This window comes from Tumebacillus algifaecis (genome assembly GCF_002243515.1).
Classification (GTDB): Bacteria; Bacillota; Bacilli; order Tumebacillales; family Tumebacillaceae; genus Tumebacillus_A; species Tumebacillus_A algifaecis.
Genome location: NZ_CP022657.1, coordinates 3,570,766 through 3,626,805 on the forward strand (window position 1 = coordinate 3,570,766; position 56,040 = coordinate 3,626,805).

General features: G+C 51.8%; 59 protein-coding genes and 1 riboswitch (2 of these 60 cut by a window edge). Of the genes, 18 read left to right on the forward strand and 41 right to left on the reverse strand.

Going from position 1 to position 56,040, the window contains the following annotated elements; all coding sequences use genetic code 11:
• Nucleotides 1-240 carry the 5' portion of a sigma-54 interaction domain-containing protein gene (locus CIG75_RS15655; protein ID WP_172844467.1) on the reverse strand. 1,137 nt of this gene lie to the left of the window's left edge, so only the first 240 of its 1,377 coding nucleotides appear in the window; the start codon lies at nt 238-240; its stop codon lies off the left edge, out of view.
• A 97-nt stretch (nt 241-337) separates the two neighbouring features.
• Between CIG75_RS15655 and CIG75_RS15660 the strand changes: the two genes are divergently transcribed.
• Nucleotides 338-607 (forward strand): hypothetical protein, encoded by a 270-nt coding sequence (locus CIG75_RS15660; protein WP_157729589.1) that lies wholly within the window; start codon nt 338-340, stop codon nt 605-607.
• Nucleotides 604-1,398 carry a Cof-type HAD-IIB family hydrolase gene (locus CIG75_RS15665; protein ID WP_094237469.1) on the forward strand — a complete coding sequence of 265 codons (795 nt, stop codon included), beginning with the start codon at nt 604-606 and terminating at the stop codon, nt 1,396-1,398. The genes CIG75_RS15660 and CIG75_RS15665 overlap by 4 nt, the downstream gene beginning before the upstream one ends.
• A 178-nt stretch (nt 1,399-1,576) precedes the next feature.
• Here the strand turns inward: CIG75_RS15665 and CIG75_RS15670 are convergent, their stop codons facing one another.
• The 5 genes from CIG75_RS15670 to CIG75_RS15690 form a co-directional block, all read right to left on the reverse strand.
• Complete coding sequence (locus CIG75_RS15670) at nt 1,577-3,403, reverse strand: ATP-binding protein (protein WP_172844468.1); 1,827 nt, start codon at nt 3,401-3,403, stop codon at nt 1,577-1,579.
• Between the two features lie 117 nt (nt 3,404-3,520).
• Nucleotides 3,521-4,609, reverse strand: a complete 1,089-nt coding sequence (locus CIG75_RS15675) for a 5'-3' exonuclease H3TH domain-containing protein (RefSeq protein ID WP_094237471.1) — start codon at nt 4,607-4,609, stop codon at nt 3,521-3,523.
• An 18-nt stretch (nt 4,610-4,627) separates the two neighbouring features.
• Nucleotides 4,628-4,933, reverse strand: coding sequence for a hypothetical protein (locus tag CIG75_RS15680; protein WP_094237472.1), 306 nt, complete (start codon nt 4,931-4,933; stop codon nt 4,628-4,630).
• Between the two features lie 114 nt (nt 4,934-5,047).
• The gene (locus tag CIG75_RS15685) at nt 5,048-5,407 is read right to left on the reverse strand and encodes a hypothetical protein (protein ID WP_227874256.1); all 360 of its coding nucleotides are present in this window, start codon (nt 5,405-5,407) and stop codon (nt 5,048-5,050) included.
• A gap of 18 nt (nt 5,408-5,425) precedes the next feature.
• A complete protein-coding gene (locus CIG75_RS15690; RefSeq protein ID WP_094237474.1) occupies nt 5,426-5,764 on the reverse strand; it encodes a hypothetical protein in 339 nt (112 codons plus the stop codon).
• Between the two features lie 113 nt (nt 5,765-5,877).
• Between CIG75_RS15690 and CIG75_RS15695 the strand changes: the two genes are divergently transcribed.
• Nucleotides 5,878-7,452 (forward strand): amidohydrolase, encoded by a 1,575-nt coding sequence (locus CIG75_RS15695; RefSeq protein ID WP_094237475.1) that lies wholly within the window; start codon nt 5,878-5,880, stop codon nt 7,450-7,452.
• 110 nt (nt 7,453-7,562) lie between these two features.
• Here the strand turns inward: CIG75_RS15695 and CIG75_RS15700 are convergent, their stop codons facing one another.
• From CIG75_RS15700 to CIG75_RS15710, 3 genes are all read right to left on the reverse strand, one after another.
• Entirely contained in the window at nt 7,563-8,090 is a 528-nt protein-coding gene (locus CIG75_RS15700; RefSeq protein ID WP_094237476.1) for an acyl-CoA thioesterase, read from the reverse strand.
• A gap of 129 nt (nt 8,091-8,219) precedes the next feature.
• A complete protein-coding gene (locus CIG75_RS15705; RefSeq protein WP_094237477.1) occupies nt 8,220-8,612 on the reverse strand; it encodes a VOC family protein in 393 nt (130 codons plus the stop codon).
• Between the two features lie 115 nt (nt 8,613-8,727).
• Nucleotides 8,728-9,246 (reverse strand): hypothetical protein, encoded by a 519-nt coding sequence (locus CIG75_RS15710; RefSeq protein ID WP_094237478.1) that lies wholly within the window; start codon nt 9,244-9,246, stop codon nt 8,728-8,730.
• Between the two features lie 86 nt (nt 9,247-9,332).
• On the opposite strand from CIG75_RS15710, the gene CIG75_RS15715 reads away from it, so the two are divergent.
• The gene (locus CIG75_RS15715) at nt 9,333-10,037 is read left to right on the forward strand and encodes a Type 1 glutamine amidotransferase-like domain-containing protein (RefSeq protein ID WP_094237479.1); all 705 of its coding nucleotides are present in this window, start codon (nt 9,333-9,335) and stop codon (nt 10,035-10,037) included.
• 45 nt (nt 10,038-10,082) lie between these two features.
• Here CIG75_RS15715 and CIG75_RS15720 read toward each other — a convergent pair whose 3' ends face one another.
• The 4 genes from CIG75_RS15720 to CIG75_RS15735 form a co-directional block, all read right to left on the reverse strand.
• The gene (locus CIG75_RS15720) at nt 10,083-10,646 is read right to left on the reverse strand and encodes a GNAT family N-acetyltransferase (protein ID WP_094237480.1); all 564 of its coding nucleotides are present in this window, start codon (nt 10,644-10,646) and stop codon (nt 10,083-10,085) included.
• Nucleotides 10,647-10,694: 48 nt separating this feature from the next.
• Nucleotides 10,695-11,318, reverse strand: coding sequence for a hypothetical protein (locus CIG75_RS15725; protein WP_094237481.1), 624 nt, complete (start codon nt 11,316-11,318; stop codon nt 10,695-10,697).
• A 199-nt stretch (nt 11,319-11,517) separates the two neighbouring features.
• Nucleotides 11,518-11,835, reverse strand: a complete 318-nt coding sequence (locus CIG75_RS15730; RefSeq protein WP_322348590.1) for a rhodanese-like domain-containing protein — start codon at nt 11,833-11,835, stop codon at nt 11,518-11,520.
• Nucleotides 11,836-12,026: 191 nt separating this feature from the next.
• Nucleotides 12,027-13,712 (reverse strand): methyl-accepting chemotaxis protein, encoded by a 1,686-nt coding sequence (locus CIG75_RS15735; RefSeq protein ID WP_094237482.1) that lies wholly within the window; start codon nt 13,710-13,712, stop codon nt 12,027-12,029.
• A gap of 629 nt (nt 13,713-14,341) precedes the next feature.
• Here CIG75_RS15735 and CIG75_RS15740 point away from each other — a divergent pair.
• Nucleotides 14,342-14,605, forward strand: a complete 264-nt coding sequence (locus tag CIG75_RS15740) for a hypothetical protein (RefSeq protein WP_094237483.1) — start codon at nt 14,342-14,344, stop codon at nt 14,603-14,605.
• A 423-nt stretch (nt 14,606-15,028) separates the two neighbouring features.
• Nucleotides 15,029-15,478: a hypothetical protein gene (locus CIG75_RS15745; RefSeq protein ID WP_157729590.1), complete on the forward strand. Its 450-nt coding sequence runs from the start codon at nt 15,029-15,031 to the stop codon at nt 15,476-15,478.
• A 443-nt stretch (nt 15,479-15,921) separates the two neighbouring features.
• Here CIG75_RS15745 and CIG75_RS15755 read toward each other — a convergent pair whose 3' ends face one another.
• The gene (locus tag CIG75_RS15755) at nt 15,922-17,496 is read right to left on the reverse strand and encodes a malate:quinone oxidoreductase (RefSeq protein WP_094237486.1); all 1,575 of its coding nucleotides are present in this window, start codon (nt 17,494-17,496) and stop codon (nt 15,922-15,924) included.
• Nucleotides 17,497-17,964: 468 nt separating this feature from the next.
• Here CIG75_RS15755 and CIG75_RS15760 point away from each other — a divergent pair, with 468 nt between their 5' ends.
• On the forward strand, nt 17,965-18,516 hold the full coding sequence (locus CIG75_RS15760) for a hypothetical protein (RefSeq protein WP_094237487.1): 552 nt from the start codon (nt 17,965-17,967) through the stop codon (nt 18,514-18,516).
• Nucleotides 18,517-19,467: 951 nt separating this feature from the next.
• On the opposite strand, the gene CIG75_RS15765 is transcribed toward CIG75_RS15760, so the two are convergent.
• From CIG75_RS15765 to CIG75_RS15800, 8 genes are all read right to left on the reverse strand, one after another.
• Nucleotides 19,468-20,010, reverse strand: a complete 543-nt coding sequence (locus tag CIG75_RS15765) for a 1,2-dihydroxy-3-keto-5-methylthiopentene dioxygenase (protein ID WP_094237488.1) — start codon at nt 20,008-20,010, stop codon at nt 19,468-19,470.
• A 51-nt stretch (nt 20,011-20,061) separates the two neighbouring features.
• Nucleotides 20,062-20,727, reverse strand: coding sequence for a methylthioribulose 1-phosphate dehydratase (gene mtnB, locus CIG75_RS15770; RefSeq protein WP_094237489.1), 666 nt, complete (start codon nt 20,725-20,727; stop codon nt 20,062-20,064).
• Nucleotides 20,724-21,404 carry a 2-hydroxy-3-keto-5-methylthiopentenyl-1-phosphate phosphatase gene (locus CIG75_RS15775; protein ID WP_094237490.1) on the reverse strand — a complete coding sequence of 227 codons (681 nt, stop codon included), beginning with the start codon at nt 21,402-21,404 and terminating at the stop codon, nt 20,724-20,726. The genes mtnB and CIG75_RS15775 overlap by 4 nt, the downstream gene beginning before the upstream one ends.
• An 18-nt stretch (nt 21,405-21,422) precedes the next feature.
• A complete protein-coding gene (locus CIG75_RS15780; protein WP_265415041.1) occupies nt 21,423-22,643 on the reverse strand; it encodes a 2,3-diketo-5-methylthiopentyl-1-phosphate enolase in 1,221 nt (406 codons plus the stop codon).
• Nucleotides 22,644-22,731: 88 nt separating this feature from the next.
• Nucleotides 22,732-22,844, reverse strand: a riboswitch (SAM riboswitch).
• Between the two features lie 80 nt (nt 22,845-22,924).
• On the reverse strand, nt 22,925-24,091 hold the full coding sequence (locus CIG75_RS15785) for a pyridoxal phosphate-dependent aminotransferase (protein WP_094237492.1): 1,167 nt from the start codon (nt 24,089-24,091) through the stop codon (nt 22,925-22,927).
• A 250-nt stretch (nt 24,092-24,341) separates the two neighbouring features.
• Complete coding sequence (locus CIG75_RS15790) at nt 24,342-24,935, reverse strand: PCYCGC motif-containing (lipo)protein (protein WP_094237493.1); 594 nt, start codon at nt 24,933-24,935, stop codon at nt 24,342-24,344.
• Nucleotides 24,936-24,969: 34 nt separating this feature from the next.
• The gene (locus CIG75_RS15795) at nt 24,970-27,585 is read right to left on the reverse strand and encodes a heavy metal translocating P-type ATPase (protein ID WP_265415042.1); all 2,616 of its coding nucleotides are present in this window, start codon (nt 27,583-27,585) and stop codon (nt 24,970-24,972) included.
• Between the two features lie 42 nt (nt 27,586-27,627).
• Nucleotides 27,628-27,930 (reverse strand): ArsR/SmtB family transcription factor, encoded by a 303-nt coding sequence (locus CIG75_RS15800; RefSeq protein ID WP_172844506.1) that lies wholly within the window; start codon nt 27,928-27,930, stop codon nt 27,628-27,630.
• Between the two features lie 261 nt (nt 27,931-28,191).
• Here CIG75_RS15800 and CIG75_RS15805 point away from each other — a divergent pair, with 261 nt between their 5' ends.
• Entirely contained in the window at nt 28,192-28,518 is a 327-nt protein-coding gene (locus CIG75_RS15805) for a hypothetical protein (protein ID WP_094237495.1), read from the forward strand.
• A gap of 82 nt (nt 28,519-28,600) precedes the next feature.
• Here CIG75_RS15805 and CIG75_RS15810 read toward each other — a convergent pair whose 3' ends face one another.
• Genes CIG75_RS15810 through CIG75_RS15820 form a run of 3 tightly spaced genes read right to left on the reverse strand, consistent with a single transcriptional unit; the run spans nt 28,601 to nt 30,660 of the window.
• On the reverse strand, nt 28,601-29,305 hold the full coding sequence (locus CIG75_RS15810) for a prolipoprotein diacylglyceryl transferase (protein WP_094237496.1): 705 nt from the start codon (nt 29,303-29,305) through the stop codon (nt 28,601-28,603).
• A gap of 7 nt (nt 29,306-29,312) precedes the next feature.
• Nucleotides 29,313-29,888, reverse strand: coding sequence for a TlpA family protein disulfide reductase (locus CIG75_RS15815; RefSeq protein WP_157729591.1), 576 nt, complete (start codon nt 29,886-29,888; stop codon nt 29,313-29,315).
• A gap of 16 nt (nt 29,889-29,904) precedes the next feature.
• On the reverse strand, nt 29,905-30,660 hold the full coding sequence (locus CIG75_RS15820) for a cytochrome c biogenesis CcdA family protein (protein ID WP_094237498.1): 756 nt from the start codon (nt 30,658-30,660) through the stop codon (nt 29,905-29,907).
• Between the two features lie 114 nt (nt 30,661-30,774).
• Between CIG75_RS15820 and CIG75_RS15825 the strand changes: the two genes are divergently transcribed.
• Nucleotides 30,775-32,028: an MFS transporter gene (locus CIG75_RS15825; protein WP_094237499.1), complete on the forward strand. Its 1,254-nt coding sequence runs from the start codon at nt 30,775-30,777 to the stop codon at nt 32,026-32,028.
• 79 nt (nt 32,029-32,107) lie between these two features.
• Entirely contained in the window at nt 32,108-33,298 is a 1,191-nt protein-coding gene (locus CIG75_RS15830; RefSeq protein WP_094237500.1) for a spinster family MFS transporter, read from the forward strand.
• 70 nt (nt 33,299-33,368) lie between these two features.
• Here CIG75_RS15830 and plsY read toward each other — a convergent pair whose 3' ends face one another.
• The 4 genes from plsY to CIG75_RS15850 form a co-directional block, all read right to left on the reverse strand.
• Nucleotides 33,369-34,076 carry a glycerol-3-phosphate 1-O-acyltransferase PlsY gene (plsY, locus tag CIG75_RS15835; protein ID WP_094237501.1) on the reverse strand — a complete coding sequence of 236 codons (708 nt, stop codon included), beginning with the start codon at nt 34,074-34,076 and terminating at the stop codon, nt 33,369-33,371.
• A 153-nt stretch (nt 34,077-34,229) separates the two neighbouring features.
• Entirely contained in the window at nt 34,230-35,039 is an 810-nt protein-coding gene (locus CIG75_RS15840) for a glycerophosphodiester phosphodiesterase family protein (RefSeq protein ID WP_094237502.1), read from the reverse strand.
• A gap of 27 nt (nt 35,040-35,066) precedes the next feature.
• A complete protein-coding gene (locus tag CIG75_RS15845; protein WP_157729592.1) occupies nt 35,067-35,702 on the reverse strand; it encodes a DUF1802 family protein in 636 nt (211 codons plus the stop codon).
• Nucleotides 35,703-35,709: 7 nt separating this feature from the next.
• Complete coding sequence (locus CIG75_RS15850; protein WP_094237504.1) at nt 35,710-36,348, reverse strand: DedA family protein; 639 nt, start codon at nt 36,346-36,348, stop codon at nt 35,710-35,712.
• A gap of 114 nt (nt 36,349-36,462) precedes the next feature.
• Between CIG75_RS15850 and CIG75_RS15855 the strand changes: the two genes are divergently transcribed.
• On the forward strand, nt 36,463-37,701 hold the full coding sequence (locus CIG75_RS15855) for an MDR family MFS transporter (RefSeq protein WP_094237505.1): 1,239 nt from the start codon (nt 36,463-36,465) through the stop codon (nt 37,699-37,701).
• Nucleotides 37,702-37,842: 141 nt separating this feature from the next.
• On the opposite strand, the gene CIG75_RS15860 is transcribed toward CIG75_RS15855, so the two are convergent.
• Nucleotides 37,843-38,232, reverse strand: coding sequence for a hypothetical protein (locus CIG75_RS15860; RefSeq protein ID WP_094237506.1), 390 nt, complete (start codon nt 38,230-38,232; stop codon nt 37,843-37,845).
• A gap of 57 nt (nt 38,233-38,289) precedes the next feature.
• Nucleotides 38,290-39,900 (reverse strand): ATP-binding protein, encoded by a 1,611-nt coding sequence (locus CIG75_RS15865; RefSeq protein WP_094237507.1) that lies wholly within the window; start codon nt 39,898-39,900, stop codon nt 38,290-38,292.
• 117 nt (nt 39,901-40,017) lie between these two features.
• On the opposite strand from CIG75_RS15865, the gene ftsW reads away from it, so the two are divergent.
• Both ftsW and CIG75_RS15875 read left to right on the forward strand, forming a co-directional pair.
• A complete protein-coding gene (gene ftsW / locus CIG75_RS15870; protein ID WP_094237508.1) occupies nt 40,018-41,202 on the forward strand; it encodes a putative lipid II flippase FtsW in 1,185 nt (394 codons plus the stop codon).
• 17 nt (nt 41,203-41,219) lie between these two features.
• A complete protein-coding gene (locus tag CIG75_RS15875; protein ID WP_227874258.1) occupies nt 41,220-42,176 on the forward strand; it encodes an MBL fold metallo-hydrolase in 957 nt (318 codons plus the stop codon).
• 42 nt (nt 42,177-42,218) lie between these two features.
• Here CIG75_RS15875 and thpR read toward each other — a convergent pair whose 3' ends face one another.
• From thpR to CIG75_RS15900, 5 genes are all read right to left on the reverse strand, one after another.
• Complete coding sequence (gene thpR / locus CIG75_RS15880; protein WP_094237510.1) at nt 42,219-42,776, reverse strand: RNA 2',3'-cyclic phosphodiesterase; 558 nt, start codon at nt 42,774-42,776, stop codon at nt 42,219-42,221.
• 24 nt (nt 42,777-42,800) lie between these two features.
• The gene (locus CIG75_RS15885) at nt 42,801-43,523 is read right to left on the reverse strand and encodes a phosphocholine cytidylyltransferase family protein (protein ID WP_094237511.1); all 723 of its coding nucleotides are present in this window, start codon (nt 43,521-43,523) and stop codon (nt 42,801-42,803) included.
• Between the two features lie 12 nt (nt 43,524-43,535).
• The gene (locus CIG75_RS15890; RefSeq protein WP_094237512.1) at nt 43,536-45,365 is read right to left on the reverse strand and encodes an aminotransferase class V-fold PLP-dependent enzyme; all 1,830 of its coding nucleotides are present in this window, start codon (nt 45,363-45,365) and stop codon (nt 43,536-43,538) included.
• Between the two features lie 11 nt (nt 45,366-45,376).
• On the reverse strand, nt 45,377-46,093 hold the full coding sequence (locus CIG75_RS15895) for a CDP-alcohol phosphatidyltransferase family protein (RefSeq protein ID WP_094237513.1): 717 nt from the start codon (nt 46,091-46,093) through the stop codon (nt 45,377-45,379).
• A 240-nt stretch (nt 46,094-46,333) separates the two neighbouring features.
• The gene (locus CIG75_RS15900; protein WP_094237514.1) at nt 46,334-46,819 is read right to left on the reverse strand and encodes a GAF domain-containing protein; all 486 of its coding nucleotides are present in this window, start codon (nt 46,817-46,819) and stop codon (nt 46,334-46,336) included.
• A 259-nt stretch (nt 46,820-47,078) separates the two neighbouring features.
• Between CIG75_RS15900 and CIG75_RS15905 the strand changes: the two genes are divergently transcribed.
• Nucleotides 47,079-47,840 carry a tRNA threonylcarbamoyladenosine dehydratase gene (locus tag CIG75_RS15905; RefSeq protein ID WP_094237515.1) on the forward strand — a complete coding sequence of 254 codons (762 nt, stop codon included), beginning with the start codon at nt 47,079-47,081 and terminating at the stop codon, nt 47,838-47,840.
• 50 nt (nt 47,841-47,890) lie between these two features.
• Here CIG75_RS15905 and CIG75_RS15910 read toward each other — a convergent pair whose 3' ends face one another.
• Together CIG75_RS15910 and CIG75_RS15915 are read right to left on the reverse strand one after the other, a co-directional pair.
• On the reverse strand, nt 47,891-48,181 hold the full coding sequence (locus CIG75_RS15910; protein ID WP_094237516.1) for a hypothetical protein: 291 nt from the start codon (nt 48,179-48,181) through the stop codon (nt 47,891-47,893).
• 181 nt (nt 48,182-48,362) lie between these two features.
• Complete coding sequence (locus tag CIG75_RS15915) at nt 48,363-49,235, reverse strand: tyrosine-type recombinase/integrase (protein ID WP_094237517.1); 873 nt, start codon at nt 49,233-49,235, stop codon at nt 48,363-48,365.
• A 221-nt stretch (nt 49,236-49,456) separates the two neighbouring features.
• Between CIG75_RS15915 and queD the strand changes: the two genes are divergently transcribed.
• Genes queD through queC form a run of 3 tightly spaced genes read left to right on the forward strand, consistent with a single transcriptional unit; the run spans nt 49,457 to nt 51,228 of the window.
• On the forward strand, nt 49,457-49,876 hold the full coding sequence (gene queD, locus CIG75_RS15920; protein ID WP_227874259.1) for a 6-carboxytetrahydropterin synthase QueD: 420 nt from the start codon (nt 49,457-49,459) through the stop codon (nt 49,874-49,876).
• The gene (locus tag CIG75_RS15925) at nt 49,863-50,519 is read left to right on the forward strand and encodes a radical SAM protein (protein WP_094237518.1); all 657 of its coding nucleotides are present in this window, start codon (nt 49,863-49,865) and stop codon (nt 50,517-50,519) included. The genes queD and CIG75_RS15925 overlap by 14 nt, the downstream gene beginning before the upstream one ends.
• Before the next feature lie 4 nt (nt 50,520-50,523).
• Complete coding sequence (queC, locus tag CIG75_RS15930) at nt 50,524-51,228, forward strand: 7-cyano-7-deazaguanine synthase QueC (protein ID WP_094237519.1); 705 nt, start codon at nt 50,524-50,526, stop codon at nt 51,226-51,228.
• 139 nt (nt 51,229-51,367) lie between these two features.
• On the opposite strand, the gene CIG75_RS15935 is transcribed toward queC, so the two are convergent.
• On the reverse strand, nt 51,368-51,628 hold the full coding sequence (locus CIG75_RS15935; protein ID WP_094237520.1) for a hypothetical protein: 261 nt from the start codon (nt 51,626-51,628) through the stop codon (nt 51,368-51,370).
• Nucleotides 51,629-52,044: 416 nt separating this feature from the next.
• On the opposite strand from CIG75_RS15935, the gene CIG75_RS15940 reads away from it, so the two are divergent.
• Complete coding sequence (locus tag CIG75_RS15940) at nt 52,045-52,692, forward strand: YHYH domain-containing protein (protein ID WP_094237521.1); 648 nt, start codon at nt 52,045-52,047, stop codon at nt 52,690-52,692.
• A 541-nt stretch (nt 52,693-53,233) separates the two neighbouring features.
• Here the strand turns inward: CIG75_RS15940 and CIG75_RS15945 are convergent.
• Nucleotides 53,234-53,920 carry an ABC transporter ATP-binding protein gene (locus tag CIG75_RS15945; RefSeq protein WP_094237522.1) on the reverse strand — a complete coding sequence of 229 codons (687 nt, stop codon included), beginning with the start codon at nt 53,918-53,920 and terminating at the stop codon, nt 53,234-53,236.
• A gap of 14 nt (nt 53,921-53,934) precedes the next feature.
• Nucleotides 53,935-56,040, reverse strand: the 3' portion of a protein-coding gene (locus CIG75_RS15950) for an FtsX-like permease family protein (RefSeq protein ID WP_094237523.1). Its footprint extends 402 nt past the window's final position; 2,106 of the gene's 2,508 nt are visible here — the last part of the coding sequence; its start codon lies beyond the right edge, outside the window — the gene reads right to left on this strand; the stop codon is at nt 53,935-53,937.

Genomic DNA, 56,040 nt, shown 5'->3' on the forward strand with positions numbered 1-56,040 from the left:
CCCGACTTTGGTGCGAACACCGATTGAAGGCTGCCCGGTCAACAGCACATCCAAAATGTGCGTGCTCGGGATCGCGTCTTTCACCTGTTTCCCCAGCAACTGCTCACGCTTCAATCCGGTGATCCGCTCATTGGCCGGATTTACATACACAATCTTACCCCGATCATCGATCGCCGCGACCCCGTCATAGACATGATCCAGCACCGCCGCCGCCGTCATCATCAACTCGTTCATTCCCATGTTCCGTCCCTCCTCATCACTCCTGTTATTGTAACAGAAATCGAGTACCATCTCGCAAAAGGAAGTGGTATCATGAACTGCGAGAGGTGAAGTCATCATGTCTAACAATGCGACCGTACACATCCAGCCGCGCGGGGAAAAAGCCATGCAGGTGGCGAGCGCGCGGGTGGCGTTTTTAAATGGGGAGCTGCAATTGTTCGAAGTTAATACGCTGGACGGAATGACGTGGGAAGGGCCGCTGGAGGCCGATGAGCTCGGGAGGATGCTGGAAAGCTCGTACCTGGTACTGCTCGAAGACGGACGTAAATACCGCGTCGCCGCACAGGAATTTACCGATCGCTGGTACACAAAGAGGCTACCGTCATGATCCGCATCGTCTTTTTTGATGTGGATGGTACTCTGATGACAGACAGGCAGATTCCCGATTCGGCGCGGCAGGCGGTGTCCCTTTTGAAAGAACAAGGCATCATTCCGGCCCTCGCCACCGGACGTCCCGAATATGAAATGAGAGCGGTGTGCGAATCCCTTGGCATCGACTGGGCCGTCACATGCAATGGCGCCCATATCGGCTATCAAGGCAACACCATCATCGGCACGCCTTTTTCCAAAGCGCAGATCGGTGAATGGGTGGAACGCGCCGTCCATTCTGAAAATCACACCTTGCTGCTCTATGGAGGGCAGCAGATCTACTCGACCAAACGTATCGCCGACTGCCCCTACTTCACAGAGGCTGACCACGAGATCGGTTTTCTAGAACCGCTTCCGGTAACGACGGCTGACGAACTGCCCGACATCTACCAGTGCATCTTGTTCGCCCCCGAAGAAGACGAAGCTCCTTACATCGCGGATGGTGCAGACAAGCTCTATCTGCACCGCTGGCGCAGTTCGGCGCTCGATCTCAACCCGTGTGGGGTCAACAAATCGACAGGCGTGACCCAACTGCTCGACCACTTGGGCTTGACCCGTGAGCAAGCGGCCGCATTTGGCGACGGCTTGAATGACCTGGAGATGATCCGAGATATTGGGCATGGCATTGCGATGGGCAATTCCTGTCCAGAACTGCTGGCCTGTGCACGCTATGTCACCCGCCATGTGCAGGAAGACGGCATCCTGCACGGTGTAAAACGCTGGATTCTGCCAACCATCGTTCACAGCTAAGCGAGCGCTACCAACGCCTTGCGAAGCTACTTTTATCTGAAACAGCAAAGAGCGCTTGGATCTCGATCAGATCCACAGCGCTCTTTTCTTTGCTTAGCCTAACCAACAGGAGCCTGCTCCGATGCGAATATGGGGCAATCTTGCTCGCGCCCTCTTGGTGATTTTATCGATCCCACATCTAGGGAGTGAACGGAATGCCGATCGAGAACGTGGTCCCGACACCTTCGGTCGAGCGCACGGTCAACATTCCACCATGCCCTTCGATAATGCGGTGCGAGATCGGCAAGCCAAGGCCGGTGCCATGTTCTTTCGTCGTGTAAAACGGCTCAAAAATGTGGGACAGGTCTTCAGCCAGAATGCCTGGCCCTTCGTCGATCACTTCAAACTGCACATCGCTGTTCTCCACCTTGACGCGCAAAACCAGTTTGCCCCCCGGCGGGGTGACGTCAAAGGCGTTTTTACATAGATTCAAAAACACTTGCTTCATTTGTTGCACATCGAGGTTGAGCGATGGCAAATCGCTCGGCGCTTCCACTTCCAGCATCACGCCGCGCAGGTTCGCTTCCGACTCGACCAGCCGCAATACGTCGGCCATAAAAGTCTCCGTAATGACCAACTGACGCTGTGGTGCCTGTGGGCGGGAGACCATCAGGAAATCGGAAAGGATCGTGTTCGCCCGATCAAGTTCTGGAATCAACAGCTTCACAGTCAAGTCATGAAAGTTATCCGGCTGCACAGCCCGCGACGCGAACAGTTGCAAGAAGCCGAAGACGGTCGTCAACGGATTGCGAATCTCATGGGCGATGCCCGCGGCAAACTGGCCGATCAGAGCAAACTTCTCATTGCGCATCATCGCCTCGCGCATGGCCAGCAGTTCGGTCTGGTCGTCGATGATCAAAATATAGCCGACCGGAACGCCCTGTGAATTTTTGATCGGATTGCCATCGATGCGGATCGTCAGGGTCCGCCCGTTGATCATAATCGAATATTCGCGGTCGCGGATCGGCAACCCCCGCTTCATCGATGAATAGAGCTTGGAGTTGCTCATGTCTTTTTCCGTAAAGCGGGTGTACAGTTCGAGCAGCGACGAACCTAACACCTGCTCAGCAGCAAGGCCGAAAACATCTTCCGCCTTTTTATTATACGACGTGAGCGAGAAGTCCTGATTGAGGATCAGCAACCCGCTGTTCATCGAGTTCAACACGAAGGAGAACTGTTTATGCAGATTGTACAGCCGCTCTTTTTCGCTGATCGGGGAATAGACGATCGTCACCGAACCGTTAACCTGGCCTGATTCATCGAACAGTGGAATCATCTCTTTATCCACCTGATACATTCCTTCATCACTTACGTTGTTCGTATCTGCTGCTCGCCATCTGACCCGTTCCCCCGACATGACTTTGCGAAACATGTTCTCCGGCTCTGTGGAGCGGTTGTCCAACGCCCGCAATTCGTCTCGCGTTTTCCCTACCACCTCTTCCAACCGCATTCTGGAATGATCAAGCGCCTGCGTATTCGCAAACTGCAACCTCCCGTGCTCATCGTACACCACGATTGAAAACGGGAGGCGATTCAGAACCTGATTGCGACGTTCGTCGTGAAGGGTATTCCTGCTATCGTCTTGCCAACGTTGGAAGCCAAGCACCACTTGATTCGAATACGTATTAATCTTTGACGTAATATAGAGGATCTTCCCAAATGCTTCACGTTCATAAAATTTTAGTTGATGCGTATGAAAAACATGATTGAGGATCGATTCGCTGAACATGTTGCCCATATCCAGCAGGATCTCCAATGGCAGATCGCGGCTGGCCACCAAATAGCCGTACTTTGACCCGTGGTCAAAAAAGGGCTCCCACGCTAGTTCATTTCGCTCGCCCGTTGTTACAAATTCATCTACATAACCGACCAACTCCCGAATGTGTTGAGCGTACATCTGATACTCATCTTCTTGTAAATACGCACCAAGATCCTTCCAAAAAATTTTTAAGATCGATTCAACCACTATATTCCCCTCCAAATTGGAAGAATTTACTCTATTAAATTTGACATGTTGCATTTCAAATCCTTCCTGTAAAGGTTGAGCAATAAAAAATCCCGCGTCCATTTAGGACCGGGATTCCTAGATTGATTCACCATTTCCTGCCGCCGGTTTGCGTTTGCGCGAGCGGCGTCTGCGCTTACGCTTTTTGACTTCGTCTGTGGAAGTCACCGTGTCAACAGCCGGATGGTCGGGCGTTGTCTCTGGCAATGATGCGTTTGGCGCCGGACTTGGTTCAGGCTCGGACGGAGCTTGCCGCATCGCTTTGGCGGGAGCGGGTCGGCGGCGTTTGGCAGGCTTCGCACTCGCCGCGGGTCTGTCGGCACCCTCCGGAGCGCTCTCCATTTTCTTCGGCTCCAGCCACGCGCTGACCACAAAGTCCTCCCAGCGCAGATAGAAGCGTAGATCACAGATGATCCGCGCTAAGCGCAGGTTGTTCCGCACATGCTCGCGGTGGCGCAGGATCAGCGCCTCCGTCTTGTTCTTGCTCTTCTCGATCTCCAAAAACTGCTCGATGTCCGGGTATTTCTCGATCACGCGCAACACGTTGGGGCGGCGCAGACCGGAGATCCCCTTGATGTTGTCGGTGCGGTCACCAAGCAGCGATTTTAAGGCGGGAATCTGCTCAGGCCCTACGTCGAGCAATCCCTTCACATTTTTCTCGGTCACCCAAGAGCCGGTGAAAATGCCTGAGTTGATCAGGTAGAGCTGCGTTTTGGCTGTCACCAGTTGCGCCAAGTCCATGTCGCCGGAGAGCAAAATGACCTTTTTACAGCGCGACAGTTCTTCCGCCCTTGCAGCCAGCGTGCCGATCAGATCGTCGCCTTCGTAGTTGGATGCGAACAGAAATGGAATTTTCTCTTCGCGAAACTGCGCGTAGATGCGCTGCTTCAGCGGATGTACTTCCTTTGGACGTTCGCGGCGATTCGCCTTATAGATGGCGGACAGTTGATGGCGAAAGTTGGTCGCATCGTTGTCGAAGATCACACACATGTGGGTCGGTCGAAAACGCCGAACCAGCTTTTTGATCACCTTCGTAAACTGCGAGGCCGTCTTGTCCACAATCTCTTCGGTCGCTTCCTCGTAGTCCCCGCGCTTCTTCGCCTTGGCGATATAGCGATAGAGAACCGAGTACATGATATGATTGCCGTCAATCAGCAAAAGTTGCAAATCGATTAGCCTCCAGTCTTACAGTTCATCTTCTAAGTCTTCCAGCATCATCAGCAGATCGGAGCGCAACACATGACCTGCCTCTTCAACTGTGAGCTTCCGCATCGGGGTCACCGCTGCACCTTGCACCACTTGGATCAACGCGCTCTCCGCTTGCAACAACACTTGAAACTTTACATCAGCGCTCAGGTGGCGGTATTCAACAAAAAGCAGTCCCGCAGCGGTCTGCTCAGCGTTTTGCGGCGAGTAGGTGCGCTCAAAATTGCCCATCCGCTCCGGCAATGGCGTATGTTGCATCACAGCCATCAACTCTTCACGATTCATCTTTCGTATCTCCTCTCTGGTTCGTCCGTCCAGTTCTCTCCCCCTCATTATGCGCCATTTATGTAAAAAAAGACAGCGTTTCATGACGCTGCCTTTCCCGATTGTTCGCCGGGGCTATTTTTCTCGATTGGTATGCTCTTCGGCAATCCCCGGCGACTGCTCTTCCTGATGGGACAGATACTGCTCGACATTTTTCCAGATGTTAAGGTCGTTGATGATGCTGGCGATCCGATAGATCTCCGCATACAGATCGCAGACGGTGTCCCAGTCATCTTCCTGAGAGACTTGCAGTTGGTTGACGTTGATCACCGCTTCTAGTTCGTGCACGCGATCAGGGATGCGAGCTTTGACCTTCTCCCACGTTTCGATCATCCGTTCCTGGTCGGCTCGGCTGTACAAGTTCCAGTCCCGCTCCAATTGCGGTAAAGCGATGCCGAGGCGCTCATCAAATACAAACTCCCATCCTTTGCTCATCCTCATGCCTTCTCTCTTTTAAAAATGAGCCTTCGCCAGATCGTCAAACACATTGCGCGCCAAGATGTTCAAGTCACAAGCGATGCTCGCATAATCCATCATCTCGTTGTTGAGCTGATGCATCTCCTCTTCATCCTTAGCGGTGTACATCATCTCCAGCGCGTCCATCATCTTCACTTCAAGTTCCACGACGCGGTCGGTGAGCGCTGAGCAGATCAGCACCCATTTCGCGCCGACGCGTTTGCGATCCGCTTCGGACAATCGGCTCCAATCCAAGTCGGTGCGCAACGCATAGATGCCCAGGCGTGTATCATACGTAAAAGCCTCAGAAAATGGGCTTTGATTAAATTCGTTCATCAAAATCCCCTCCTACTCCCTTGTATTTTAGAACTTCGGTTCGCTAGGGTCAACGGTATCTATTACCGCGCTGGTAGAATTCCTGTACAATGAAGCAAAAAGGGGGTTCTGCGATGAAAACGATCTATACGAACGGCACCATCTATACCATGGATGAACGCACGCCGCAGGCATCGGCGTTGGTGATCGAAAACGGACGCATCCTCGCCGTCGGTGAAACGGAGGAGATCCGCCTGCAGTTTGGACGGGCCGGAGTGGAAGAGATCGACTTGAGCGGCGCGACCGTTCTGCCCGGGCTGATCGACAATCATCTTCACCTTTCCAACCACGGGATCAAGCTTTCCATGCTCGATTTCACCTCAGCCAAAGAGTCGGCCGAGATGTTGAAAATGTTGCGTGAATGGGTCGTGCGCGTCCCGCAAGGCGAATGGGTGCTCGGCGTCGGCTGGAACGAGAACCAATTTTCCGACCGTCACATTCCAACGATTGAGGAATTGAATGAAGCCGCACCGAACCATCCGATTTTGCTCGCCCGAGTCTGTCACCACGCGTACCTCGCCAACTCGCTCGCCTTCGAGCGCACAGGCATCACAGCCAGCACGCCCGACCCTGCGGACGGTGCATATGGGCGCGATGCCAGCGGGGCGTTAAACGGCATGATCTATGAAAATGCGGCACAACCGCTGCAAGATCAGATTCCGAAACGAAGCCGTGCCGAACTGAAAGAAGCGCTGCGCCGTGGCATCAAACACGCGCTGGCCAGCGGATTGACCAGCGTACATACGGAAGACTTGCGCTATTTGGAAACGTTTGATAACACTTGGCAATTATTCCGCGAACTGGTCGTCGAAGAGGATCTGCGACTGCGCAGCAACCTGCTTGTCTACTATTCGTTTCTCGACGAGTTAAAAGCGACCGGGCTCACGACCGGTGACGGCGATGAGTGGGTGAACATCGGAGCGCTGAAACTGTTTGCTGACGGTGCGATGGGCGGACGCACCGCACTGATGACCAAGCCGTATGCTGACGCGCCTGGCACCTATGGCACGGCGATCCTGTCTCAAGCGGAAATGAACGCCATCGCGGCGGCGGGCGTCGCATACGGCATGCCGATCGCCGTGCATGCGATCGGTGACGGGGCGGCCGACATGGTGCTGGAAGCGATGGAAAAACATCCGATCGCAGGCCACCGCCACCGCCTGATTCATGCGCAAGTGCTGCGGTCCGACCAGCTCGAGCGCATGCAAAAGCTCGGCGATGCATTGGCGCTCGACGTGCAGCCACGCTTTGTCACGTCCGACTACCCGTGGGTGCTGGAGCGCATCGCTCCGGAACACCACAACACTTCCTACGCTTGGAAAACGCTGCTCGACGCGGGTCTGCTCTGCGGCGGCGGCTCTGACGCTCCGATCGAGCCGATCGAACCCCTGCTCGGCCTGCACGCTGCCATCACCCGCAGCGGCTACCAGCCCGAGCAAAAGTTGACTCCGCACGAAGCGGTGCGCCTCTTCACCGTCGGCGGTACCTATGCGACCCGTGAGGAAGAGGTCAAAGGTACGATCACGCCGGGCAAATTTGCCGACTTGACCATTCTCGACCGCGACATCATGGTCGAGCACCCCGACGTGATTTTGCAAACGAACGTCATCCGCACCGTCATCGGCGGCAAGACCGTATTTGAACGCTAGCACGCTTTCGTTTGGCAGACAAAAAGAGTCTGGGAGGCGCCTCCCAGACTCTTTTTTTGCTGTACATCAGCAACTTTTTATACGATGCAGATAGTAATCGATACTGATTTTTATCGATCCCAGGGCTTCTTCGGGTTGAACGCTTCGGCGTGCTTCTTGCTTTCCGCACGGCGGGCACGGCGGGCTTCCGCTCGGATCGAGGCGCTCTCATAGAGGCTTTGTTCCTCCGGTGTCTCCGGAATGACATTCGGCACCGGAGTCGGACGATTGTCCGCATCGAGCGCCACAAACGTCAGGAACGAAGTCGCGCACAGCACGCGCTGACCCGTCAGCAAGTCTTCCGCCACCACCTTGACGAACACCTCCATCGAGGTCTTGTGCGTCCAGGTCACATAGGATTCCAAGCAGATGGAGTCACCTACTTTGATCGGGTTCAAAAAATCGACCGAATCGGTCGAAGCGGTCACGACACGCTTGCGGCAGTGACGCATCGCCGAAATAGCGGCGATGTCATCGATGTAGGCCATGACCTTGCCCCCGAACATCGTATGGTGTGTATTCGTGTCAGGCGGCAGTACGATACTTGCTTTGACTGCGCGAGATTCGCGCATTTTTTTGGCGGACAATTGCTCTGTCATCTCGATCTCCTCTTTTCCGTCTCAACTCCTTTTCATTATATCCAATCTGCGCGGTTCTGCACGTTTTGGAAACATTCAATCACTTGCCGGCGATCGAACGCGATTCCGATCGCTTTGTAAACGTCATGATCAACCCTGATTCACCTCAAACAGTTCCAGCCACTCACCGTCCGGGCCTGCGAAAAAGAAATAACGATTGCCGTTGGGCAAGGTGGTGATCTCTTGGTCGATCAACGTCACATCGAGCTGTCGGAGCCGTTCGATCTCCGTTTCGAGATGATCGACATTCAGGGCGAGATGATGTACCTTGCCCTCTTGTGGCAGGTCATCATTGTAGCCTTGAATCAGTTCCAGTTCGGTCTGTTCCGCGCCTGGAAAGCCGAGAAACGCCAGTTGAATCACACCGTTCGTATGCGTGAGGCGGCCATGTAATTCCATGCCCAACACCTCGGTGTAAAATTTGATCGATGTTTCAATGTCGCGCACCATAAGACCTACATGTTCAATTTTTCGAATTGCCACTTGAAAACCTCCCGTTTTCCATTAATAACCGATTTCTATTATACACCGATTCTTCTGCGAGATTCAAAGACAAAGCCTCTGTCAATCTGCTCCGCCACTCCCCGTTATTTCGTGTTCAGTTCGCTTTCCCAGTGCGTCGATAGCGACGCCACACAGCCAGTCCGAGCGCAACTGCGAACAAGGAGAGCGCAGGTAGCAAGGTGTGACCCTCCAGTTCGACAAGACCGAACATCCCGTTTTGCGACCAAACGGAAGTCGTCCCTTCGCACATACCCGTGCTGAGTTTTCCTGCCCTATCGTTTGCGAAAACGAGATAATTGGCCCGCTCGTTGATGATGATCCCGCACGAACTATGGTTGTGCGGGAACTCGACCTCAACCAGTCGGTCGGCCACGCCTTTATAAGAAGTTCGGATCGAAAAGGTGACTACATTCTCATAGCGCCGCAGTCCATCGAGCGATACGATCTCCCGCTGGTCGTAGTGCACAACTTGTCCAAGGAACACTTCTTGGTTTCGCTGCACTTGCTGCTCCAGTGTAAACGAAGAACATCCACAGGCAGCGCCAACAGATGGCATCGCCACTAGCAACAACAATGTCACCATCATGCTGCATATCAAACGCAAATGCTTCATCCGCAGTCCCACCTTTCCAAACCACTTCCGACTCGTTACAATGAGTGCAAGAAAAAGAGTGCAAGAAAATAACAAGGAGCGATCTCATGAAACAGTTGATCACCATGGGCGGCGGCGGCTTTTCGATGGAGCCAGACAACCTGCTGCTCGACCGCTATGTCTTGCAACAAACGGGCAAAGCAAAACCCAAAGTCTGCTTCGTGCCCACCGCCAGCGGCGACTCGCTCGACTATACAGAACGCTTTTACAAAGCGATGGGCGAACTGAACTGCGAACCGTCCCATCTCCATGTCTTTCGGCCACCGTCGTCCGACCTCGAAGCGTATGTACTGGACAAAGACATCCTCTATGTCGGCGGAGGCAACACTCGCAACTTGCTCGTGTTGTGGCGTGAATGGGGACTCGACCAAATTTTCAAAAAAGCCTGGGAAGAAGGGGTCCTGCTCACCGGACTAAGCGCGGGCATGATCTGCTGGTTTGAACAGGGCATCACCGACTCGAATTTTGGCCAATTGAGCCCGCTGTCTGGCCTCGGTTTCCTACCCGGCAGTGCGTCCCCGCACTATGATGGCGAAGCGCAACGCCGTCCATCCTTTCAGCGCATGATTCTGGAAGGTGCTCTGCAAGACGGGCTCGCAGCCGATGACGGCGCTGCCTTCCACTTCATCGGCACTGACCTACACCGCACCGTCTCTTCGCGCCCGAACGCAAAAGGCTATCGCGTGCAGAAGATCGGCAGCGAAATTCGGGAAGAGATGCTCGATACCTATTATTTGGGCAACGACTTGTAAGAAAAGACACACCCCTGCTTCCGGTCGAAGCGGGGGTGTGTTCGTCTACACCAGAAACTCGCGCTTGAGCAGCGCCAAGATCACCGCATCGTGATAGCGGTCGTTATAGTGCATATATTCCTGTAACAGCCCTTCCTTTTTGAATCCGACTTTCTCCAACACGCGGAATGATGCGAGATTTTCAGGAATGACGATCGCTTCGATCCGGTTCAGGCCCATCTCCTCGTACCCGCATTTGAGCACTGCCCGCAACACTTCGGTCGCCACACCCTGTCCCCAATAGGCACGGTTGATCTCATAACCGACCTCTGCGCGGAACGATTTCACAGACCAATTATGGAATCCGATCGTGCCGATCAAACGATCATCTTCACGGCGCGCGATCGCCCAGCGGATGGCACTGTTTTCCTGCCGGCCCTCCTCCATGCCTTTCATCATCTTGACCGCCTGTGCTTGCTCGGTCAGCGCAGCCATTCCGAAATAGCGCATCGTCTCTTCATCGGAAAAATTGGCAAAAAAATCTTCCACATCGCGGTCTTGCAAGTCCCGTAGCCGGAAGCGTTCCGTCTCCAGAAGCGGAACCTCTTTTAAAATCGTTTCTACCGTCATCCAACTTCCCTCATCTTTCCCAGAATCGCATCCTGTCCCTGTCTTGCCCTATCTTCGGTTCATTCGGATCAGTCCAACGACCAAAACGGTCAAAAACAGTGCCCCGATGACAATCCATACCGTTTTGACAAACCAGGTCATCTCTTTCTTTTCTTTTTTGGGCTCTTGTTTAGACTCTTTTTTTGGCTCTTGTTTCAACTCGGCGGCTGACGGGTCCGGTGTCACTTGTTGCTCAATCTGCGGTCGATCAAAGGTCGTCCCGCTGCCTAACTCTTGCAAATCGCTAGAAGCCGAGTCCAACAACCTGGTGCGGCTACAAAAGGATGCCTCCAAGGCACCGCTATTCATTTTCGACGCGTAGACCAGATATTCTTTTCCTGTTTTAAAATCGAAACCGCAACTCACTTCCCCGCCGATCGAAGTCAAAACGGTCAACGTTCGATCGGAGACCCCTTTCCAAGCGGTATTGACTTCGAATTCCACATTGATAAACTCCCGTGTTTTCGTGACCTTCGTCACCTTTCCGGAAAACACAGCGCCTGCCTTTTCCAACGCCTCCTGTGGCGGCCCTGGCTGAACACAAGAGCAGGCAAAGCTCAGTGTCGGCACCGCGGTGAACAAAAGTTGAAACATCAGTAAAAATGAAAAGACCATCATGACAGGTTTTCTCACGACTTCCCCTCCTTGTGTAAAGTGAGACGTAAGTTAGCCTTTGTCCGTTTCAAAACTTTTAAAACTGCTTGTACAAGTTTGTCGAAAATTACTGATCTCCCACGCCTGACACACTCCACAAAACAAGCGGAACGAATTACAACGTGGAGCCTCATGCAAAAACAAAAAAAACCTCACCAGAAGTGAGGTTTTCTGCAAATCACAACGCGGCAGGATAGGCGAGCATGCCACCGCTCATATTTTTTACATTGCGAAATCCTTCCAATGTCAACACTTGACAGACTGCCATGCTCCGTCTGCCCGATCGACAGACAAAGATGATCTCTTCGCCACGGTCCCATTCTGAGTAACGGTCGATCACTTCAAACAACGGAATATGCACCGCTTCTGGAATTTTACCCTGTTCGATCTCTAGATCACTTCGAACATCGATGATGCGCAATGCTTCCCGGTTCTTCAACCGCTCCACCACTTCGACAGGGTGGATTTCCTGCACTCTGGAAATCACACTTTCCATGTCGCCACCTCCTCTCGTTACATATAATACTTTAGTCTATACTGCTAGTTCCTTTTTGAAAGTAACGAAACTCACATTCTTCTCGTTACATACAGAATATGCAGGTAACATAGCGAGAGCAACTTGAACGGTTCGTTGCGAATTTTTGAAGCACTAGACCTCCCGAGCTCATCGCTGGGAGGTCTGCTTGCTTATACCTGAAATTTTTTGATTTTCTCTTGTAACTCCTGTGCCATCTCGCTGAGCGATTCGGACGAACGAGAGATTTCCTCGATCACAGCCAACTGCTCCTCAGACGAGGCCGCAACCATCTTCGCATTGCTCGCCGAGTCATTGGCGATGCGTGTAACCTCTTCCACCGACTGCGCTACCTCTTGCGAACTTGCGCTCATCTCCTGCGAAGAAGCGGTCATCTCCTGCACTTGTTCCGCAACCTGCCTTGCCGATTCCAAAATGTGATGGAACGCCGACCCCGCAACGTGCACCACTTCGGTACCCGATTGCACTTCGCGCATCACTTTGTCCATCGAATCGATCGAGCGTGTCGTCTCTGCTTGAATCGCTTGAATCAAATTCTCGATCTGACCTGCCGATTGGCCCGACTGCTCGGCCAACTTGCGAACTTCATCGGCAACCACGGCAAACCCTTTGCCATGTTCCCCTGCCCGTGCCGCTTCGATCGCAGCGTTCAAGGCGAGCAAGTTGGTCTGCGCCGCGATCCCGGTGATGACCTCGACGATCGCACCGATCTCCTGCGAACGCTGCTCCAACACTTTCATGCCCGATGCGTATTCGTTCACCGTCTCCACAATCATCGCCATCTGCTGAACCGCCTGTTGAATCGACTCGTTCCCTTGTTCCGCCTCCATCGCAGATTGCAACGAGGCTTCCGCAACGGCTACCGACGTTTCGGCGATGCTTTGAATGCCCATCGTCATACCTTCGATCGCCATTTCACTTTCCTGCGTGCGCTGCAATTGTGACTCCGCGCCTGCCGCTACCGTTTGAATCGTTTCGGTCACTTGCTCCGTTGAGATCGCAGCTTGTTCCGTGCTCGCCGACAACTCCTCCGAAGAGGCGGCCACTTGAACAGCCGTATCGCTCACGCTTCCGATCAACTCATGCAAGTTATCGACCATGCTGTTGACCGATCGCGACAAGTCACCAAGTTCATCTTTGCGATTCACAGTCAATTTTTCTACCCGCAAGTCACCGCTGGCGACTTGGTACGCCACCTGAGTTAGTTTATACAAAGGACGCGCATTATAATGTGCAACCAGATAGGAAGCGATAATCGCCACCAGCAGGCCGCTGATGCCGAAGATGATCACCTGGTCCATAAATCGGATCACAATTTCATCATAGACAGAATTAGGTACACCCACATAGTAAATCCCGATGATCGAGCCGCTTTTGTCTTTGATCGGCTCATATGCAGTCTGGCTCAGCGTATTTACCACTGTCGCCTCGCCTAAGTAGATTTGCCCATTTTTCAGCGTGGTTTCTGCGACAATGTCAGATACGGTCGTACCAACAGCACGCGCACCATCATCTTTCTTGACATTGGTCGTCACGCGCTTGTCGCCGAGAAACACGGTGACCGTGTCGCCAGTCAGGTCGCCCACCATGTCCACAAGTTCCGTATTGTCGTTGATCAACGTGCTACCTTTGTATAACTTGTCCCCTTGAACAGACCAGTCGCCCGGATACTTGCTCTCAATCAGCGCTTTGCTGATCTCCAAATCGGACGTTAGCTTATGCACAGCAGCTTCTTTGATCTTGCTGTTCAATGTATACGTTGCAAAAGTTCCCATCGCAGCCGTACCCAAAATGATCACCAAGGAAAACAAGAGTACGATCTTAGCTTTTAGTTTCATCAACTTCACCTCTGCGCCAGTTCATTTTTATTATAAATTTATGTCAAAACCTATTATGACACAACTTTTAAATGGAGCGTACCGAAAAGTTTTTGACAATGACTAAAAACCCCCTGTTTCGCAACAGGGGGTTTGCACACTTGCAGAGCTGTAGCCAGATTCAATCGAGATTTCCCAGGGAAATAACAGCTTGCTCGAAAACGGTGTTTTTTATGAAAGAACAGGCAACCTGCCAATTTCCCGCTCCTCACCTTTGTTCGAGAATAACACTCCCATTTCAGTCTTTCATAGGGTGTCATGGGCTTTACTTTCAAAAAATGATCTCGTGCTGTGCTAATTGCTAGATCATGTAGTGATGAAACGATTCCATCTGCTTAGAGGCTTCCTGGTGCTCTCCTTCCCTGCTTCGTCATACTCTTGCCTCACTAAGCAGATCTACACAAGGTCGGCGTAAACTCCACAACTTTCTGTTTCTATCCATCTTGCTCAAGCTCTTCGTGCTCAGAAGATGCTCTTTGACGGTGTACTTGGCTTTCATAACGACACCATAATGACAGTTTCAAAAATATTCCTATAAAATTATAAATCGTGATATTATTATTTTACAAAACAAGAAAGAGGTGAAGTTGATGAAAAAAATGCCTGTCGCACTTATGCTGGCCGCAACTGTTTTCGCAGGTGTAGCAACTTACACAGTTCCTGCACAAGCAGCAACAAACTCCGTGGTAAAACCCGAATTAGACGAGGGAATGGTCAAATTGGAAGTGTACTTCTCCAGCTACCCACCGAATAACTACAGTGATGAAAACACTGGCTTCAATGGCTGGCTCGTGGGTGTTACTCCGCTCCCAAATGGTCAATACAAGGGCACTTACTACGGATATATGTACTAAAACAGAAACAAAAAAGCTGATGTCTGTAAGTAGACATCAGCTTTTTCTATTTGGAATTTGGCAGAGAGAGCAAGATTCGAATTTGCGAGCGGGTACAGCCTACCGTTGTTCAAGTCCGCCCCGCTGCATGAGAACCAAAAAGAGTCTACACGCTCTCCCCATTTGTAGATTGTTCCTCCAAAAAGTGCGTATAACTGTGGATCTTGTGCATTCCGCTATCAGGCGATACTTGCTGACAGTAGTACGGCGAATCGATATCATGGTATCGTTCAAGTCCCAGAGCCGAATCCGGAGATTGACTCCAATACCTGGCCTACATGATCTTGGGCTTCCTATGTTAAATGGTGGCACGAAAACTATTGCTAAGCTACAGTTGAAAGGGAATGGAGCACCACTCTCTATCATATTTCGGATTAGGAGGATATGATGATGCTGTATAGATTTAATATAGTTCTGCTATTTGTGCTTGCAACATTGATGTTTGGGTGTAGTGATCCATCTCCACTCAAATCTGACCTCGAAGTATCTATCAACCAAACATTTGACATGAAATTCGACTATCTCGATCATGTCCAAGTTTTTAAAGTGAGTGCGGACGGAAGTTCAACGCAGCCTCTTGTTGATCTAAAGGGAGACAATATCCGTGGGATCGTCTTAACTCTTTCGAAAGCGAAACTTTCTGCGGATAATTCACTCCCCGAAACGTTCCCGTACAAGATCGTTCTGTCAACCTCACCTGAAGGATTGGAATACAATAAAAAGCAAACCACGGCCGATCTTTTAATCTATTTAGAGGGCGCGACAACGCATATTTCTTACAACAAGAAGCATTACATTTTGACAGAGGATCTTTCGTCCTATGGGGTTGAATAAGATCGTTACTTCTCATCCTTGAATGCGGTGCAGAAGAAACATTCTTTAATACTTTGGTCAATACGGGTCGCCCAATTCACCGTTCATATTCCCTCTTGTCCCAAACTTTGCAAATACTCCTTCGCACTCTTTTCCGCCTCAGCCTCAAACTCATGCCCACACCACACCCAAACTCCTTGCCTCGTCTTGCTCTTATACAGGTATTCCCATATATCCCATTCACGCCGATCACGGCACCCATTCTTCCCCAGATTGCCCCGTCCGAAAAGCCCTCAACACCGACTATACTCTCTTCGAGTATAGTCATGGCTTCATAAAAACCTTGCCCGTAAAACAAACAGAAATAGACCCGCCTATGAGTTTTGAGGCTCAGGGGATCTATTTTGTCATGAAATATCATATGAGCCGACACCCTTGATGGGGATCAGTTGTGCAACGAACAATTAACTATAGACCAGTTCTTGTTCGCTTAGACCAAGCGCCTGCGCTGTTGACGCGTGAATTTCCTGGAAGAGCTCCGGGTTTTCCGCGAGTGACACGCCATAGGACGGAATCATTTCTTTGATCTTCTCTTCCCACTCCATCATATGTTGCGGGAAGCATTTTTCCAATACCTCAAGCATAACGTGAACAGCAGTAGAAGCACCTGGAGAAGCTCCGAGCAAGGCAGCGACCGAGCCGTCAGCCGCGCTGATGACTTCCGTACCGAATTGAAGGGTTCCTTTTCCGGCCTTCGTATCTTTAATAACCTGCACACGCTGGCCTGCTACCACGATATCCCAATCCTTTTTTTGGGCATTCGGAATAAACTCGCGCAATTCTTCCATACGCTTGTCATTTGATAACATCACTTGCTGGATCAGGTATTTTGTCAATGCCATCTCCTTTACGCCTGCTGCCATCATCGTGATGAGGTTATTCGGTTTTACAGAACCGATCAAGTCAAAATTAGAACCTGTTTTCAAGAACTTTGGTGAAAAGCCGGCGAACGGTCCAAACAGCAATGTTTTTTTGTTGTTGATATATCTTGTATCAAGATGCGGAACAGACATCGGAGGAGCGCCAACCTTAGCCTTCCCGTATACTTTAGCATGATGGTCCGCTATGACTTCCGGATTGTTACATACCATAAAGAGACCGCTTACAGGGAATCCTCCAATATGTTTCGACTCAGGAATACCGGTTTTTTGCAGCAAAGGCAGACTTCCGCCACCACCGCCGATAAAAACGAATTTTGCAGTATGATATTCGATTTTACCTCTTTCGATGTCATGCACTTTCAATTCCCACGAGCCGTCGGCGGTACGTTTCAAACCTTCAACGCTAGTCTTGTAATTGACCTCAACGCCTTTACTCTTTAGGTGGTCAAACATCATGCGTGTTAACGCACCAAAGTTGACATCCGTTCCGGAGTCGATCTTTGTGGCCGCGATCGGTTCATTCGATGTACGACCTTCCATGATCAGCGGGATCCATTCCTTCAGTTTTTCAGGGTCATCCGAGTATTCCATTCCTTGAAAGAGAGGATTGGTCGACAGTGCTTCAAAGCGTTTTTTCAAAAACGTTACATTCCCTTCCCCTTGTACGAAGCTCATATGGGGAATGGGCATGATAAAGTCCTGTGGATTCCGAATCAGATTGCTAGTGTTCACAAGATAGGTCCAAAACTGTCTGGACAGCTGAAATTGTTCATTGATTTTTATCGCTTTGCTAACATCGATTGATCCATCCGATTTTTCGGATGTATAATTAAGCTCGCACAGAGCAGCATGGCCTGTACCCGCATTATTCCATTCGTTCGAGCTTTCTTCTCCTGCATTTGCGAGTTTCTCAAACACTTTAATTTCCCAGTCTGGTGCTAACTCTTTCAGTAAAGATCCCAAAGTCGCGCTCATGACTCCGGCACCAATTAAGATAACGTCTGTTTTTTTCCGTATGTTACTCATGATGGCCTTCTTCCTTCCCCCTATTTTTGCAAAAAAAAGTAGGCACTCCAGCTTAGATCTCACAAAATGCATGGCGCGAAATCTAAGAACACACCTTTTCTATCTCAAGTATACCATAATAAAGTCTATTTTGATTAATGATAGACAAGCTTCTTGCATGGATTGGTTTGCCACTTGTCGATTAAATAGGCTCAGCCCCTCTTGAAAGGGGGGAGGAATTTTGGCACATGAATTGATTTCGCCCTGGCTCCAATTCAGGGGATTCTTCGTAGCAGCTTTGACTATGGTCGTGACGCCTTCGAGTTGATAGCTCAGCGATCCATTTCAACTAGACTATGAGCCGACACTCTTGCAGGGTATCAGTTGTACCAACCGACCGTAAGTGAGACACAGGATGCTTGGGTTCGCGGCGAGGGCAAGAAGCTTGACGGCAGTGTACGCCTATACGATCAAGGGCCAAGTAAGCCGAAGATCAAGGTGCACCAAGACAAAAAAGGTAACATCCACGGCTATCCCGTGTCCTAACTAGGAGGATCTATCATGCATCCGATCATCCCGCAAATTCAATCGCTTTACGAACGGAACGTAGAGGAGCGTTTTGGCGCCCTCTACACTTCTCAATACAGAGCAGACTCTACATACTGGATACCGGAGTTGCGGACTCGCTTTGCGAATTGCCTGATTGAAAACGAGACCGACCTGAACTATGCAAAATGCTTTTCCTACAAAATCAATCTTGTGGACACGAACATTGGATGGAATCAGCAGCACGAATACCTGAAAAACCATCCGTTCCATTACTGGCTGGAAATTCAACTGTCAATCCTCGAACCCTACGCAATGGTGAAATTCGAGCGGGATCGGCTGGTAGATGAGAAACTGGCTGTGGAGTTTCGGGACAGCCCTTTCTTGCCTGAACATGCAAACTACGAAGCAACAGTCCTAGCATTTTTGGCGGAACATGGGATTCAAAGGTTGTATGATGATGCCCTGTGCCTGCCTGTGCCGGGTGTAGAGCTGGAATTGCAGGAAGACACCCCGAGTGTATACAACAGTTTGTTCGAAGATTTATCCAGTTTCTTTCCGTATTGAAAAAGCGAGCCGCCTTTCTGGAGGGTCGCTTTTTTTTTTTAAGGGCAAGTAATATCTCAGGCAATCTCATGGAGCCGACAACTAATCTGCCAGATTTGATTTTACCATGAAGTATTGCATGTCTAAGTTCAGCTACGATTATTTGTCCCTATCGACAATCCGCATCTGCCTAGAGCACAGTGTTTATTGGCTACATATGGTGTAACAAATATAAATGCCTATAGAGGGGTGCATACTTATGTACTACGTTTGGGTACCTATGTCGACACATTCGCGAGAAGCACATGATTGGGACTCTTTTGTTGATGCGCAAGCTACTCGGGTGTTGAATTTGACGGGAACCTGGCGATGCGACGATGGAGGCCGTTACTACATTCGGCAAATTGGCAACCAAGTCTGGTGGACCGGATTAAGCGACAACGGTGGGGGGCAAACCTTTACGAACGTATTTCATGGAACCCTGAGATATGATCCGATTAGCCGGGCGACCGATATCTATGGCTCTTGGGCTGATGTACCGCGTGGAAGAATCTTGCAAAGTGGCACCTTGAGGCTGAACTTAATGTCATCAGACGGGTTCGTCAAAGTATCCGAAACCGGCGGATTTGGCGGGCGAATTTGGTCACGACTATAGTTTTTTAAGGCACTCGATAACGGGTGCCTTTTTCTCATCTAAGGCGAAACAAACTATCATCTGTCGTTCTTGCACGCTCACCGCTTCCACCACCTGCTCGATCAACACCTGCTTATTCACTTCCTTTTACTTCTTGTGTTGCACCATTGCGAAAAGTGACACGTTTTTTGGACATAAGAAAACCTCCTGTGTTTTGGCATCAGGAGGTTATGACATTCGAATACCCACAACGAACTAGCATTTTCGTCAAACCGAACTCAACATTTTCCTGTCTAGTTCGATGTAGTAAAACTCTCTACGCAACCCACGAACAAGCACTACGCCTGCTTCTGCAACTCACTCTCATCATACACCGCAACCCAGCCATCTTTGCTCTCAAAGATACGGATCGCCTTCACCTTGCGCAGGTCGGTCAGCGTGAACCAGTGGCGGGTGTTGGTCGGCACCGAGATCAAATCGCCCGGGTACAGAATAACATCATAGTACGTATCATCTTTCGGCCCTTTCAGGGTGAAAATCGCCTCGCCATCGACGATAAAGCGCACTTCGTCCTCGGTGTGGTGATGCTCGTCTTTGAACTTGGTGAGCAGGTCTTCCAGGTTCGGGGTCTGATCGGACAGCACGACGATATCGGAGGACTTGTAGCCATGCTTCTCGGACAGTGCGTCGATCTCAGGACGAAACGTGTTGAGGATCGCTTCTTGCAATTCCGGCGTGACTTTGTAGTCTTCTTGCAGTTCCAGCGGGAGTTTGGAAATATCCCAGTATTCGTAGACGATACCTTGCGTATTCAGATACTCGGTTACTTGCTCAACGCCTTCGATGCGTTCATCGGTTGCCACAAAGCGAATGGACGGCATGTTGATTCCTCCTCTGAGGTTTAATATCTTGACTCGATTTTATCACACATTTCAAACAACTGTCGGGACTTTACCTGCGGAGCCCTGAAATTGCAGATACTTGAACAGGTACTCGAACATAAACTCAAAGGCCTGCACATGGCGCTTCACAGACGCCACGCTGTCCCCCCACGCATAGATACCGTGCTTACGGATCAAAACGCCCGGAACGCGCGGGTCGAGACGCTTGCCGACCTCTTCAGCCAATCGCGGAATGTCAGCAAAGTTCTCGACGATCGGCACTTCAATCGTCGCTCCTTCTTCCCAGATGTTCAAGCCTTTGATCAACTCCATGTCGGAGATGACCACCGACTGCTGATCGGCAAAAATCTCGGAGATCAGGTTGTTATAGATCGTGTGTACATGCAACACAGAACCGGCTTCTGCACCGATGCGTTTGTACACTTCTGCATGAATCAACGTCTCTGCGGACGGCTTCAACTGGGTCGGCTCTAGTGCTTTCGAATCGCCATCGACGAACAAAATGTCATGGATCGTCAGGTTCTCTTTGTCACGACCACTTGCGGTGACGCCAAAGGTCAACGGCTCCTGACTGAATTTGACCGACAAGTTCCCACTCGTCGCTGGGAACCAGCCTTTTGATGCAAAGTTTTGGGAAACAGCGACCAGTTGCTCCGCAATGCGGTAGCGCTCTTCCTGCAAGTATGTTTGGCTCATGACAGAACCTCCCCCTTTTGTTCGTTAATGAGTTGTTTCAGCACTGTAATGCAGTCATGGAATGTTACAAATTCAGCGTGTTGAAGTCCGAGTTCCTGACATTTCCGTAGCAAAAGTGATCTGGCCAGCACGAAATCGGCTTGTTTGGCCGCCTGCAAGTCGGTGATCGAGTCACCGATGACCACTTTGAACGTCTCTTCATCTGGGAACTTGCGCAGGACGGACGGTTTACACATCCCACAGCCGCTGGTGCAATGTTCGTCACAAGCGTGCGGCCAGAGAATCTCGATCTGCTCGCCAGTAAAACTGCTACCGTTGCTGTAGATCGGGTTATCAATCGCAAACGGAGCCAGAAGCGGGAGGACGAAAAAGTCGATCCCACCACTGGTCACCCAAAAATCAATTCCTTGCTCTTTACAAAACGTCAGGAACTCCGCAAACCCTTCGCGAATCACCGCGACCTCTTGGGCATAGGCTGCGATTTCGTCCTGCTTTGCAGATGAAATGCCAGCGAAGAGCTGACCGACTCCACTTTGGATCGTAATCTCTTGACCGAGAATCTGATCCTTGATCGTCTCCCAGCCAGGAGCGCCAAACTTCTCCATGATCGTGATGATCATGTCGCGCTCCGTAATCGTGCCGTCAAAGTCACAAAAGATCGCGATGCGTTTACTCATAGTTGCCCGACTCCTTCTCTATTTGTTCCACAGCTCCAAAGCTGTTTTCAATTCTTTGGATTGTTCAGCCGCTTCGCTCAGCGTCTTTCCTGCCACCACCGCATCAATTGCCGCCACGAACGCCCGTCCGCCCGCACTTGAGCCGCCCGGATGCCCATGGATACCACCGCCAGCATTGATGATCTGGTCATTGCCGAGATCTCCATACAATACTGGCACAAGACCTGGATGAATGCCCGCGGACGGCACCGGGAACGTACGGTTGAGACCGCTCTGTTCGGCACGCAACGCCTCGGCGATCTTCAACGTTTCGCCGCGTTCCATCGCGACCGAGCCATACGCCGACGGATAGAGCGAGAAATCGGCCCCCGCCACGCGCATCAGTTTCCCCAGCAACACCGGAGCTGCGATCCCATACTGTTCGGACGGATACATCGCACCGGCCATCGCCGGATGGGCCATGATCGGCACCGTGATCTTCGGGTCGGCAGCGAGGCGCTGCAACACATCGTAGCCGTAGGTCAAAACGTTTAGCAAAAGCGCGTTCGCCCCTGCGTCCACTGCCCGACGCGCTTTCTCGAAAATTTCGGTGACAGGTCCGGTTAAGTTCGCCGCATAAAGCGTACTCTTGCCAGTCTGCTCTTTGGCACGCTCCGCTGCCAGACGGCAGGCTTCGATGCGCTTTTCGAACGGCGCGTACGTTTCATCAAAGAAGATTTCGTCATCCTTGACCAAATCAACGCCACCGAGCGCCTGCTGGTAGAACGCGTCTGCCAGTGCCTCGATGTCGTACCCGATCACCGATTTGAAAATGCTCATCAACAGCGGGCGATTTTCGATGCCCAACTGCTTGCGGATTTGGTCGATGCCATATTTCGGGCCAGGGAATTGACTTTGGAACGCGATAGGCAATTCGATGTCCACCAGTCGGATCTTTCCGTCCATCGACAGTTTGCCGAACACCGAAGTCAACAGCGCTGGCACATCCGGCGTGAAATTGAGCGTCGGATAGGCGATGGTCAACAGCGCTTGGCTGAGGCCGTGTGCATCCATGCCGATCTCTTCTGCCTTTACCACGTGTCCGAGATGTTTTTGCATCGCATCCTTGCGAGCTGCCGGAAGGTCTGTCCACGAGCCAACAGTCAGACCGATCGCGATGCCTTCCGCTTTTTTCTGCCAATCTGTACCCGGTTTGCCGTGGGCCAAATAGGTGACATGAACAAATTCTTGTCGGGTCACGAGACGATCACCTCTATGCGAATAGTCTAGAACATAGTAAAAGCCTCTTTCTTGGTCAAGAAAGAGGCGACAAAATTTCATGGTCAGCCTCTTATCTCTCAGGATATTTCCTGAAGGAATTAGCACCGTGTGATCACAAGTACGTGAAAACCGGTTGCCGGGCATCGTAGGGCCAGTCCCTCCGCCTGCTCTGGATAAGAGTTGTCTTATATGTGAGAAAACTTCTGTAGACGATATTACAACCTCTGCGAGAGAGTGTCAATGACTTTGCCGAAAATCGATTAGAGAGAAATCTTGGCCATTCGCTCAACCGCTTCCTGCAAACGCTGTTCGCTGGTCAAAAGACCGACTCGAACATACCCCTCTCCACTCGGTCCAAAGCCGACGCCCGGCGCGACCATCACGTGCGCCTGTTCTAAGAGCGTGTCCGAGAACTCGACCGACGTGAAGCCTTTTGGCACTGGCACCCACGTAAAGAAAGAGCCTTGTGGCGTCAGCACGTCCCAACCCGCTTTTTTCAAACCGCTCACAAAGACATTGCGGCGCTGTTCGTAGGTAGCGGCCAGTTGGTGCACGCAGTCTTGAGATGAGGTGAGCGCAGTGACCGAAGCACGCTGGATAAAAGCTGGCAACGAGACGTAGTAATGGTCTTGGATCAGGTTGATCAAACGGACCACCTCTTTGTTCCCCAGCGCAAAGCCGACGCGCCAGCCTGCCATGTTGTACGTTTTCGAGAGGGTGTAGAATTCGACCCCGACCTCTTTCGCGCCTGGCGTTTGCAGGAAGGATACCGGTTTTACTCCATCGAAACCGATTGCACCGTATGCGAAGTCGGACGCGACGATCACGTTGTTCTGTTCCGCAAAGCGGACTGTGTCTTCGTAAAAGGCGCGCGGTGCGGTTGCCGAAGTCGGGTTGTTCGGATAGTTGAGGAACATCAACTTGGCTTTGGCGAGCTTGTCTGCCGGAATCTGGCTGTAGTCGGGTAAGAAAGCGTTGTCGCGCAACAACGGCATCATCGTCATCTCCGCGCCAGAAAGCGCGACGCCAGACCAGTAATCAGGATAGCCCGGATCGGGGACAAGGCAAACATCGCCGGGGTTGAGCAGACATTGGGAAATTTCGACGAGGCCCGTTTTCCCGCCAAAGAGGATCGCCACTTCGGTCGCTGGGTCGAGATCGACGTCAAATTCGTTTTTGTACCAAGATGCGATCGCCTGCTTCAATTCGAACAGCCCGGAGAACGGCGGGTATTTGTGCGTGACAGGATCGAGCACCTCATGGCGCAGCGATTCGACAATATGCGGCGGGGTTGGCAAGTCCGGATTGCCTTGGCCGAGGTTGATCACATCATGCCCTTGGGCGATGTACGAGTTTACTTTTGCCACCATCGTAGAGAAAAATTGGGTGGGTAGTCCTTGCAATCGATCAGCCGATTTTATATTCATGGGTAACATCCCCTTTCTGAAAAGTCAAACATACATTCACGCTTCATACTATACAGCGAATTGAAATCGAAAAACAAGTCTAAATGGACACAGGATGACATGCCGTACCATTTCCGATCGATCTCCATCGAGGTTCGAAGACAGCCAAAATCTGCTCAGCAGTCATATCGTTTGCAGCGTGCAGTTGATCTGCTTCCAACATCAAAAAGGGCTGTTGAGAGATTCTCAACAGCCTCCTGTATCCTGTAAATTATGAAGGCATCGGCGTCGGTGTTGGTTTCGCGTAGCCTTCTTTGTATTTTTTGTCGATCGTTTCGCGGATGTCTTGCGCTGACTTGCCTTGTGCTTTCATATCAGCCGCTTCGAGGGCAATGTTCATGCAGGTGTCGCAACGGGTGCCGTGGTCGTCCCAAACGACCGCGCCGTCTTCGCGGACGTCTTTCACAAAGCACTCGGCGTTGCTTTTATGTCCGGCGTGATCACCACAACCGCAGTAGCAGGGAATGAATTTCAGGACATCGAGATTCTGCACAGCTGCCGCGTAAGATTGCTTGATCTTGGTGTTTTTGCTCGATAGGAACTTCGGATAGGACATGGCGTTTTCCGTCACTTCCTGCATATCACCGATCTTGGTCAATTTGACGCTTTCGCCAACTTTCAGCGTTTTATAGGCTTCCGCTTGTGCCCCGGCAGGATGTCCACCATTGCTGGTGCCACCGTTAGAAGCATGGTCGCCATGTCCGGAATGTTCGTCGGTCGTCGTCGCCTTGTCAGACGTGCCACAGCCTGTAGCGATCGTCATCACAATCGCGCTGGCAAACACGATCTTGGTCAGCTTTTTCATGTATGTTGCTTCCTCCTGCTATCGTTGGGATTGTTTATCGCACTTTGATTAATCTCATACCGTTTAATATGACGAGCAGAGCCGCACCAGTATCTGCAAACACGGCCATCCACAGGTTGGATAGACCTGCTACGGTCAACAAAAGGAACGCAAGTTTCACGAGCAGGGAGAACCAGATGTTTTGCTTGATCAGGCGCAGCGCTTTGCGGCTGAGACGGACGGTGAACGGCAATTTGCTGATGTCATCAGACATCAAGACGATATCGGCCGTCTCCAATGCGATGTCCGTTCCTGCCCCACCCATCGCGATCCCGATGTCGGAGGCGGCTAGGGCGGGGGAATCGTTGATGCCGTCACCGACCATCGCGACGAGGTGGTGACGCTGTTTGAGTTCGGTGATGCGAGCCAGCTTTTGCTCGGGGAGCAAGTCGCCGTGGTACTCATCGATCCCGACTTGCTTGGCGATCGATTTGGCGATGCGGGCGTGGTCACCTGTTAACATCACTGTATGGGCGGTACCTGCCTGTTTCAGCTTGGCGATCGTGTCTGCGCTGTCTGGTCGAACGGTGTCGGCCACAGCGATCAAACCGATGATCTGCTGTTCATCAGCGACCAGCATCACCGTATGGCCCTGTTCGTGCTGAACGGAGAGAACCGTTTTCAATCTGTCAGTTCCGTCGTAGCCGAGCTCTTCAAACCACGATGGTTTGCCAATCCGATACAGCGCGCCGTCGAGATGACCTTGTGCACCTTTGCCTGCAACAGCCTGGAACTGTTGCACAGGCAGCGCTCGGATGCCTTTTTGCTCACCAAGCAGCAGGACAGCACGGGCCAACGGATGCTCGGAGCGCGCTTCGATGGAAGCGGCGACGGTGAGCAGTTGCTCTTGATCAACGCCGTCAAACGGTTCTACGAGAACGACGACAGGCTTGCCTTGCGTCAGTGTGCCCGTTTTATCAAATGCGACCGCTCTGATTTGGCCCATCAGTTCGAGGTACGCGCCGCCTTTGATCAACACGCCGCGCTTGGCTGCGTTGCCGATGGCAGCGACGATGGCGACCGGGGTGGAGATGACGAGCGCGCAGGGGCAGGCGATGACGAGCAACGCCAATGCGCGGTAGATCCAATCGCTGAACGGGTCGCCCGTAAACAACGGCGGCAGCACGGCGATCAGGATCGCCAGCACCACGACGATCGGTGTGTAATATGTGGCAAAGCGGTCAACAAACTGCTGCGACGGCGCTTTCTGTTCTTGAGCTTCCTCCACCAAGTATATCATGCGGCTGAGCGTGGAATCTTGAACTTTTTTGGTCACAATCACTTCCAAACCGCCCGTTTCATTGAGTGTACCTGCGAATACTTCATCCCCCATCTGCTTCAGCACAGGGATCGATTCGCCAGTGACAGGCGCTTGGTTGACGGTGGAGGAGCCAGCTTCGACCCGTCCATCCATCGGGATGCGCTCACCGGGCCGGACGAGGATCAGGTCTCCGATCTGCAAATGATCGACCGATACGGTTTGCTCCTGTCCATTGCGACGAACCAACGCTTCTTTGGGAGCGAAACCGATCAGAGAACGGATCGAGCGTCGAGTGCGTTCCATCGTGCTGGCCTGTAGCCAGTTGCCGACTGAGAAGAGAAAGACGACGGTGGCACCTTCCGACCATTCGCCAATTGCAGCAGCCCCGATCGCCGCGACAGTCATCAGGAAGTTCATATCGAGCGTGAACGATTTTAAGGCAAAATAGCCAGCTCGGGCGGCATAGAAGCCACCTGTGAGGATCGCGATCAGATAGCAGACGATAGCTGCCGATTCGGACCCGCCCGCAAATTCGGTGATCAGTCCAACCCCGAGGAACAGGCCCGAGACGGTGGTCAGAACAGTGCGTTTGTGTTTTTCCCAGAAGCCAGGTTCAGCCGCTTCGCCTCCCGTTGCGACAGGAACGTCTGGATCTTGGAGCGTGGTCTCGAGGACGGTGGCCCGATAGCCAACATCGCTGACCGTCTTTTGAATCGTCTCCAGCGACGCGTTGTGCACGACCGTCATTTTCGTGGTGTTAAAGCTGACCGCCACTTCGCGCACCCCGCTTAGTTTGCCCATCACGCGCTGCACGGTGCGCGCACATTCACCACAGTCCATCCCATCGACGCGAAACACGGAGCGTGCTTCACCTAGCTGCAGATCGGTAGCACTCGACTCCTCTGGTTGGACATCCGAAAGCATCACCAGCTCTTCAAAATGGTCAGATGGCGGGCAACATACACCTGCATCTGTGGAACAGCAAGAGGCCGAATGGTCATGATCGTGTTCGTGGTCATGTGCGTAATTATGGTCGTGTGTGTGATCGTGGCCGTCTGCATGTCCATGGTTATGTGCATGATCATGGTCGTCTACATGTTCAAGTTTATGTGCATGTTCATGATCGTCTGCATGTTCAAGTTTATGTGCATGTTCATGGTCGTCTGCATGTTCATGGCTATTTTCACCATCATGGTCGTGTACTTGTTCAAATGTAGAGTCTACATCATGCGCATGTTTTACGTCTTTTTCATGATCGCGTACCTGTTCCCGGTCGTGTGTCCGATCATGTTCATCGTGGTTGATTGGCGCTTGTTTTTTCTCCCGATTGAATCCTTGATTGTTACCCATCTGTATTTCTCCTCCTCTCCAACATGGAAATGCCGTGTGGTTCTAACGATGCGAGACGTGCTCGAGCCCGGTATTGAAAAGCGTCAGGATGTGATGATCATCGATGCTGTAATAGGCGACGCGACCTTCTTTGCGGCGCTTGATGATGCGAAGATTGCGCAACGTGCGCAGTTGATGTGAGATCGCCGACTGGGTCATGCCGAGCACGGCTGCCAGATCGCAGACACACATCTCCGACTGCACTAGTGCATGTATGATCCGCACTCGCGTCGTGTCTCCCAACGCTTGAAAGATCGTCGCCAGATCGCTCACCTGCTCCTCCGGCAACTCCGCCGCTTTCACCATGTTCACCGTCTCTCCGTGGATCACGTTGCAGCAAGTATCGGTCTTTGTTTCCACGTAAGATCCCTCCTTTGTCCAATCAGTGTATGATTATATATGAGCAATTGTTCATGTATTTGTTTCTAACATACCGCAACCTGTCCGCCACTGTCAATGTGATTGCCTATTTTTTCTATCTGGCGTTAGAAATCAGCAAGTGCGGAACGCTTGTACGCGCCGCTTTTCGTAGGATGATCATAAAAGAGCTAAAGGAGGTTCTTGCAAATGGCAATTGGTTATAATCAAGCACGCGGTTACATGGGCCAATCGGTCATCGCGCATTGTCGCAGCGGCAGACATGTTGGTATTGTTCGCAGAGTCACCCGCGACGGCATCTACATGGAGCGTATTCCAGGCGGCGGGCTGGCGGCAGCAGACAGCAACCTGCAAAAATTCGAAACGGCAGACCGTCCAGGTCAAGTGGACGGCCAAGAAGTATTTTTCCCACTTTTCTTCCTCCCCTTTCTTACGCTGCTGGCTCTGGCTCCGTTGTATGCCGGTTATGGATATGGCCGTTACGGATACGGCTATGGTTACCGCGGCTTCTACTAATCTTCCACATGCACCAGAAATTCAAAAAGACCAACGTCGCATCGCGCGTTGGTCTTTTTCATAACAGGAAAAAAAGACTGCCTCAGGCAGCCTTTTCCACTTTCTGATCGGCCAAACCGATCAAGACGAACAGTCCGACCAGTGCCAGCAACAGCCAAAGCCACTGCAGCATGGCCAATCCAAACAACGTGTACGGATGCACCTGCAACAGAGACAACAGCAACATTCCAGCACCGAACAGCAAAAGTGACCACGCACCGCTTCGACGCAGGGCAAAAATCCCCAACGCCACAGCCGCTTGGTACAAATTTAGCGGATGATAGCTTTGCTCCCCGTGCGTCACCGCCCATGGCAGATTGGTCGGCGCACCTGCTACGGCATAACACAGCGAGTACACCGCAAACCCGAGCACAAACGCCCGCGCCACAACATCCCCTGCCACCCGCAACTCGAACTGATGCTTCCGCTGTTGCCAAAATCCATATCCCAGAGCGATAGCCGTCCCCCACCACTGACCAAACGGCACTTGGCCACCGACCAGTGTCAGGATCGGATGGGAAAATGACTCGACAGGTGCGTACACAAACGACAGCAGACGAGGCGTCAACACCCACACCGCGGCCATCACAAGCAGCACATCGGTCAGTTTTTCACCATCGCCACCACGCCTGATGAACATTCGCTTCGTCACGAACAAAAAAACGATAAACGCCAACAACAGGCCGACCCACCCTGAATCATCGAATGCGATCGGCCCCAGATGCAACCCGCTTGGCAAAATGGACATCTGTTTCCTATTGCCCCGAGTTTGCAACCAGACGTTGCAACATGCCGTCCATCACCACTTTGTTGATCTGTCCTTTGTGGATCTCAGAGACGATGCCATTTTGGTCGATTCCATACGTCATCGGAATCGAGAACGTGCGGTACGCCTTAGCTGTCTTCTCATCGGCGTCCATCAGGCTGGGAAATGAAACACCCATCTCCTTCATAAAGGCTTTTGCCTTGTCCAGATTGTCCTGCGAGGTCAAATTGATGCCATAAAATTGCACACGATCCCCGTACTGCTTATGCACCGTTTCCAGATCGGGCATTTCATCGCGGCACGGCCCGCACCAAGACGCCCAAAAATTCAGGACGACCGGTTTGCCCTTCAGATCGGACAACTTAACCGTTTGCCCGTCGAACGTCTGCAACTCAAACGCAGGTGCCCGGTAGCCGACAACTGGCATCTCTGCCACATCGCCCGCTTTGTTCTCCGTTTCCTTGGATTCTTCTCCGGTCGAACCCTGCTGATTGCTCAGGTACGCGGCCACCGCGAGCAGAGCGATCACTGCCCCGCCGAGCACCAGTTTCATTGTGCGATTCATCTTCGTCATGCCTCCTTTAGAAGCCGGTGAAGCCGCCGAACAGCGGAATCAGCCATGTGGTGATTTTGGTCAGCGAGTCGGTCAGAAGCAGTACGCCCATCAAAATCATGCCGATACCGCCCACTTTCGAAATCGTCTGCGCGTACTTCATCATCCAGCGCACCGAGCCCAGCGTATAGGCCATGATCAAAAACGGAAGCGCAAAACCGATCGAGTAAAACAGCATCAAGCTCATCCCGCTCGCCGGATTGGAAGCTGCGATCGCCAGCACCGACGCCAAAATCGGGCCGATGCAAGGTGTCCAGCCCGCCGCGAAGGAAATGCCGACGATCACCGCACCAAAGTAGCCAGCAGGGCGCCATTTCAGCCGCAACTGCTTCGTCGAGAGCAACGCGTCAATTTTGATGATGCCAGATAGAAACAAGCCCATCACGATGATCAAAATCCCACCGATCTGGCGGATCAAATCTCCATAGTTAGAAAAAAGCGCGCCGATCGTGCTAGCCGACATGCCGAGCACGATAAAGATCAGCGAAAAGCCAAGTACAAAGAAAAAGGAATAGGTCAACGCTTTGCGCCGAACTGCCGCTTGGTTGCGGTGCTCGTACATCTCCTGATAGGAAACGCCTGTAATGTACGACAAGTAAGACGGATAAAGCGGCAGACAGCACGGGGAGACAAAAGACAACAACCCCGCAAAGAAGGCCACAATAAACGTCGGATTCGCTGCATCTAACACGATACTCCCTCCTTCTGGTTCAATTTCTATCATACAACACCACCTACTGCCAGCGCACGTCAGCTACCTTACAAAATCGACACTCTTGTGTCAGAACCGCATGCTCTTTTTCTACTTGTGGCAAGGTAAGACTGAGGTGATGACACCATGGCATTTCTGCCACAGCTCGGTCGCTCCATCTATGTGTTGCTCGGCGGTATTTTGTTCACCCATCTCGGTTCGTACATGCTACTGCCATTTTTCGCGATCATCCTCTCGACCGAAAAGGGACTTTCCTTAGGCAGCACCGGGCTGGTGCTTGGAGGCGGGTCGATCGCTTTTCTGGTCGGTAGTCTGCTTGGCGGCTTTCTGTCCGACCAATTCGGCCAACGGTTTACGATGGTCGGCGGACTGCTCATCCGCGGCATCGGTCTGCTCGGCTTCATCTGGGGCGGGACGTTTGCGACGCTGTTGCTCACCAACCTGATCGCTGGAATCGGCGGCGGTCTGTACGCGCCCGGTGCCAAAGCGGGCATCGCCACCTTGGCCTCAGCGGGCCTGAAGACGACCGCTTTTTCCTACCGCGGCATCGCGGCAAACATCGGCGTGACGCTGGGGCCGTTGCTCGGAACTTATCTACATACGCGAAGTTCTACCGTGTTGTTTGGCGGAGCGGCCCTGGTCTATTTTGTGCTCGCCCTCTTGCATCTGGTGTTGCTCAAACGCGATTGTGTCGGGGAAGATTGTCCGAAAGTGGACCGACATGGCATTCGACAGATCGTGACCGACCGACCATTCCTGTCCTTCTCCTTCGTGACGATCTTCGTCTGGGCGCTGTTCACCCAATACTCTCTATCGTTGCCTTTGCGGGCTGGGCAGATCGAAAGCGCACGCAACATCGGATTGATTTTTACCGCATCGGCCATGCTGGTGATCCTGTTGCAAGGATCGGTGACGCGATTTTTCACCAAGTATCTGCATCCATTGAGCGCGATGGCGATGGGGATGGTGCTGATCGGCACGGGGCTTGGGTCGGTCGCCTTTTCCACTTCCTTTTGGCATTTGGTGGCGAGCGCTGTGGTGATCACGTTCGGTCAGATGTTTGTGATGCCGACCTCCGATACGATCGTCGCCGATCTGGCCAAACCGGAGCAGATCGGCAGTTATTTCGGAGTGGCAGCATTCGTCTTTGGTGCGGGGGAAGCGATCGGCAACATCGCTGGCGGCCAGTTGATGCAGCGAGCAGTCGCGATCGACTATCTGGCGCTGCCTTGGTTGCTCTATGGGGCGCTCGGACTGCTGCTCAGCGCTGTTTATGTGCTGCTTCGCCGCTGGCAGGCGCTCGCCAAACCGCTGACCCTTGAAAACGAAGCGCGGGTAGAGCACTCCAGTCGCCCCCTTCGCTCGAAGCAAAAAACATAACGCGAATGGCACAGTCCGAATATTTCGACTGTGCCATTTATTTCAATCGTGGTATGCTGAAATAAAAAAGGAGTGCACCATGAATCCGACTCGTCTGCTTGTATTGTTCTTAGCGATCAATGTGATCAACTATGTGGACCGCCAAGTGCTGTCTGGTGTTTTTCCATTGTTAAAAGAACACTTCCTGCTGTCCGACACAGCGCTTGGCTTGCTTGGCTCGGCCTTTATGATCACTTATTCTCTTACTTCCGTCCCCTTTGGCGCCTGGTCGGACCGTTGGAAACCGCACAAAGTTGCGGCGATCGGCGTGGCCATCTGGAGCATCGCGACCGTCTCGACGGCACTGGCTTGGTCGTTTGCCACGCTGTTCGTGTTCCGTGCGCTGGTCGGCATCGGCGAAGCGGCCTATGTCTCGACAGCAGGCACGATCCTCTCCAACGCCTACCCAGAGCGCAAGCGTTCGGCCACACTCGGCATTTTCAACCTCGGGATGCCGATCGGCGGCGCGCTGGGCGTTGTGCTCGGCGGCTGGCTTGGCGTCAACTTCGGCTGGCAGTGGGCCTTTTTCATCGTCGGGGTGCCTGGCCTGATCCTCGCGTACATGGCTTGGCGTCTGCCTTTGCAACAACAGCCGACAGCAAAAGATCGCCAGAAGTTCCGGCTCAGCGAACTGTTACAGCTTTTGAAAAACAAGCCTTACCTTTACACCTGTCTCGGCTATGCCGGCATCTCCTTCGCTTTTGGGGCAATCGTCCTTTTCGTACCGACCTTCTTTGAGCGTTCGTTCGGCTATTCCTTGGAAAAAGCGACGTTGCTCTCCGGGGGTCTACAGGTCGGAGCCGGGTTGCTCGGAGCACCGATCGGCGGTCTAGTCGCCGACTTCTGGCAAAAACGCAACAGACGCGGACGCGCTTATACGCTGGTGCTGTCGATGTTGCTCTCCGCTATCTTTTTGTGGATCGGGCTTTTTATGGAAAGCTTTGTCGCCTTCTTCCTCTCCGCGTTCTTCATGCTGTGGCATGTCGGCGTGGCGAGCGCCTTGGTCTTTGACGTGACAGAAAAGGCGGTTTGGAATACGGCAGCCGCGCTGGCGATGTTCCTGATGCATTTTCTCGGCGACATTCCAAGTCCGGTCATCGTCGGGTTCATTTCCGACAAAACGTCGCTGTTCACCGCTTTCTCGCTGTTGCCGCTCTCCATGATTTTGGCCTCGTTCTTCTTCTTAAAAGCGGCATCCCATTTGTCCAATCGCCCGTCCCTTTCGAAGTAAACCAACTCCTCGCGAGTTGGTTTTTTTATGCAAAAAGATCACCTGCCAACAGGTGATCTTTCTTCTGCTCTTATCTCGATTCCCAGACCACGAAGGCCAGCAAAATCATGATCATCGTGATCCAATACGATAATTTCACCCATTCCTGCTTTTCAGCAGACAGACGCTGGAGGGTCACTTCATGAATCGGCTTGGTGATTTTCGGCTCATTTTTCAGATACATGCGTTCCCAGTTCGGCAAATGGCGATACAACACGCCCGCCACCATCAAAAAGAACGCGATCTGCTCGGAGAAGATTTGCGGTGTGAACAGGAAGCACAACAGCGCTCCCACGATCACGATCGTGGTCGCTACGATGATATAGCGTGTGATCAAGACCAAGACCACATAGCTCCCGAAGGCGACCAACAGCGGAATCGGTTGTAAGAAAAGCAAGGCGCCACCGGCTGTTGCCAGCGCTTTCCCGCCGCGAAACTTGGTGAACATCGAAGAAACATGTCCAAGCACCGTGCCCGTTGCTGTCCAAAAGGCGAGCGTTGGGTCGCCCGTCACCCAATCGGCCAACATGGTTGGCAGGAATCCTTTCAGCAAGTCGAGCACCAGCACGACCGCCGCCGCTCGTTTACCGAACAAGGTCAGCGTGTTCGTCGCGCCAGGATTGCCACTGCCCTGTTCAAAGATGTTCCCTCCTCTGCGACGCCCAAGCAGATACGCAAACGGTATCGAACCCACAACATACCCAAAGAGAAGAGCAATCAAAGTAGAAAAGATCATCATGACTATCACCTCAAATACAAACTAGGTATAATTTTACAAATAATGAATGTTGAACAAGCAGGAGAAGAGTCTGCCACATTCACAGCCTCATCTCCTGCAACATGTGATCAGTATGACTTGCATCATCGCGAAAAGGTGGTCCTTGCCGCACCCTCAGCGCATTCCCAACTCCTGCATCACTTTGACCACCCGATCCGGGTAGTCGCTGCAGATGCCATCGACGCCCCATTTGAGGAGGCGATGGATGTCCGCTTCCTCGTTGATCGTCCAAACGTGCACCTTCACGCCGTGTCGATGGGCGATTTCAATCATTTTCGGCGTCACAACGCGTACACCATAGCCTTGCTCCGGCACTTGAAACGCATCGACAGGCGGCTTGTAAAACTTGTGCAACCCGGTTCGCCAGTAGCAGATAAATTCCACCATGTCCCGCGTGTTCGCTCCGGTCGCGATGCGCGACGAAGCCAGGCGACGAAAGCGTTTCATCGTGCTGGTGTGAAACGACGCGATCAGCACTCGATCTTTGGCCTGGCAAGCATTGATCGTTTCGACCAGCGCCGCTTCCATCGGCGGCGTGGTCTGCTTGATGTCCATGTTGACACGCATCGTCGGAAACTCTTTTAACACCTCTTCAAGCGTCGGGATCGTCACACCTTTTCCCCGGAACGGGAAGGTCTGCCCCCCGTCTGGCGTAAACTTGTACCCGAAATCGATTTCCCGCAGCTCGGCGAGCGTTTTGTATTTGATAAACCCGGTGCCGTTCGTCAACCGATCCACCGTGTCGTCATGACTGACGACCACATAACCGTCTTTTGTCATGTGCACGTCCGTCTCAAACGCATCGGCTCCCATCTCCACGGCGAGGCGAAATGCCTCCATCGTGTTCGACGGCGCATAGGCGGATGCCCCTTGATGGGCGAGCACCATCGGCCGCGGTAGGTTCAAATAAGGCTTGACCCCCATACCTCTCCCCCATTTTCGATTACTGCGTTACTGCTTATGCTCGTTGAAACCTAAGGCTTGAAAAATCTGCTGTCGCCTGTGTTCGAACGCTTCGGCCGACAGCACCGGCTCCAGATCGGTGTCGGTGATCGGCTTTTGCAAGGTCAACCACGATTTGCATCCGAGATACTCAGGTGCAACGTGGACCTGTTTGGGTGTGGTCAGTTTGTAGGCGCGCACGGTCAGGATATGCAAAGGCTTGTCGTTTCTCCACTGCAAACGTTCAGAGGCATAATTATGTGTCAGGATATGAAACGGGTCAAGCTTTTTCAAATCGTCCTCCGAATGCAGCGTGATGTCATCGACAACATGTGCCGCATGCGTGATCCAGACCGCTTTGGGCGGCAGTTCGATCCCTTCCATCGTTTGCTCCACTCGCTCCTGATACTCCGGCTTGATCAGTTGCGCTCTCTGATGCTCATAGGTTGGATAGAGGTAGAAAGAAGTTTCCTCCAAGCGGAACTCCCGCGTTTCTTCAGTAATCCCGCCTTTGCGCAGCAGGACGAGCTGCTCCCCGTTGGCGATCGCGTCGATGCAGACCGCCCACTCCTTCAGCGCCACCTCTTTGATCGGCAAATGCGGGCTGTGCAGTTCCAGCGAAAACGAACGAAATCCGATGCCCACTTCCACATCACTCCTCTCGATCCACACGTTTTTCATCAACTACGAGTCGGTTGTCCTTTCTCTTTTGGCGACGACTGCTGACGATGCGCCAGACGAGCGGCGTGACAAAGGAAACGACGACCACCACAAGCACCCAGAACCGATACGGATAGAGCATTCGTTCCAAATGATTCAGTTGATTGCTGAACAATTGCCCGATCAGCAAAAACGTCACCGTCCAAAACAAAGCGCCTAAATAGGCGAACGGCGCGAAAATGCGAAACTTCATCTGGCCGACCCCGGCACTTAAAGCGGTCAGGTGACGAACCCCAGGCACAAAGTAACCAAAAAACAGGGCAAGTCCCCCGAAACGTTCCATGTAGTGTTCCACACGAAGCAGTCGCTCTTCCGTCAAGTGCAAAAAGCGACCAAACCTTGCGACCACCGATTTCCCCAACAGCCGCCCGATCAAAAACGACAGCGTGATACCAAGCGAACTGCCCAAGAAAGCGGCCAGCAACGCTCCGGCAAAATGCATACGCCCCTGTGCGATCTGGTAGCCTGTAAAGGTCAACAGCGTCTCATCAGGCAGCGGAAGACCAACAATCCCAAGCATGAGCAGTCCAAACAGACCCACATATCCATACTGATCGAGTATGGCAAGCATCCCGTGATCGATAACTCATCCCCCCATCCCTAGAAAAAAGAACTGCTTCTCACAGATTATTCTGTGCTATAGTAGACTAAACATTTCGCAACCCGAAGGAGATGGGAAGGACCGATGAAACTCATAGAAGGTCTCCCTCGCTGGTCTACGCCGATCTGGGCGTTACAACTGACCATTTTTTTCTCAAATTTAGGCTTCTTTATGATCGTACCATTGCTTGGCACACATTTCACTGATAATTTAGGTCTGACCGCTACTGTCGCTGGCACGATGCTCGGTGCGAGGATCTTGGCGCAGCAAAGTTCGATGCTGTTCGGCGGGTTCCTCGCCGACCGATTTGGTTACCGCGAAATGATGCTTCTCGGCTCGCTGATCCGCGCTTTGGGCTTTGTCCTGTTTGGGGTGCTCGAGTCGGTGCCGGGCATCCTGCTCGCCTCGTTCTTTTCCGGTGCAGGCGGTGCGCTGATCTTCCCGGCCAATCAGGCCGCCTTTGTTGCACTCACCAAACCGGAGAACCGCAAAGAGCTGTTCGACTGGCGCAACATCATCGGCAATGCCGGCATGACGCTTGGCCCGGTCGCCGGGGTGATGCTGATCGGCCTCTCGTTTCAGATGGTCAGCTTCGTGGCGGCTGCGATGTTTCTGATCCTCGGCCTGCTCGCTTATCTACTGGTTCCGAAGCTTCAGACCGAATCGCAAGCCGAACAAAGCCTGTTCAAAAGCGTGCGCACGATCATCCAAAACCGTACGTTTTTGTGGCTGCTGTTTTGGATGATGGGGCTGAATATGCTGTTTCAACAACTTTATATGACCGTTCCGTATATCGCCAAAGCGCACGGTGAAGCAAGCCTGGTCTTCTGGCTGTTCACGCTCGTCTCGCTGCAAGTGATCTTCCTGCAACTGCCCGTCTCGCGCTGGTTGAAAAACCGCAACTGGACACAGCTGCGGATCATCGCCTTTGGCGTGTTGATCAATGGATTGGGTTTTGCCCCGCTGATGTTCGATGTCAACCTGTGGACATTGCTCGTCGTCACCACCGGAATCGCGTTCGGCCAATTGATCGTCAACCCTACGTTTCAAGTGTTCACAACCGAAATTGCCGAAAAAGCGTTGGTCGCTTCCTATTTCGGCTTCTCCGGCCTCTCCTTGGCCGTTGGCGGCTCATTTGGCAATACGTTTGGAGGTTTCTTACTGGACGCCGCAGCCAAAACGAATCTACCCTGGCTGCCGTGGCTGGTACTGACCGCGATCGGCGTGGTCTGTGCGCTCGGCATCCTGAGAACGGAAGCCCGAAAATCGACCGTCCACGCTCACTCGGGAAGCAACGTGTCGAACCAAACGCCGGCCAAGTAGATCAGCAAGACCGAAACGACGGAGAGCACGATGACCATCAGAAACTGGCGCATCTCAAGTCCTCCTTTCCCAATCGACAAGCAAGAGAAAAAGCATGCAGAGGCTCTGCATGCTTTTTTAGAGTTCCCACATTTTGCTTTTCTACAATACCGCGCCTTCCAGTGCCGATCCTGCGATCAGCTTGGACTCGACGCCGTTTTCGCCCCATTCTTTGATCAGGGTGTCGGTCGTCTCTTGAGCGAGCGGGTAGACTTGGATCACCGTCAGCATGTCGATCATCGCTTTTTGCTCATTTTTCCGAGCGCGCGAGAGCACGTCTGCGATCAGATCCATCTCTTCCGGGGTCAGGCCGGTTTCGGCAGCCCGGATGTTGATCACCGTTTCGCCAAACGCGACTTCGTAGATGTTATCCCCTTCGGTCGGATAGGTAAACTCGCGGCCTTTGAAGCGGTTGGACAACGTCATTTTCTGTATTGGGTTGAGCTTGGTGCGCTTGAGCGCAGATTTAAAATCGAACATTTCAACTGTCATGAAATTGGCCTCCAACAGAGCGTAGTAGATCTAGTATACCTAAAATCGAGCCAACTTTTAAGAGACTGGCGGCACAAAAGGTAACCAAATCGTGATAACCGTTCCGTGATCGACGGCGCTTTCCACTTCCATTTCGCCGCCATGAGCTTCAATGATCGCCTTGGCGTTGGACAGGCCAAGGCCAGTACCTCTGCTTTTCGTCGTGTAAAACGGTTCGAACACATCGGCGAGACAATCTTCAGGTATCCCTTGTCCCGTGTCGGAGATGCGAATCTGCACAACATCTGGCTCCGCTTCATCCAAGCCCACCAGCACCTCGATCGTGCCGCCCTCCGGCGTGGCATCGATCGCATTGTTCAGCAGATTGAGAAAGACTTGCTGCAACTGATCGCAGTCGGCGTGCATCATGCCAATGTCTTCGTAGTGTTCAACCAAGTTGAGATTTCCTTGCAAAAAAGACGTCTGCATCAGACAGCACGTATCACGCAGCGTATCGACCAGGTTGCAGTCGCGAAAAATCGGCGTCTGAGGCTTGGAGATGTTTAAAAAGTGATTGACCAAGTCTTCAATTCTACGTAACTCAGACAAGATCATTTTTCCTTTTTTCTCCGATTTTTCGGAGAATTCCTCCTGTTTTAGCATTAACTGCATGGCCAACTTGATCACTGCGACCGGGTTGCGAATTTCGTGGGCGATCTGTGCCGAGAATTTGCCCATCGTCGAAAGGCGTTCCCCTTGCTTGGCGCTGCGCTCCATGCGGACAAATTTGGTCATGTCGCGCCCGACGAGCAGCAGGGTTGACATTTCGTTGGTCATGTCTTCGATCCAGTGAGCGTCCCAGAAGATATGGTAGGTATCCTGTACGCCCGGATTTTTGACTTCTTCCACAAAGTCGGTCAGATCTTTGCGCGAGGTTAACGCAAGCATGGCGGCGCTTTTTTCGGTGAATAGCTCCTGAAGCGTCTTGCGCTGTTCACCGCTTGGCACGAGCAACGCTTCGGCCGCGGGGTTCAGGAGCAAAATGGTACCGTCATCGCTTGCGACGATGAGCAGGTTGTTCGACGTCTCGGCGATCTTTTCTTTGAGCAACAAGGTGCGATATTGTTCCGACTTTAAGATCATCGCCTTGTCGATCGCTTGTCCGATCGACAGAACGGTGCCGAGCATATAGGGGCTGTGTTCCGTCTTATATGCAGCGATGGCAAGCCCCCCGACCAACTGGCCCTGCGAATCATGCAGTGGCGTTGCGGCACAGGACATGCCATGTAGTTCTTCAAGGAAATGCTGATCTCCGACCATGTGTACAGGGCGGTCTTCAGCAAGAGCCGTGCCGAGCGCATTGGCGCCAAACACTCGCTCATGCCAGCAGAAACCAGGTGTCGTGTGCTGCAGCAACAATTTGTCAGGCAAACGTTCCCCGCGAGTAGCCAGCAGATAGCCGTCGAGATCGCAGATCGCGACGATGCATTCGCTTTCCACCGTGCGGTATAATTGGTCAACATATGGAAGGGCGGACTCAAGCAGCAACCGGTTGTTCATAATTCGTTTGGACAGCTCTTCTGCGCCAAGCTGTGCGTCATGCGGCAATTTCGCCGAGTCGATCCCGTATGCTATTGACCGTTCCCATGCCTCGGCATAGCCGTTCGATTGGTTGTATGCTCTCCTCATGAAAGACTCCCTCTCTTCGAAATCTTTCCTTGCGAATACATATTATAACAGATTCAGAGAGGGTTGAGGAATTTCATGTCGAAGTTGTAACTAGATGTAGAACGATGGAGGAAGCGCATGAAGTTAGAAAGGCATCGACCTGATTTTATACTGTTTGTTGTCGTCATTTTGTTAGCTTTGTTTGGGTTGATCTGCATTTATAGCGCATCGCAGATGGTAGCGCTTGAAGAGAGTAAGATGCAGAGCACCGACGTGTATTTTTTCAAGCAGTTAAAATGGGTGTTGCTCGGGCTGTTGGTGATGTTGTTTACGATGAACATCTCGTTTATGCGCTGGCATAAGCTGTCCGGCTTGATGTTGCTCGGGTCCTATGTGTTGCTCGGACTGGTCTTTATGCCAGGCATCGGCGTACATGTCGAAGGCGCCGACCGCTGGGTGAAATTTGCGGGGGTTCAGTTTCAGCCTTCCGACCTTGCCATGCTTGCGATCATCATCCATGTCGCCTATCTGCTCTCACGCAAGCAGGACCGATTGAACGATCCGAAAGCGTCTTATTGGCCGCCGATCATCTTGATTGCGATCGGCTTTATCTTGATCATTTTGGAGCCGGATATGGATACGGCCGTCACGTTCGCCCTGTGCCCGTTTGTGATCATGTTTGCGGCAGGCCTCCCGTGGAAGTATATCCGTAACACGATCATCGCCGGGCTGGTCGGGTTGATCCCGCTCGCCTTGATGAGTTACCGCGGCGATCGCGTGGCGACCTATCTCGACCCGTTCAGCGGCGATGTCACCGACAGCAACCTGCAGATCGTGCAATCGATGTTTGCGATTGCGACGGGCGGTTGGACCGGTCGCGGGCTCGGCCATTCGATTGAAAAGTTTTCCTATTTGCCACAGCCGCACACCGACTTTATTTTTGCGATCTTGTCCGAGGAATGGGGTTTGATCGGGGGCTTGGTGCTGCTCGTGTTGTACGGCATGCTCATCTGGCGCGGCATCTACATTGCGATGCGCGTTCCGAATCGCTTTGCGTCGCTGGTGGCGATCGGCTTCACGACGCTGATCGGGTTTGCCGTCTTTTTGAACATCGGCTCTGTCTCCGGCCTTTTGCCAGTCATCGGCGTTCCCTTGCCATTTATCTCGTATGGCGGGACCTCACTCTTGGTCAAAATGTTTTCGATGGGCATCCTGCTCAACATCTCGCGCTATACGGTCCAAGCGCCTGTGAAAGAGGACACCCCGCGAACGCAGGCCGACTCGAATGTGACACCGCTGCGGACCACGCGTTTTGATGCTTAAGAAAGAAGGTGTATGACATGCAGGTCTATGTGAAAGATCTTGGTCACGACGTTTCGATGATCGATCTGATGGAACAAAAGGAGCGCGGACGTTCAGCATGCTATGTGGTGCGCGGCGAAAAGATCGCGATCATCGAGACCGGGTCGTCTCTATCAGCCCCCTATATCTTGGCAGGCTTAAAGGAGCTTGGCATCTCCCCCGAGCAGGTCGAATATGTGATCGTCACACATATTCACCTCGATCATGCCGGTGGTGTTGGCTACATCCTGCCCAACTTCCCGAACGCGACGGTCGTCGCTCACCCGCGGGCAGGGCGGCATCTGATCGATCCATCGCGCTTGATTCAAGGCGCACAAGCGGTCTATGGAGACAACCTCCCCACGCTGTACGGGGAGATTCTCCCCGTTCCTGCTGAGCGAGTCTTGATTCGTGAGGACGGGGAACAAGTGGATCTTGGCAACGGGCATCTGCTGACCTTTTATGACACGCCGGGCCATGCCAAGCATCATTTCTCCATTCATGATCCCGCCGCACGCGGCATTTTCTCGGGGGATACGGTGGGAGTTCGCTACGCACCAGAGCTGACCGGGTGGGACTTCACCTGCATCTATCCCTCCACTTCTCCGACCGACTTTGACCGCGACGCAGTGCTGCGTTCGATTGAAAAGCTCGAACGACTGCCGGAGGTAGATCGCATTTTCCATACCCACTTCGGCCCGACCGAACCGGCTGCAATCGCGTATGAACGGACGCGCAAGACGGTCACCGACTTCGACCGCCTAGCCCGCGAACTGTTCGAACCAGAGCTCGATTACAAGGTGCTGGCAGAGGCGATACGCGACTACATTCGCACCGACTTGGCGGCGGCTGGCCACACCGTACACGAACTGAGCGGTATTGAGTTCGATATCGAGCTCAATGCAAAAGGCATGTTGTATGCACTGGAAAGAGAACATGCAAAAGCCAATCAATAGCAAGAAGCATAAAAGGCTGGTGAGGACATCCTCACCAGCCTTTTATGCTTCTTGGAAACGGAACGTATGGCGTACCGGATAGTGCGGGCCTGCTGCTCCGGCAGAGACCGATTCATACAGGTGCAGCGAAGTTACCTGCCACTCAGCCCCTTGAAGTAGTTCGGATACGTCGGGCGGTTGCCAAGCCGCGTCGATCGCCTGCAGGCGGCCAAGCGTAATGTGCGGGCGGTACTGATCGTGAGCAAACGAGCCTGCTCCAAGACCATTCAATGGCCCTGCCAAGGCTGTATATAGCCCTTGCAACCGCTCCACATCACCTGTGACGCCACACCAGACAACTTTTGCACGAGGAAACCAACCCGCATGGTCGAGGCGCAAGGTAAACGCCAACTGCTTAGCAGTGTGCGGTGTGACCGACTCGATCACTTGCCGCACCTGCTTCGCATCCAATTCTCCTAGAAAATGAGTGGTGAGATGAAATTGCTCCGGTCGATACCACTTTTTGACGGACAGTGATGGTTCTAGCCGTCGCTGTACGCTTAGTAGCTTCGCACCGCAAACGGCTTGCGGCACATCCAAACCTAGAAAATATCGTCCCATTCACGCACCCTCACTTCGCAGGATTTATCCGAAAATCTGCTCTGCGCGCGCCAAGTCTTTTTGGTCGTCCACTTCCACCCAGCGCAGGTCGCCAACATCGACCACTTTCAATTGCCAACCCTCGTGGATCAGCTCTTGGAAAGCCCGTTCATAGTATTCGTTTTCCTCACCCTGTTCAACCAGTTTGGCGAGATGATCGATCACGCCTTGCACATGTTCGGCGTTGATCTTGCAAAGGCCAATCGATTCGCCAAGGCCACGCTCGACCGAGATCTCTTTGGACAGTTCGGTGACAAAACCGTTCTCGTCCAGCACAAACTTCATCGCTTCTTCATCCAGTTTCATCTGCATGTCAACCGCCAGATGCGTGTCGGTGGCAGAAGCAACGCGGCGCAAAATGCCGTCTTCGAGCAGCAAGTCGCCGTCGGTCAGCACAAATCCATCATGCAGGAAGTCTTTCGCGCACAAGAGCGTGTATCCGTTGTTCGTCTCGTCATAGCGCTCGTTGTGCACAAGGCGCACCGGGAGGGCGTGTGATTGTTGCCACTCCTCGACTGCCGCTGCGATCTGCTCATGACGATAGCCTGTGATGAGCACCACTTCTTGGAATGCATTCGCTTCTTCTGCGCCTTGCAAAAAACGGCTGAGAATCGTCTGGCCGCCGATTTCTACGAGGCACTTCGGTCGATCATCGGTCAGTGGGCGCAGACGCGACCCAACTCCTGCTACAAGAATTACCAATCTCATCTTCGACACTCCTTAGTGAGTTACAGAGGCTGTGGTTTCTGTCATTTGGAAGCCGCGCTCCATCATGTCGAGGAACGACAACACATGCTCTTCGCGGACGTGGCCGATGTTCGCAATCTGGAAGGCCTTGCCGAGGAACGGGCCTTTGCCGCGGTAGATCACATAGTTGTTTTGCTTCACCCAATCGTGGAACGCTTCCACATCGATGCCTTGCGGGTAGTAGACGGTGGTCAACACGCAGGACATGTCGCTTTCCTCGATCACGAACTGCATGCCGAGCTTCTTCAAACGCTCGCGTACAAGACCTGCGAGGTAGCTGTACTGTTCCTTACGCGCTGCAACCGTATCTTGCAACAGTTCATCGAGCGCCACTTCCAGCGCGTAAAACAAGGACACAGCCGGTGTGTTCGGCGTCTGGAACGTCAACGCTTCATACTCATAGTGTTTGTACAGATCGAGGTAGCGCGTGCGTGCCTTTTGCTCTTTGAGCGCTTGGAACGCCGTCTTTTTCCCGCAGACGAACGCCAGACCTGGCAAGGAGGCGATCGCCTTGTTCGCCGATGCGGTGCAGAAAGTGATGTTGGCCTCTTCCACCGACAGCGCTTCCGCCCCGATGGAGGAAACGGCATCGACGAGAAAATCCACGTTGTACTTTTTGAGCAGCGCGCCCAGCTCGTTGATCGGGTTGAGCATCCCGCAGGATGTCTCATGGTGCACGACCATCAGCGCATCATACAAGCCTGTCGCGACCAATTCTTCCACTTTGCTGAGGTCGATCTTGTTCGCCCAGCCAAAGTTGATCCCGTTCACGTCAAGTTCATGACAGCGCGCCAAGTCGATCAAGCGGTTGCCGAACTCGCCGTTGGAGAGGATGAGCAGTTTCTTCCCCGGACCGTAGGAGGAAAGGAGCGCCTCATTCGCCGACGTGCCCGAACCTGTGATGATCACGTTGGTGTAGTCTTTTCCGGTGACACCATACGCTTGGTTCAATTTGGCGCGACAACGGGTGAGGATTTCGATAAATTCTGTCTCACGGTGCCCGATGTCGGCGTGGAGCAGAGCCGATTTAACCTTTTTCGATACCATGACCGGGCCTGGGCAGAGCAGCACCTGTTCGGAGATTGCAGGGGTGGCTGCGTCGCGTTGTTCGGTGAACATGCGCACCGCTTGCAGGTAGTCGGTGACAAAGTCGATCTCAATCCACGAGCCTTCCGTCAGCGTTTCCAACGCAAACGGGAACTCGGAAGCAATCTCGTTGAACGCCACTTCGTAGTAGAAGTCCTGCGCGATTTTGTTCAGCGCTGTAAAAAATGCAGAGCTGGCTTCTGCTGAGATGCGGGCAATACCAGCAAATTCGCCGAGCGCTCGTTCGTCTTCGATCGTTTTGGAGAGGAACACGACTCCGCCGTCCTCTGCAACTTTCATCTCTTCAGGCGACGAGATCGACTTCTCTTGATAGAGAAGCGCATTGCCGGTAAGCACGGCCAGCTTCTCAAAGACCAAGCCATCTGCCACCACATCACCGTCGAGCAGATAGAACGCTTCACCGCTGACGTGCGCTTCTGCCAGCAAGGTGGAATAGGCGGTCGATGTCGTTTTATAGGACGGATTCTCGATCAAATACACGTTGCAAGGCTGAGCGGACGCAGCCAAGTACTCGCGAATCGCGCCCCCTTCATAACCGATCACAATATAAACATCCTGTACGCCATGTTCTGCCAGTTGGCGAATCTGACGGGACAGAATCGATTCCGAACCGATGGGCAACAGTGCTTTCGGCAATGTTTGAGTAATGGGAGCCAAGCGCTCGCCGGCTCCAGCAGCTAAGATGACAGCTTTCATGCCAGAATCCCTCAATTCGTTCTAAAATAGCGAAGCCAAGCTTTCAACGGTTTGTACACAGCGAACAACAGGGCGAGCGACGTGACGCCGACCAGCGTCCCTTTGGCGCCGACTAGCACGATCAGCAGACAGACGACCGCATATTGCTCGTCGATCGAGAAGTCGATGACGATCTTGCGACGGCCATCGGACGGACGGCCAAACTGCGGAGTAGAAGGTGTTGCAGCCGCAGCCGACTCCTGCGCGTTTTTCGAAGCGGGGATCGAGCGGTTGATCTGACCGTAATACTCGAGTAGGAACAGAAGGAACAAAGCACCCATCGCCCAGTAAAACACGGTCACATCATCGGTCAAACGATGCGAGCCGATCGCCAGCGTCGAAATGTAGGCAAACTCTTTGAATCGGTCAGACATCTGATCGAGCCAACCACCAAACGGGCTCATTTTTCCGGTAAAGCGGGCGAGCTGTCCATCAGACCAGTCCAGCACGTACGAGACGTACAAGATGATAGCGCCGATCAGCAAGGAAACGCGGTCGCCCACGAGAAAAAACCCGCATGCTGTGAGACCGAGCACAAGCGAGATCAAAGTCATGGCGTTCGGATGCAGTCCGATGCGCGCTGCAAATTCTGTTATCGGTGTCGACAGCCAGGTGTAGCAGCGTCCGAGATAATAGTTGCTATACTTCGTAACCGACTCGATTTGACGGTAACGCTCCGTAAGATTCATCTCTTTTTGCCCCCAGTATATATCTTTACAAAAACTACATCAGAAAATAGTAGATAGTAGACACCCGTCTTAAAGGATACACCCAAACAAGACCTCAATACAACTGCCTGTCATAAAAAAACAAAACAGGTGATTCTGCTTGGCAGAACCCCCTGTTTCGATCGGTTTTTACAAGATTATAAACGAGGTCCAGACCAATGGCGGCCAACGGCCAACGCTTCTGCCAAACGGCTACATGCGTTACGACGAGTGGTTCCCTACCAGCACCTGGACGAACTTTTCCAGATACTTCTGGTCGATCTCATCGAAGCGGTTGAGACTTGGGCTGTCAATATCGAGTACCCCGAGCAGATTCTCACCAGAAACGATCGGAACGACGATTTCGGACTGAGAAGCCGCGTCGCAAGCGATATGCCCCGGAAATTGATGCACATCGGGCACCAGCTCCGTCTCACGGCGTTCTGCTGCCGTGCCGCAGACGCCTTTGCCAAGCGGAATGCGAACACAGGCTGGGAGTCCTTGGAACGGCCCGAGCACTAGTTCTCCGTCTCGCATGAGGTAAAACCCGACCCAGTTGATGTTATCCAAGAACTGGTTGAGCAAGGCGGATGCGTTTGAAAGGTTGGCGATCCAATCAGGTTCGCCCGTGATCAATGCTTCCAATTGGCGAATGACCACTTCATAGTTCTCTTCACGTGTACCTGTGTAACTGCTTGCTGAAAACAACTGTCTCCCTCATTTCCTCGTCGAATGAGTTCAGTATACGACAAAGTATCCACCGATGGCGTCATTACTTTTACTGGGCAAAAGGCGCTGATTTGCTGAACCCGATGCCATTTCTCTGCACGGTGAAATGGGTGCTCGTACCTCGTCGCAGAGCACTTCGCACCGTGAAAGATCTCAATTGTACCATTTCCGATGGAATTATGTTATTATTTCGGGGAATTCTAATTGGATAAAACAACCTAAAGGAGTTTCTGTGATTATGCTTACTCGGCATTCTCGAACTGAACTTGTCATTGGCCCAGAGGGCGTTGAAAAACTGCAAGGCAGCACCGTTGTCGTGCTCGGCATGGGTGGCGTTGGATCGTTCACCGTCGAAGCACTGGCCCGCGCAGGCGTAGGTCGCCTCGTGCTCGTCGATAAAGACGATGTGGATATCACCAACATCAACCGTCAGATTCCCGCTTTAACCTCGACGGTCGGTCAAGAAAAAGTCGATGTGATGATGAAGCGGGTGCATGAGATCTCGCCTGACATCGAAGTCATTCCGCTGCGCATGTTCTATTTGGAAGAAACGAAGGACGAGATTTTCAAATACAATCCGGACTTCGTCGTCGATGCCATCGACACCATTTCCGCCAAAATCCTGCTGATCGTCGAGTGCCACAAGCGTGGCATTCCGATCGTGGCTTCGATGGGTGCTGCCAACAAAGTGGACCCGACGATGTTTCGCGTCATGGACATCTCCAAGACCAAAGTCGATCCGATCGCCAAGATCATCCGCCGCAAGTTGAAAGACTACAACATCTACAAAGGTGTGAAAGTCGTCTGCTCGCTCGAACAGCCTGCGAAACCGCGCGTCGATGTCACCGAGGAGATCGTTCCTGAACACGTCAAAGAAGGCCAAGGCCCACGCAAAGCGAAGAACCCGCCCGCGTCGATCTCCTTCGTGCCATCTGTGGCCGGGCTGATCCTCGCCTCTGTCGTCGTCCGTGATCTGGTCGGAATCGAATACAAAATGTAAAAGAAGGGAACTGCTCATGAGCAGTTCCCTTCTTTTGATGCTTCCACTCGCTATTCCACTGCCATTTCCGCAACCACTCGACGATTTTTCGCCGCCGTATACATCGTCCATACGGTGAGGCAGGCGAAGATCAAGTTTTGCCACACGTTTATTTCCGTTTTATAAAATAAGTTTGACGTCAAATCGGCCACTACAAGCGACAAGAAGAGCAAGCCACCCCAGAAATACACAGCAACCTGTGCATTCTCACGCTTTTTGTAAAAAGCGAAACGAAACATGACCATGATGGCAAAAAAGATATATGCGCTAAAAGTCACCCACTGAAATACTTCCAAAGACACTTCGAATCACACCTTTCCATGTTTGATTGTTCGTATCTTCTTTTCTCGATCTATTAGACGCGGGGGAAGCAAAAAAGTTACACAGAAAATCTTGACAAAATTGTGATCAACCTGGCGCACCACAACAGAAAAAAGCCCGTCAACGAACGGGCTTGGCACTACATGATAAAGCAATATATGCTTACAGGTCTAAGGCGCTGATAAACTTCTGATAATCATTCGCTCGCACTCCGGTGACCGGGACCAGCACATCGAGCGAATTGGTGTTTTTCAACCCCAATATTTGCGCCACATGGCCGATGTCAATTCCCTGCTCGATCATGTGCGCCGCAAGCGATCTGCGCAGTGACTGAAGCGCGATATGACCTTCGATTTTTGCATCTTTTGCCGTCTCCACAAAAACCACTTGCAGGTAAGCCAACCGAAGCGCTCGACCTTTGTCTTCGATGAAGACGTTCGGCAGTTTGTCTTTGCGAGAACGGATGTATTTCTTCAACAGATCTTTTAATTTGCGAGAGAAAAAGACGAGCCGATCGCGCTCCCCCGCTTTGTTTTTGACCACCAAAAATAGATCGTCCCAATTGATATCATCCTGTTGCAGACGAGACAGTTCATCCGGACGCAATCCCGATTCATACATCGCCGTGAAGATTGCCCGGCGCTTCAGATCGCCACAGGCGATAATAAACCGCTTCATCTCATCGATCGTCAGCGGGCGCGGCAAAGACAAGATATACGCTTTGCTCTCCGAGATCATCTCATCCATGTCGGGCGCTTCGCCTTGACCTTCGAGGAACTTATAGAAAGATTTGATCGCCTTGAACTTTCTGTGAATCAGTTTCTCCGATTTTCCACCTGCTCGAAGTTCGCTGCCAAACGCTTCGACATCCGCTTCGGCGAGGGCCGCAAATGATTTTTCACTCTTCGCCATAAAATCGGCAAACTGTCCAAGATCGAGCAATACCCCTTGCACCGTTCCTGGCGACTTCTTCTTTTCTTCCAGGTAATTTCCGAACGCCTGGATCTGTGCTTCGTGTTCAGCAGTACCTGCCATCGGTTCCCCTCCACTTTCATTCTTACCGTAGTTATTGTGGACTAAATCAGCTATAGAATGCAAGACTTCTGCCGCACTGTTAAGTCTATGAAACAATTTGGCGTTTCAGAACCTCATATTTCAGGCACACTACGGTAACGCCCGATTTTCCAGTGACGAACCTTGCTGTTTTTTGTTATAGTGGTTGTTGAATCTAATTTGACTGAGAGGACGAAGACCCGATGACGAAACAACCTTATCACAACCGGGAAGTGTCTGTGACTAAGAGCTTCACATTCGACTCGGCCCATCGTTTGGATGATTATATCGGCAAGTGCGCCAACCTGCACGGCCATACTTATAAATTGGAAGTCACCATCAAAGGACGTACCGACCATCGTGGCATTGTCGTCGATTTTGGCGACATCAAGGGCATCGTCAATGAGCAGATCATCGCCAAATATGATCACCGCTTTCTGAATGACCTGATGCCGTTCAACACGACCGCTGAGAACATGGTCTTCCACTTTTTCGAAATCATCGACACCTACCTGAAGCAACTGATTGACAATACCCCGTGTCGCCTGATGAAAGTACGGCTCTGGGAAACGCCGACCGCCTATGCGGAATTGACTCGGGAGGATTACGATGCGGCTGAATGAACTGTTCCTTTCCATTCAAGGTGAGACCTCGTCGGCCGGCTTGCCGACAATTTTTGTGCGCTTTACCGGCTGCAACTTACGCTGTACGTACTGCGATACGAAGTATTCCTATTTTGAAGGCGACACGATCACCCCAGGCGAGGTGATGGACAAGATCCGCGCCTTGAAATGCAAGCGCGTCTGTCTGACCGGGGGCGAACCGCTGATCCAGCCTCGTGCCGAGATGCAGCAGTTGCTCGACCTGTTGGCGGCGGAAGGCTATGAAGTGTCGATCGAAACGGACGGCTCGATCGACATCTCGAAGTTCAAACTGCACGACAAACAACGCTTTATTGTCGATATGAAAGTGCCGTCATCTGGCATGAGTGACAAGATGCACCTGCCCAATCTCCAGCACATCGTGGCGGAACGCGACGAAGTCAAATTTGTCGTGGGCAACCGTGAAGACTATGAGTGGTGCACCCGTTTGATCGCAGAGCAGGGGATCGATCCGAAAGATGGATATCAGCTTGTGTTCTCTCCGGTATATCGGGAGATCGAATTGGTCGATCTGGTCAACTGGATCTTAGAAGATCAGCTCGATGCCCGCTTCCAAGTCCAATTGCACAAGATCGTCTGGGACCCAGACAAGCGAGGAGTGTAAGCGTATGAGCAAAAAGGCAGTGATCATCCTCTCCGGCGGGCTCGACTCGACCACCTGCATGGCGGCGGCGAAAGCGGAAGGCTATGAGTTGTACCCGCTGTCCTTCCATTACGGGCAAAAGGCGGCGATCGAACTGGAGTCGGCCAAACAGGTGGCCGCGTACTACGGTGTGCAAGACCGCCATTTTATCGCCGACCTCAAAGGGCTGATCCGCGGCTCGGCGCTGACCGATGCGGACAAAGAGATTCCGACGCACCGCACGGGCGAAGAGAGCGATATTCCGGTGACCTACGTACCTGCGCGCAACATCATCTTTTTGTCGATCGCCTTGTCCTACTCGGAAGCGATCGGTGCCGAAGCGATGTACATCGGTGTGAACGCCCTCGACTACTCCGGCTATCCGGACTGCCGTGCCGATTTTATCGCCGCTTTCCAAGAAGTGATCAACAAAGGGACGGCCGCTGGCGTTTCCGGCCACCCGATTGCGATCAAAACGCCGCTGCAAATGCTGTCCAAAGCGGGCATCGTCCAGCTCGGCACCGAGCTTGGCGCTCCGCTTCATCTCAGCCACTCCTGCTATTTTGGCACCGACCCTTCCTGCGGAGTGTGCGAATCGTGCACCTTGCGCATCCGCGGTTTTCAAGAGGCTGGCGTGCCAGATCCGATTCCATATGCGGTTGAAATCGATTGGAAAACCCCCGTCAAGTGATGGGGGTTTTTTGTTGTTTGGTGTCGGCCGATGCGCGCAAGGGAATACGAGATGCGGGAAGAAGGGAATGAGGTGTATTCGTTCTGCATGAGCAGGAATAGGCATAAAAAAGCCTCGCCGAAGATCGGTGAGGTTCCCGTTACTCACATCCAATTACAACTCGTTTGAACTCCGCGTAGTCGGTAAGGGTCGCTGCTGCCACCACCCATTCTGAGAGGCGCTCCGAGTCTTTTTCATGGGTCACTTTGGTGACGATCTCGTCTTTGGCGAACTTTTTGGCAGCCAGGATTTTCAGCAAGTCCTCCAGTTTCCCTTCAAGCTTCCCCTCGATCTTTCCTTCAATTTTTCCTTGTTGCCTGCTTTGTTTCACGGCCTCGACATTGAGTACCGATTTTACCATTTCATGTACCTCCTCAGATATCAAGCTATTGTAGTCAAAAAATTTATCTGCGTCGCGCACACATTATGCAAAAATATCGATGTGAAAATGGTCCGTGATGACTGTTTGGCTGACTTTAGGATGTAGTTATACATCGGTCGTCGCTCCGTCCCCTCCTAGAAATAAACGAAGTAGTCGTGTTCCTCCCATGCCAGGTCTTCGTTATGTTAGACTCGCTAGACAGCTAGAATTCCCAACACACCAATATCGCACAATTATTATTTGTGAATATGATACAAACAAAAGAATCCGTATAAAAAGCCCAAAGAGTGTTTTTAATTATATAAAAAGAAAATGATTACATTACAGAAATCATCTAACAAATATGGTATATTTTAATCAGAAGCAAAAAAGATTATTTTGTTATGGAGGTATCTATGAAAAAAGCATTAGCACTTACACTTGCATTATCGGTTATCCTTCTGCCAGTGACCACATCTGCACACCCAGGTCGAACAGACAAAAAAGGTGGTCATACCTGTTATACGAACTGTGAAAAATGGGGACTAAAATATGGAGAGTACCACTTTCACAATAGCGGCGGCTCTTCTTCCGGGGGGTCTAGCTCAGGAGAAAGTGGTAGTTCTTACACCTCACCTATCACAGCTCCGAAAGCGCAGTACAACGTTTTTCAATACACCGCGTACCTCAACTCATTCGGATCGCTCGAAGCAGCCATATCCTACGCTAAAAACTACAATTCAACAAGCGTTGTAAATATTGATTCTGGAGTTATGACATGGGACAATTACCGCTCCCAAGTTTTCCAATACAACAAATACCTTGGAGACTTCAGTAGCCGTACCGCAGCGATCGCTTATGCCAAGAAATTCGACCATACAAAAGTAATTGACCTTGAAAGCAAGAAAATCTTCTGGCATAACTGGCCTCGTGCCGTTTACCAGTACGACAAGTATCTACAATCCTTCAGTGATCAGTACCAAGCACAGAAATATGCGAATCTATGGGACCATGCACTGATCGTCGATACCCTGACAGGCGAAGTAGAAAAAATTAATTGGTAGTGAAAAAAGGGGCCAGTCACCTGTCACCTTACAGACAAATTCCCAAACATCACAAGACCGCCGGGACGCCCTCTGCTTAACATCTATTTTCAAAAATTACTTATTGGTGCTCTTCGTTGTGTTGTCCGTTATTTCCTGGGAGACCACTCAATACATTGTTTTTTCATAGCCTTCAAACATGAAAAAGAACCCTCAACTCTTCAAAGGGTTCTTTTTCATGATTTTTCTTCGACCTTTCTCTCCAAAAACCTCCTTCTTCATTTGTTAAATTACTGTTCTAACATCCACAATCTTCACACCCACCCGAAATAGTTTTTAGCTAGATCCCCACAATCGTAAGACAGTTACAACCAATTGGCCTCCTCCGACATTACCTCCACCCATTCATTCTCAACTTCCCTAACTCACTAACACTAAAATCACCCCTGAAGCGCACCACCTCTTAACAAGAAACGGGCAACCACATTTGGTTGCCCCAGAAGTAATGCGAGCGGTTCTTGTTGCTTGAGCAACCACTTGAAACACGCTCGAAAATCGATTTTTACGGCAACACTACGGAACTTGAAAGATTGCCACTGCGAATTTCCATTTGCATATCACATCGAGACGCAACCTCTGGATCGTGTGTCGCGATCACGATTGTCAAATTCTCTTCTTTCTTGAGTTCACATAATAGGTCAATGATCGAATCTCGCGTCTGACTGTCAAGGTTCCCCGTCGGTTCATCGCACAACAAAATCTTTGGAGAATTGATGAGGGAACGGGCAATCGCAACTCGTTGCTGTTCACCACCCGATAATTCTGATGGTAGATGATGCAGCCGCTCTGCCAATCCGACACGTTCGAGCAATTCTTTTGCAACAGCCTCCACTTGGGAAGCGCGTTTGAGAGGAATTTGCGGCACACACACATTATCCAGCGAACTAAATTGCGGAAGGAGATGGAAATGTTGAAAAACGTAGCCCACCAGATTCCTCCGCAACTCCTCTTGATTCGTACCAACTGCGGACAAGTCTTGACCGTTAAGACGAATCGTCCCAGAAGTAGGTACATCTACAAGCCCCATCAGATGCAATAATGTTGTCTTACCAGAACCTGAAGGGCCAAGCAGCGCGACCATCTGCCCTTCTTCGACTGCAAAACGAATACCTGATAAAACAGAAATTGTTTTCTCGCCACTTGAATACGTTTTCGTAAGATTCTCGACCTCGATCATCGTCTTTTTCATTTGGTTGCCCTCCCCTATACAAGTTCCGAAGTGAATTTGTTGATCACTCGTGAAGAGACAAACAGTAAGAAAGCGATCCCTACTAGGAGCACTCCGCCTTGTGTGTATAACGGCACTGGAAATTGATCATAAAACAACAGGAAGGTAAGCCATGCGATACCGATCGAAGCAACAATCCCCATTCCTAAAAGGAAAAATAACTCCCCAAGTATCAGAGTGGAAACATGCTGTTTGCCCCAGCCGACGATCCTCAGAATAAACACTTCTTGTTTGCGTTTCCACAAGAGCGAACGGGTGGCCTCCCAAACTCCGTAGCAAGTCATCAACAAAGTTGCGCTCACCACCACCCACTGGTACGCATTGGACGCCGCATTAACTTCCATACCTAGGAAGGTCGTACCGATCTGATTCTGTTCAGCAAGGGTCAAATTAAGAGTAAACATGGCGACCGCTCCAGAACTCACGATCAGGGCGATTGTCCACACATTATAAGGTAGCTGACTCAGCATATTCCCCAAAATCATCGTCAACATCGACCGTGGCTTGATGCTGTTTTTCGTGAGTCCCCCTTCTTGCCCCAGACGAGTACCACGATGGAGCAACCGCGAAACCAAGATCCACGCAGTCAGCAATTGCAACAACACCATCAAGAACTGAATCAAGATCGTAGATCCCCAGTATTCCTCGCTCCCAAACCACGTGTTAAAGAAAATCGATGTCACACATGCCAAAACACAGGAAATTCCAACTTTCATACACCATTCCAGCATGACCAATTTACGGATTTCTTGCTTCTTCCATCCAACCATGCGCAACAGTTGAAACTCCCGTTCCCGCACCAAAAACTGAGTCTGTGTGTGAACCACCGTGTACACGACGACAATAACGAAAAGCGCCGCCGTTATCCAAATAGAAAGCTGGTTCACAGCTTGTACGAGCAAGGTCGCAACGCCTAACGTGGTCCAAGTTTCCTCCACTTCTCCAACTGCTGGATAGTCGCTGACTTCGGGAACATCGACCACTACAGGTTGTTTTGACGCACCTGCAACAATATCGGTATGTAGACCTGTGAGTTGCTGGATCGCTTTCGAAATTTGGATAATCTTAGATTCAGCAACCGCGTCGTACTTTTGAATGCCTTCCACACGAACACGAATTGCATCGATCGGTTTTTCACCTTTCAGGAAGGCGGCCGCTTCAAGATTGGTCAGCGCTGCTGCCGGAACAGGCAAAAATGTGTTCGGAGATGTACCAGAAGTAATGGCCCGTTCAGACCATTTTATCGGTGAAAATGAATAGATTCCTAGTGGGCTCGGATTCAGATTCGTCGAACTGATTTGGGCGGATTGATAAGTCCCGACAACATTCGGCTTGAACATCAAGTCTCCCAAAGAAGTAGCATCATCTTTGCCCATTTGCATCAGCTCTCGGTAATACGTTTTTCCATCCTTAGTAAATGGCTTCAGGATGTAAGAATCCTCTTGCTCTGCCACATTGTATTCGAGGCGATTTGTGACATAGTACGAGGAGGTTTTAAGAAAGGAATTGACTCCGTTTGTTTTTCTCGAAATTTCGCCTTGCTTTGAAACAGCAAAAAATGCAGATTGAAAGGGCTTCACTTTGCCGAGAAGCCACTCCTGAGTATGGCTCGGTTTTTCGGCCAATACATCGGGGAGTAAAGATCCCAACATGCCTGTATTTTGTAAACCAGAAAGTCGATTGCTAAGTTCCTGCGCTGACTTCGCAGAAGTACGAGTTTCAACGAGTGCTTTTAACTCCGGAGATAGACTTTCATTGACAAGCAACGGTAGTTGAGGTACCTGCGAACCGTTTGCTAGTTTTGCGTAAGGCAAGTTTTTAGGTAACGTGGGTAACTGGTAGTTTTCATACGCAAGTAGCTTCCCTTCTTCGTCCGAATCAACACCAACGATCAGATTGTAGGTTTGTGGAAGAGAAAAGCCTACTTTTTCGACCACTTCATTAGGTCCCACTTCCATCCCCATCGCTCGGTTGGCATAAAACGAAGGTCGTTCATTGGGTAAGGTGAGCATATAGGTCGTCTCGAGATCGTTATTGGAGAGCGGCAATCCATTTTCTTTATAGATTTTCACTGTGGTTAA

What these genes read in the sequence shown, in the direction of transcription:
- CIG75_RS15820 (WP_094237498.1), bottom strand. Translation starts at nt 30,660, where the DNA reads ATGATAGAAATTGAACCAGAAGGAGGGAGTATCGTGTTAGATGCAGCG.
- CIG75_RS15885 (WP_094237511.1), bottom strand. Translation starts at nt 43,523, where the DNA reads ATGAGATTGGTAATTCTTGTAGCAGGAGTTGGGTCGCGTCTGCGCCCA.
- CIG75_RS15795 (WP_265415042.1), bottom strand. Translation starts at nt 27,585, where the DNA reads ATGGGTAACAATCAAGGATTCAATCGGGAGAAAAAACAAGCGCCAATC.
- CIG75_RS15720 (WP_094237480.1), bottom strand. Translation starts at nt 10,646, where the DNA reads ATGACGGTAGAAACGATTTTAAAAGAGGTTCCGCTTCTGGAGACGGAA.
- queD (WP_227874259.1), top strand. Translation starts at nt 49,457, where the DNA reads ATGACGAAACAACCTTATCACAACCGGGAAGTGTCTGTGACTAAGAGC.
- queC (WP_094237519.1), top strand. Translation starts at nt 50,524, where the DNA reads ATGAGCAAAAAGGCAGTGATCATCCTCTCCGGCGGGCTCGACTCGACC.
- CIG75_RS15685 (WP_227874256.1), bottom strand. Translation starts at nt 5,407, where the DNA reads ATGAGCAAAGGATGGGAGTTTGTATTTGATGAGCGCCTCGGCATCGCT.
- CIG75_RS15760 (WP_094237487.1), top strand. Translation starts at nt 17,965, where the DNA reads ATGCATCCGATCATCCCGCAAATTCAATCGCTTTACGAACGGAACGTA.
- CIG75_RS15860 (WP_094237506.1), bottom strand. Translation starts at nt 38,232, where the DNA reads ATGACAGTTGAAATGTTCGATTTTAAATCTGCGCTCAAGCGCACCAAG.
- CIG75_RS15700 (WP_094237476.1), bottom strand. Translation starts at nt 8,090, where the DNA reads ATGACAGAGCAATTGTCCGCCAAAAAAATGCGCGAATCTCGCGCAGTC.
- CIG75_RS15800 (WP_172844506.1), bottom strand. Translation starts at nt 27,930, where the DNA reads ATGGTGAAAGCGGCGGAGTTGCCGGAGGAGCAGGTGAGCGATCTGGCG.
- CIG75_RS15940 (WP_094237521.1), top strand. Translation starts at nt 52,045, where the DNA reads ATGAAAAAAGCATTAGCACTTACACTTGCATTATCGGTTATCCTTCTG.
- CIG75_RS15765 (WP_094237488.1), bottom strand. Translation starts at nt 20,010, where the DNA reads ATGCCGTCCATTCGCTTTGTGGCAACCGATGAACGCATCGAAGGCGTT.
- CIG75_RS15945 (WP_094237522.1), bottom strand. Translation starts at nt 53,920, where the DNA reads ATGAAAAAGACGATGATCGAGGTCGAGAATCTTACGAAAACGTATTCA.
- mtnB (WP_094237489.1), bottom strand. Translation starts at nt 20,727, where the DNA reads ATGAGCCAAACATACTTGCAGGAAGAGCGCTACCGCATTGCGGAGCAA.
- CIG75_RS15775 (WP_094237490.1), bottom strand. Translation starts at nt 21,404, where the DNA reads ATGAGTAAACGCATCGCGATCTTTTGTGACTTTGACGGCACGATTACG.
- CIG75_RS15925 (WP_094237518.1), top strand. Translation starts at nt 49,863, where the DNA reads ATGCGGCTGAATGAACTGTTCCTTTCCATTCAAGGTGAGACCTCGTCG.
- plsY (WP_094237501.1), bottom strand. Translation starts at nt 34,076, where the DNA reads ATGATGATCTTTTCTACTTTGATTGCTCTTCTCTTTGGGTATGTTGTG.
- CIG75_RS15905 (WP_094237515.1), top strand. Translation starts at nt 47,079, where the DNA reads ATGCTTACTCGGCATTCTCGAACTGAACTTGTCATTGGCCCAGAGGGC.
- CIG75_RS15680 (WP_094237472.1), bottom strand. Translation starts at nt 4,933, where the DNA reads ATGAATCGTGAAGAGTTGATGGCTGTGATGCAACATACGCCATTGCCG.
- CIG75_RS15825 (WP_094237499.1), top strand. Translation starts at nt 30,775, where the DNA reads ATGGCATTTCTGCCACAGCTCGGTCGCTCCATCTATGTGTTGCTCGGC.
- CIG75_RS15790 (WP_094237493.1), bottom strand. Translation starts at nt 24,935, where the DNA reads ATGAAAAAGCTGACCAAGATCGTGTTTGCCAGCGCGATTGTGATGACG.
- CIG75_RS15850 (WP_094237504.1), bottom strand. Translation starts at nt 36,348, where the DNA reads ATGCTTGCCATACTCGATCAGTATGGATATGTGGGTCTGTTTGGACTG.
- CIG75_RS15715 (WP_094237479.1), top strand. Translation starts at nt 9,333, where the DNA reads ATGAAACAGTTGATCACCATGGGCGGCGGCGGCTTTTCGATGGAGCCA.
- CIG75_RS15785 (WP_094237492.1), bottom strand. Translation starts at nt 24,091, where the DNA reads ATGAATATAAAATCGGCTGATCGATTGCAAGGACTACCCACCCAATTT.
- CIG75_RS15935 (WP_094237520.1), bottom strand. Translation starts at nt 51,628, where the DNA reads ATGGTAAAATCGGTACTCAATGTCGAGGCCGTGAAACAAAGCAGGCAA.
- CIG75_RS15855 (WP_094237505.1), top strand. Translation starts at nt 36,463, where the DNA reads ATGAAACTCATAGAAGGTCTCCCTCGCTGGTCTACGCCGATCTGGGCG.
- CIG75_RS15810 (WP_094237496.1), bottom strand. Translation starts at nt 29,305, where the DNA reads ATGTCCATTTTGCCAAGCGGGTTGCATCTGGGGCCGATCGCATTCGAT.
- CIG75_RS15815 (WP_157729591.1), bottom strand. Translation starts at nt 29,888, where the DNA reads ATGAATCGCACAATGAAACTGGTGCTCGGCGGGGCAGTGATCGCTCTG.
- CIG75_RS15730 (WP_322348590.1), bottom strand. Translation starts at nt 11,835, where the DNA reads ATGGAAAGTGTGATTTCCAGAGTGCAGGAAATCCACCCTGTCGAAGTG.
- CIG75_RS15865 (WP_094237507.1), bottom strand. Translation starts at nt 39,900, where the DNA reads ATGAGGAGAGCATACAACCAATCGAACGGCTATGCCGAGGCATGGGAA.
- CIG75_RS15740 (WP_094237483.1), top strand. Translation starts at nt 14,342, where the DNA reads ATGAAAAAAATGCCTGTCGCACTTATGCTGGCCGCAACTGTTTTCGCA.
- CIG75_RS15735 (WP_094237482.1), bottom strand. Translation starts at nt 13,712, where the DNA reads ATGAAACTAAAAGCTAAGATCGTACTCTTGTTTTCCTTGGTGATCATT.
- thpR (WP_094237510.1), bottom strand. Translation starts at nt 42,776, where the DNA reads ATGGGACGATATTTTCTAGGTTTGGATGTGCCGCAAGCCGTTTGCGGT.
- CIG75_RS15710 (WP_094237478.1), bottom strand. Translation starts at nt 9,246, where the DNA reads ATGAAGCATTTGCGTTTGATATGCAGCATGATGGTGACATTGTTGTTG.
- CIG75_RS15875 (WP_227874258.1), top strand. Translation starts at nt 41,220, where the DNA reads ATGCAGGTCTATGTGAAAGATCTTGGTCACGACGTTTCGATGATCGAT.
- CIG75_RS15695 (WP_094237475.1), top strand. Translation starts at nt 5,878, where the DNA reads ATGAAAACGATCTATACGAACGGCACCATCTATACCATGGATGAACGC.
- CIG75_RS15660 (WP_157729589.1), top strand. Translation starts at nt 338, where the DNA reads ATGTCTAACAATGCGACCGTACACATCCAGCCGCGCGGGGAAAAAGCC.
- CIG75_RS15830 (WP_094237500.1), top strand. Translation starts at nt 32,108, where the DNA reads ATGAATCCGACTCGTCTGCTTGTATTGTTCTTAGCGATCAATGTGATC.
- CIG75_RS15915 (WP_094237517.1), bottom strand. Translation starts at nt 49,235, where the DNA reads ATGGCAGGTACTGCTGAACACGAAGCACAGATCCAGGCGTTCGGAAAT.
- CIG75_RS15755 (WP_094237486.1), bottom strand. Translation starts at nt 17,496, where the DNA reads ATGCATTTTGTGAGATCTAAGCTGGAGTGCCTACTTTTTTTTGCAAAA.
- CIG75_RS15665 (WP_094237469.1), top strand. Translation starts at nt 604, where the DNA reads ATGATCCGCATCGTCTTTTTTGATGTGGATGGTACTCTGATGACAGAC.
- ftsW (WP_094237508.1), top strand. Translation starts at nt 40,018, where the DNA reads ATGAAGTTAGAAAGGCATCGACCTGATTTTATACTGTTTGTTGTCGTC.
- CIG75_RS15895 (WP_094237513.1), bottom strand. Translation starts at nt 46,093, where the DNA reads ATGAATCTTACGGAGCGTTACCGTCAAATCGAGTCGGTTACGAAGTAT.
- CIG75_RS15745 (WP_157729590.1), top strand. Translation starts at nt 15,029, where the DNA reads ATGATGATGCTGTATAGATTTAATATAGTTCTGCTATTTGTGCTTGCA.
- CIG75_RS15890 (WP_094237512.1), bottom strand. Translation starts at nt 45,365, where the DNA reads ATGAAAGCTGTCATCTTAGCTGCTGGAGCCGGCGAGCGCTTGGCTCCC.
- CIG75_RS15840 (WP_094237502.1), bottom strand. Translation starts at nt 35,039, where the DNA reads ATGGGGGTCAAGCCTTATTTGAACCTACCGCGGCCGATGGTGCTCGCC.
- CIG75_RS15805 (WP_094237495.1), top strand. Translation starts at nt 28,192, where the DNA reads ATGGCAATTGGTTATAATCAAGCACGCGGTTACATGGGCCAATCGGTC.
- CIG75_RS15690 (WP_094237474.1), bottom strand. Translation starts at nt 5,764, where the DNA reads ATGAACGAATTTAATCAAAGCCCATTTTCTGAGGCTTTTACGTATGAT.